This window comes from Arthrobacter sp. GQ119 (genome assembly GCF_059759125.1).
Genome location: NZ_JCAXEA010000001.1, coordinates 1 through 55,558 on the forward strand (window position 1 = coordinate 1; position 55,558 = coordinate 55,558).

Here is a 55,558-nt window from a genome sequence, read left to right on the forward strand (position 1 = left end):
TGGACGGCGCCGAAGCGCTCTGCGGCCAGTGCTACCGCGCCCTCGCGGGCCGCCGAGGCCTCGTCGGCAGTCAGCGTCCGGTCGTTGGCGCGGAACCGAAGCCCGAAGGCCAGTGACTTCTTGCCGTCCTCGATGCCCTTGCCGGCGTAGACGTCGAACAGTGCGACATCTTCCAGGAGTTCGCCGGCACCTTCCCGCAGGGCAGCCAGCACGTCGTCTGCTGGAATCTCCTGCGGCACCACGAGGGCCACGTCCTGGGTTGCGACCGGGAAGGTCGAGATGTGGCGCGCCACAATAACATCCGCGGCGGCCATGAAAAGGGCGTCGGCGTTGATTTCGAGTGCGACGGAACGGGCGGGCATGTCCGAGGCTGCCAGGAGCTTCGGGTGCAGCTCGCCGGCGTAGCCCACAACTTCGCCGCTGCGCAATGACAGCTTGGCTGCACGGCCGGGATGGAAGGCCTGGTGCTGGCCCTGCCCCACCACGATGTCAACGCCCAGGACATCGCCCGCAAGCCGCGCGATGTCCAGCGCGTCCGCCCAGTCCCAGACCCGCGGGGTGTGGCCGGCGGCAGCCGGTGAGTCGTGGCCGGTCAGGACCGCGGCGACGTGCAGCGGCTGGTCCGGAACGCCGTCGTACAGTGCGTCCAGCACCTCATCGGACGGCTTGACGCCCAGCGGCGGAATGGAGGCCGTGCCCACAGTCCCGCCGGGCAGGAAGACAAGCCCTGCCTCGAACAGGGCCAGGTCGCGGAAGCCGCGCGAGTGGTTGCGCTTAGCCACCTCGATCAGGCCGGGCAGCACGGACGTCCGCAGGTAGCCGTGCTCCTCGCTGATCGGGTTGGCCAGCTTGACGGCGCTACGGGGAGCCCCGGCCTCCGGCACGCCGAAGGTGTCGTTGGCAGCCTTCGAGACAAACGGGTAGGCCAGGACTTCGGTGAGCCCGGCGTCAGCGAGGGCCTGGATGAGGCGCCGCCGCTGCTGCTGGACGCGCGTCAGCCCCCTGCCCGGAGGAGCGACGGGAAGCGTCGCCGGGATCTTGTCGTAACCAACCAGGCGGGCGATCTCTTCGGACAGGTCTTCCTTGGTCTCAAGGTCGCTCCGCCAGCTGGGCGCCGAAACTGTCCAGCCGCCGTCGGCCTTTTCCACGACGGCGCCGAGATCCTCGAGGGAGGTGACGATCTGCTCTTCGGTGAAGTCGATGCCGATCCGCTCGGCGGCGAAAGCGGTGGGCAGGGCGATGGACACGGCGTCCGGAGCTGTCCCGACGTCGGTCCCCGCCTCGTCGGCGGTGCCGCCGGCGAGTTCGACCAGGAGGTCGGCAGCGCGCTGGGCAGCAATGTTCGCCACCTGCCAGTCGACGCCGCGTTCAAAGCGCTTGGAGGCCTCCGACGGCAGCTTGTGGCGGCGCCGTGAGCGGGCGATCGAGACTTCCTCGAAGTGGGCCGCCTCAATCAGCACGGTGGACGTGGTGTCCGAGACCTCGGTGGAGGCGCCGCCCATGACGCCGGCGATGCCGACCGGTCCGGAATCGTCGGTGATCAGCAGATCCTCGACGTCGAGCGGGCGCTCCTTGCCGTCCAGGGTGGTGAGCTTCTCCCCCGCCACGGCCCGCCGGACCACGATGTCGCCCGACAGCCTGTCCTGGTCATAGAAGTGCAGGGGCTGTCCCAGCTCGAGCATCACATAGTTGGAGATGTCCACGGGCAGGGAGATGGACCGGATCCCGGCCAACCGAAGTCTGGAAGTCATCCACGGCGGCGTGGGACGGGTGGCATCCACGCCCCGGACGGTGCGGGCCACGAAGCGGTCGCAGCCCGGCTTGCCGTAGATGGGGGCGTCGTCGTTGATCTTGACGCCGTAGCCGCCGGCCAGCGACACCGGGGCCGTGACCTTCGAGGCGGGGTCGGTGAAGGACGTGCCGGTGGCGTGGGCGTATTCCCGGGCGACGCCGCGGATCGAGAACGCGTAGCCGCGGTCGGGGGTGACGTTGATCTCGGCGGCTTCGTCGTAGAGGCCCAGGAGGTCCATGGCGTCGGTGCCGATTTCCGGGTCCAGCCCGATCCTCGAGAGCACCAGGATGCCGTCGTGGTCTTCGCCGATACCGAGTTCGCGCACCGAGGCGATCATGCCCGCGGACAGGTGCCCGTAGGTTTTGCGCGCGGAGATGTGGAAATCGCCGGGCAGCACGGCACCGGGAAGGGTGACAACAACCTTGTCCCCCTCCACGAAGTTGTGGGCGCCGCAGATGATGCCCTGGACGCCGGAAGGGTCAATGCCCTTGCCGGTGAGGGTCTGTTCCTGCCCCTCGGGGACGACGCGGACCTGGCACCAGTTGATGGTCTTGCCGTTGGTCTGCGGTTCCTTGACCAGGCTCAGCACCTGGCCCACCACGATGGGCCCTCGCAGGGCGTCGGTGGGACGGTGGACCGCCTCTTCTTCAAAGCCGACCTTGACGAGCTCGGCCATGACGTCTTCAGCCATTGCTCCGGCCGGTACCTGCGCGAATTCACGCAGCCAGGAAAGTGGGATACGCACTGTTTAGATCTCCATCCCGAAGTGCTCGCTGAAACGTACATCGCCTTCGATCATGTCGCGCATGTCGCTGACCTCGTTGCGGAACATGAGCGTGCGCTCGATGCCCATGCCGAAGGCAAACCCTGAATAGACATCCGGATCGATGCCTGCGGCGCGCAGGACGTTGGGGTTGACCATGCCGCAGCCGCCCCACTCGATCCACCGCGGCCCGCCCTTGGCGCCGGGGTGGAAGATGTCCAGCTCCGCGGAGGGCTCGGTGAAGGGGAAGTAGTTGGGACGCAGCCGGATCTGGGCTTCGTCTCCGAACATCTGGCGGGCGAAGTGCTCCAGCGTGCCGCGAAGGTCGGCCATGCTGAGGTTCTTGTCGATCGCGAGGCCCTCGAACTGGTGGAACACGGGAGTGTGCGTGGCATCGAGCTCATCGGTGCGGAACACCTTGCCGGGGCACAGCACGTAGATAGGCACCTCGCGTTCCAGCATGGAGCGGACCTGCACCGGGGAGGTGTGGGTGCGCATGAGGAGGTGTGCCTCCGGCGGTTCCACGAAGAAGGTGTCCTGCATCTCGCGGGCCGGGTGGTCCGGCTTGAAGTTCAGTGCGTCGAAGTTGAACCATTCAGACTCGACTTCCGGGCCCTCGGCGATTTCCCAGCCCATGCCGACAAAGATGTCTGCCACGCGGTCCTGCAGGGTGGAAAGCGGATGGCGCGCTCCTGCCCGGCGGCGGCGCGGGGCGGCTGTCACATCGACGGTTTCCTCGACCAGGATGCGGGCGTCGTTCTCGGCCTCAAGCTCGGCGGTGCGCTCCGCGAGTGCCTTGTTGACGCGCCCGCGGGAGGAACCCATGAGCTTCCCGGCGGCAGCCTTCTGGTCTTTTGGCAGGCCACCGATTTCGCGGTTCGCGAGGCTCAGCGGCGATTTCTCCCCGGTGTGGGTCAAACGGACAGCCTTGAGTTCATCGAGCGTGGAGGCACCGGCGATGGCGGAGATTGCCTGCTCGACGGCGGCGGTGATGGCGGCTACATCCAGAGGGTTCGGGACGGCAGCGCCCGGCAAAGTTTCAGTCATCTACTGTTCTTAGCTACGAGTCGGGTGATACCAGTGGCCGGTGCTGCTGTGCCGGTTTCCCCGGCAGCGCGTCCGTCACTGGCACGTCATTGCATGACGCCATCCGGTGACGCCCTGCAAGGACAAGGGCAGGCTCGCCGGAGGTTGGCCGGCGGGCACTGTTCCCAGTCTAATTGACCGGGCCCGGCTGCCCGAACGGGACGGCCAATGTGCTGTTCGCGTCCCGCGGCTAGCATTGCCTCATGACCCCGGGACAGCGGTTGCGCCGGTTGGCGAACCTGCTCAATGGCTCCACTCTGCTGGGACGCCTGCTCGCCAGGCTGGCCGGAACCACGGTCGTGAGCGGGCCGCGCGGCCTGGCGATCGCCACCGGCTACACCTGGAAACTCCCCTTCGCCGGGGCGTTCACGGTAGGCAATGTGATCATCTTCCGCGCCGGGCCCGAGGCGGCCCTGGGAAACCCCGTCCTCCTGGGTCACGAGGAACGGCACAGCACGCAGTACGCCTGCCTCGGGCTGCCCTTCCTGGTTCTCTACTTCGCCGCCGCCGGGTGGTCGCTGCTGCGGCACGGCGACCCGGCATCGGGAAATCCCTTTGAACGCCATGCCGGGCTCGAAGCCGGCGGCTACGCCGGCCGAACGGCATCAGCGCACAACCGCACCCTCGCCGGCAGGCGGCGGATCAGGCGGCGGATCAGGCGAAACACCCACGGCGGGCCTTGACTTTGATTCGAACATACCTTCGAATTGAGCCATGAGATGGGACGCGCAGGCACTCAATCCCGCACCCCGGGCGCCAGACACTGACAGCGCGGCGAACAGTGGCACAGACAGCGGCGCGGACAACCGCACAGCCGCCGCGGCCGCGGTGCCGCTGCTGCCGCTGGCCGGGCTTGTGCGCTCTGTCTCCACCCCAGAATTTGCCGGGGTCACCTTCCATGAGGTCACCGCAAAATCGGTGCTCAACAAGGTGGCCTCCGGTTCCCGCATGCCATTCGAATGGACAGTCAATCCCTACCGGGGCTGCAGCCACGCGTGTGTCTACTGCTTTGCCCGCAAGAGCCACACCTATCTGGACTTCGATGCGGGGCTGGATTTCGACAGCCAGGTGGTCGTCAAGATCAATGCCGCGGAGGTGCTGCGCAGGGAACTGGCCAAGCCGTCCTGGGGGCGGCAGCACGTCGCGCTGGGCACCAACACCGATCCCTACCAGCGCGCCGAGGGCCGGTACCGGCTGATGCCGGGAATCATCGCCGCGTTGGCCGACTCCGGGACTCCCCTGTCCATCCTGACCAAGGGAACGCTGCTGGCCCGCGACATCCCGCTGCTGAAACACGCCGCCGCCCAGGTGCCGGTGGGAATCGGCATTTCACTCGCCATGACAGATGACCGGCTGTCCGAAGACATTGAGCCGGGGACGCCCGGACCGAGGGCCAGGCTCAAGCTCATATCGAGGCTGCGCGATGCCGGGCTGCCGTGCGGAGTGATGGCCATGCCGATCCTGCCTTGGCTGTCGGACAGCGACGAAGCCCTGGATTGCCTGTTCAGTTCGCTGGCCGCCGCCGGGGCAACCGGCGTGACGGCCGGGGCCCTGTACCTGAAGCCCGGTACGCGTGAATGGTTCATGCAGTGGATAGCGGCAAGGCACCCGGAACTCGCTGGACGGTACAGGCGGCTGTACGGCACGGGATCCTACGCTTCGAAGGAGTACCGCGCCTGGCTCGCAGGACGGGTCCGCTACTTCAAGGCCCGGTACGGGTTTTCCGGCTCACACGGGTTCAGCCACCGGGATGCCGACGACCCCCGCGGTGAAGAAGCCGCCTACCCAGAGGGCAGCTTGCCCACGGCAGGTGCCAGGACGCCCGGGACGGCCCAGGCGTCCCAGCCAACGCTCTTCTGATCAGACAGCGTAGTTTTTCAGCGAGGCAGTGGCCCCGAGTTCCGTCAACAGTGCCTGGACAATCGGAAGATCGGCAGGAATCCACGGAAGGCTGAGAGCTTCCTCACGTTCCCGAAGGCCGATCCAGGCGAGTTCGTCATGGTCCTCGAGGGGCCGGGGCTCGCCGTCGGTGAGTTCGGCAAACCATACCCGCATCGTCGCGCGTTCATTGAGCGGCCAGCCTGCGTGGTGCGGGGATGTCAGCTCGGAACCCAGGCGGACGCCGATGCCCAGCTCCTCGCGCAATTCCCGGTGCAAGGCGGTTTCGGGCGTCTCGCCGGCTTCCACCTTGCCGCCCGGAAACTCCCACATGCCTGCGAACTGTGGAGGCGCCGTCCGCCTGGCCACCAGCAAACGGGTTGGCCGGGCAAGTGAATCGAGTACGGCACCGCCCACAACGCTTATCAGTTCGCTCACCTCCCCAGTGTATGGGGGAGAATGGTTGGGGGCGCGCACCTCTGCCGCCAGCCCTCCCCCAACGACGTGCGGAATACCTTCTACAGACCCGTCGTTATAAAAATCAGATTTGTCCGGGCAATCTACGTGTGCGGGCAGCTTCACGCACGATGCCGAGACTCTCCACCCCCAAGCTCCGAAAAGCAGGCACATGACCACCACCACTCACGCTCCCGGCAAAGCCACAACCCACAGGTCCCATCTCGGACTCGCCATTTTGGCGCTGGGGATGGGAGGCTTCGGAATCGGTGTCACCGAATTCGCCATGATGGGCCTGCTCAAGGAAGTGGAGGTTGGGCTCAACATCGGGACGCCGGAGGCCGGGCACCTGATCTCTGCCTATGCACTGGGCGTGGTCGTCGGCGCACCGGTACTGGCCGCTGTCGGAGCGAAACTGCCGCGAAAGTACCTTGCCCTGGGCCTCATGCTGTTCTTCAGCATCGCCAACCTGACGTCGTTCATCGCCCCTGACTACGGGAGCATGCTGGTGTCCCGGTTCGCGGCCGGGCTGCCGCACGGAGCTTTCTTTGGCGTGGCGGCCGTGATCGCCGCGTCGCTGGTGGCACCGACGAAGCGTGGCTGGGCCATTTCCATGGTCATGGCCGGACTCACCGTGGCCAACGTCATCGGCGTGCCGTTCGCCACCTGGCTTGGCCAGGCCTTCGGCTGGCGGCTGCTCTTCGTCCTGGTCGGCGCCCTGGGGCTGGTCACACTGGGCCTGATCTGGAAGTTTGTGCCCTTCCAAAAAGCCCATGCAGACGCAAGTATCCGCCGGGAACTCGGAGCGCTGAAGCGGGCGCAGGTGTGGCTTGCCATCCTGATCGGGATCGTCGGATTCGGCGGTTTCTTCGCAACGTACACCTACATTGCCCACACCATGACCTCGGTTGCAGGCATCCCGTCCGCGTTCCTGCCGTTCGTGGTGGCCCTCTACGGCCTCGGAATGGTCGCAGGCAACATCGTGGGCGGAAGGATCGCGGACAAGTCCGTCATGGGAACCATTTACCGGGTGCTGCCGGGGATCGCCGTGGCGCTGGTGGTGTACGCGATCGCCGTGCACTCGCCGTGGTCCGCGTTGGTGATGGTCTTCGTTGTGGGCGCGGCCGGGGCCATGCTGGTGCCGGCGCTGCAAACCAGGCTGCTCGATGCTTCACCGGACGCGCCCTCCCTGGCATCCTCCCTCAACCACGCCGCCCTCAACGTGGCCAACGCGCTGGGAGCTTTCCTGGGCGGACTCGTCATCGCCTGGGGCTGGGGTTATGTTGCACCGGCCCTTGTGGGCGCCGTGCTGGCAGTCCTGGGCCTGGGTGTGGCTGTGCTCAGCGGAATGCTGGAGCGTAAAAGGCCGCTGGCCCCGTAACCCTTCGGGCCACAGGGCCAGCGGCCGTTTCTGCTATTTGGGCGCCGGTCCTTTAGCCGCCGGTCCTTTGGGTGCCGACATTATCTGCCGACAAGCCCGCCGGTCATGCCCGGCGGTCATGCCCGGCGGACCGTCGCGACGGCTAGGATCCGGTGCCCCCGACGACGGCCTGGCCGGTGGGCAGATCCGACCGGCCCACGTCCGGCTCCAGGTATCAGCCGGGCGATTTCAAGGCCAGCAGGCCGATTATGGCTGTTCCGCACGAACAGGCCGCCGACACTGAACAGCACGATGGAGACGATGAACGCGTAGATGTAGCGTTCCCGGCCGTAGCCGAAGGGATGCTCCTCGCTGGCGGCCGTTTTTGCCCGTTTCCCGCCGACGAGCAGCAGGACCTGGTTGCCGGAGTCGGCCACGGAATGGATGGCCTCAGCCAGCACGGAGGATGACAGCGTCAGGATGAACGCGCTGCGACGATCGCCTTGGTACCGCCAGTTGCAGCCAAGGGGGCTTCACCTCTTCAAGCGGGAATTACAACGAACTGGACAAGGCCCCGCAGCGGGACCACTAGTAATGACGTACCCGCCCGGCCTTGGGCGGAGCAGCACTCGTGACGTCGCGGCGCCACAAAAAACCTTGAAACTAAGCGTGCTGACAAATAAACATGCGTTGTGTTAGCTTGAAGCCATGTCGGGACTGACCTGTATCGATCCCGACGAATATGAAGGAGGAGACAATGGGTTTTCTTGCTTGGATTATTCTCGGCCTGATCGTAGGCGCAATTGTTAAAGCCGTTATGCCCGGCAGGGTCGGCGGCGGCTGGGTCACCAGCCTTCTTCTGGGCGTTGTAGGCGCCATCGTTGGTGGCTGGATTGGCAGCCTTCTGTTCGGCAGGGGTGACCTGGCGTTCTTCGACCTCGGCACCTGGATCCTCGCCATTATCGGCGGCCTGGTAGTCGCCGGTGTCTACGGGGCCATTACCGGACGTAACCGGACCACCTAAGACCACCAAGGCCCGCCCGAGGCGGACCTGCCCAAAGAAAAATGCGGGAGCCCACCATGTGGGCCCCCGTTTTTTGTGTGCCCCGTTCTTAGTCCTGTTGGGATCTTTTTAGTCCTGTTGGCATCTCGCGCTGGCGTACAGGCAGACAGTGGCCGCCGTCCCCAGGTTCAGGCTTTCGGCGGAACCATACACGGGAACAGCCACCCGGTGGTCAGCCAGGGCAAGCTCCTCTTCGGACAGTCCCTGCGCCTCGTTTCCGAACAGCCAGGCAGTCGGGCTTTCCAGCGCATAATCTGAACCGGCCGTGGAGCTGCCGAGCCGCCGGGCCGCGCTCTCATCCTGGAGGCGGTCCAGGTTCAGCTTCCCGTAGCCGTCGGCGGCCAGCACGCCAATGCCGCGGGATCTGCACTGCCCCACGAGCTCTTCGACGTCGGCGCCGAGCACCACCGGCAGATGAAACAGCGAGCCCGCGGTGGAACGCACGGCCTTCGGGTTGTAGATATCCACGCTGGAGCCGGTCAGCACCACAGCATCCGCGCCGGCGGCGTCGGCAGCCCGCAGGACGGTCCCGGCGTTGCCCGGATCCCGGACCTGGCACAGCACGGCGAGCAGCCGCGGCCCGCCATCGAGAACCTCGTGCAGCGGAACATCGACGAAATCACACACAGCGATGATGCCCTGTGGAGTCACGGTGTCCGCCATGGCGGCAAGGACATCATCGGTTGCCAGCCTGGCGCTGGTGCCGGCGGCCAGCTCTTCGAACTCCGGATACCGGTCCAGGCACGCCTCACTGGCAAACACCTCACGGACAACACCGGGCTCCCCCGCGTCGATTTTCTTGCGGTGCAGCGTCAGGGCTTCACGGACAGCCTGGGGTCCCTCCGCCAAGAACTGGCGGCGCCTTAAACGGGCCGGGCGCCCGGCAAGCTTTGCCACGTCCCGGACCCGATCAGCTCGGGGGTTGGACAGTGGAAAGTCTTGCGGGCGCCCGGTTTCGTTCATATAAGAACCTTAGTTGCTGTAACAGCAGGTTCTCGAACTACCCAGAACGGGGAGCTGCTACTCGGCGGCCTCGTCGGCGGCCGGCTTCTTGGCAGCAGCCTTCTTGGCGGCCGGCTTCTTGGCCTTCGGAGCCGATGCAGCGTCAGCCGCAACAGCCGGAGCGGAGGTGTCGGCCGGCAGGGAGTCCTTGGCGACCTTGACCAGCGCAGCAAAGGCGTTGGCGTCAGACACAGCCAGCTCGGCCAGCATGCGGCGGTCAACCTCGACCTCAGCGGCCTTGAGGCCCTGGATCAGGCGGTTGTAGGTGAGGCCATTGGCGCGGGACGCAGCGTTGATGCGCTGGATCCACAGGCGGCGGAAGTCGCCCTTCTTCTTCTTGCGGTCGCCGTAGCTGTACACAAACGAGTGCAGCAGCTGCTCTTTGGCCTTGCGGTACAGGCGAGAGCGCTGTCCGCGGTAACCTTTGGCGCGTTCGAGGATAACCCGGCGCTTCTTGTGGGCGTTTACCGCCCGCTTCACACGTGCCACGTGCGTACTCCTTCAGAATTCTTATCCCAAGCATCTACTGCCGGTATTCCGGCCGGCCTGAGAAGGCTTATTGGTAGTTTGACTGGCGCCAGGTGGCGCTCAGCCAGAGTGCTTGGAAATTAGATGCCGAGCATCTTCCGGATGACCTTGGCGTCGCCCTTGAAGACGATCTTGTCGCCGGCAAGGCGACGGGTCAGCCTGGAGGACTTGTGCTCGAGGTAGTGGCGGCGGTTGGCCTGCTGGCGGCGCAGCTTGCCGCTGCCGGTCAGCTTGAAGCGCTTCTTAGCACCACTGTGGGTCTTCATCTTCGGCATGGGAACCGATCTCCTAACGTATCCGCAGACTATGTCTGCAGTCTTTCGTGCAGCCGCCCCTGCGGGCGGCGTGCTGGTTGCTGACTGCCTGAAGGCGGTGCCTTCCGCAGCTTTGAACTAGGTGGTCTTCTTGCCTGCCGGCTTGGGCGTGGCCCGGGGCGCGGTGGGGCGTGCCGCGGGCTTCGGCGCAGCGGGCCTGGCCACCGGCTTCGGTGGAGCAGGCACTGCCGCAGGCTTGGGTGCTGCCGCAGCAGGAGCCTCAGCCTCGGCGGGCTTCGGCGCGGCAGGAGCCGCGGCCGCAGGAGCCGGGGCCTTCGCCGCTGGAGCCTTGGGCGCTTCCGGAGCCGCTGCGGCCTTGGGCGCTTCGCGCTTCGGCTCGGCGGCCTTTGGAGCCTCCTGCTTGGGCGCTTCCGGAGCCGCTGCAGCCTTGGGCGCTTCGCGCTTCGGCTCGGCGGCTTCCGGAGCAGCAGCTGCTGCCGGTTCCTCCGGCGCGGCTGCTTCGGTGTTGACCTGGTAGCCCTCGGGCAGCAGGTCCGCGAGTGACTGGGTCAGGGGTGCCTGGTCGGCACCCGAGGTGTCGACGCGGCCGGCGGCCTTGGCTTCGTTCTGGGCCTTGGCTTCGGCACGCTGCGTGGCCCGGCGGGCCTCTGCCTTGGCCTCGGCCTTGTTCTTAAGCGGACCAATCACCATGACCATGTTTCGGCCGTCGATGCGCGGGCTCGACTCCACAACACCGACTTCAGCAACGTCTTCAGCGAAGCGCTGGAGCAGGCGCAGGCCCATTTCGGGGCGCTGCTGCTCGCGGCCACGGAACTGGATCATGGCCTTGACCTTGTCGCCGGCTCCGAGGAACCGCAGGGCGTGCCCGCGCTTCGTCTCGTAGTCGTGCGTGTCGATCTTCAGGCGGAACCGGATTTCCTTCAGAACCGTGTTGGTCTGGTTCTTACGGGCCTCACGGGCCTTGACTGCGGCCTCGTACTTGTATTTGCCGAAGTCCATCAGCTTGCACACCGGAGGCTTGGCCTGAGGTGCAACTTCAACGAGATCAAGATCGGACTCGGCAGCCAGGCGCAGGGCATCCTCGATACGGACGATTCCTACCTGTTCGCCGGCAGGGCCGACCAGCCGCACCTCAGGGACGCGGATACGCTCATTGATTCTTGGCTCGCTAATGTTAAAGCTCCTGTGTTTGTGATGAGTATTCCACCGGCAAAAAGAGAAGGCCCCCAATTGCCGGAGCAATCGAAGGCCTCGAGGATCGGATGCGCTGGCCCGGAGGGCTGCACGCGCTTCCGCAGGACTGTGCCTGCCGGAAACGCCCGACCTTTACCCGGCAACCTTGCTTTCCTCTGGAACTGCGCGGAAAATCGGCTGGCGCGGGTGGGAGAGAACTCCGCTTGCAAACTGAAGTCGATTCTACAGAAAGATACCCGTCTCCGCACAAGGCGGCGATGGGTCTCTTACACGGCGAAATAACGACATCCAGTCGGTCTGTGTCAAGCTTACCAGTATGAGCACTCCAGACAGTAATTCACACGTTTACCAGGCCCCCGGCGAGCAGGCTGACGTCTCGCAGCAGGTCCGGGACATCTCGGAAGTTCCCGCCATCGAGGTCATCACCACAGCCGCTGTCCACCTCATGAGCGCCGCAGCGGTGAAGCTGGGCCTGGCCGCCGAAGAGAACGCCGAGGAGCTCAAGGACCTGGACGAGGCCCGCAAACTCATCACCGCCCTCGCCGGACTTGTGACGGCCGCTGCTCCCGAGATCGGCTCCCAGCATGCCGGGCCATTGCGCGACGGTCTGCGTTCCCTCCAGCTCGCCTTCCGGGAAGAGTCGATTATTCCCGATCCCCCGGGCAAGGGTCCGGGGGAAAAATACACCGGCGCGGTGAACTGACGCCGGAGAGCAACTACGACGACGGCGGGTTGTCCTTGAGGGGACGGCGCGCCGTCGTTCCTGCTTAAGTTCCTGCTCGGGCTTCTGCCGGGGCTCCTGCTCAGGCTTCTGCTTTAGTGGGGATGCCTTGGAAACAATTGACTATTGTCACGGCGCGGCAGACTGAGTAAGCTCGGCGGCCAGCCGGCTTTCCGGTCTGAACCTGGCCGCGTCTGAGCGGCGCTGCCGTCAGGGGCACGCCCCGTATCCCCAGGCATCCGGCTTGCACGCCGCCACAGCCTGGTCGGCCAAAGATGCCGCCCTTCCATAAAGGCAGAACCCCATGTTAGGCACCAAAACCCGTGTCGCCGTCGTCCTGGCCGCCACCCTCGCGCTGACGGCAACCGCCACGCCAGCTTATGCCGCCCCCGCAACGCTCGTGAGCGTGGGACCGGGAACACTCGTCGCCGACGGCGCCGCCGTTGACGTCCCGGTCACGTTCGTCTGTGACAGCGACCCCACCCGCATCATTGCGGTACCCGTGGTGGAAATGAACCAGAGAGTGACCGACGGCCGGATTGCCAACGGCTTCGGAAACGCACAGCTGGGCTGCACCAGAGAAAGCCAAACCGTCACCATCCGGGTCATTCCCCGCGTGATGGCATTCAACCCCGGGGCTGCCGTGGCGTTCGTCATCCTGCAAACATGCAGTGCGGAATTTCAGTGCGCCTTTGTGACCGTCAGCGAAGTCATACAGCTCACACAGTCGGGACAGTCCCAGATTCCTCCTGTCCTTCCCGAATAACTCCTGTCGTTCCCGAATAACGGAGTTCACAAAGGAGTCCCGACTCCAGTGCCCACGGCTGACTGCGCGCAGGGCGGGCGGCCCGATACATCTACGCGCCGGCTGCCCGGCGGCGGCGCTGCTGCAGCGCTATACCGACGGCGCAGAGCAGGACGCCGGCTGCGCCCACCGACACGAACCCGGCCCATGGTCCTACGCCGTCGATGAACAGGCCCGCGAGCGGCGCACCAAGGGCCACGCCAGCGGTGAGCGCCGACCCGTACCACCCCATCGCTTCACCGCGCCGCGCCTCGTCTACGAGCTCGGCCACCTTCTCCGACGCGGCCGAAAGGACCGGTGCACACAAAAGGCCGGGGGCCAGCGAGAGCAGGCTCAGGGTCAAAGTGTCGGTGGCGAACCCCATCGGGATGGTCAGTGCCGCCATGCCCATCAGGAGCAGGATCGGCGACAGGGGACGGTGCAAGGCGCCATAAACGAGGCCGCCAACGACGGAAGCGGCGCACCAAAAGAGGAAGACCATCCCGATCTCCGCCTGGTGGCCGCCAGTTTCCAGGGCAGCGACGATTCCCACATCGGTCCCGCTCAGCACCATTCCTGTCCCGGCGGCGACAGCGAACACAGCTGCCACGGCTGCGGTCAACCACCTGAAGTTGAAAGCGACTTTGCCCCGCAGCCCACCGTTCGGCAGTTGGGCGTTGGGCAGCTGGGCGTTCGGCAGTTGGGCATTCCGCAGCCCTGTTCCCGGCTGTCCGGCCCGGCGCTGCGCGCCTTCTGATGGGCGTCCCAGCCCGGCGGCAGCCTCCTGGACATCGCCCGGTGCGGCAGCGGTCACCGCCACTTCGGCCGCGTCCTCCCGGTCTGCTTCAGAAGCCTCATTGCCAACAGCACTGCCAGCGCTGCCGGCGGCGCTGCCCGCGGTGCTGCGAGTGGGCGGGTTGAACCACATGAGGAACAGCCCCGCGATGGAGGTGGCAACGCCGACGACCGTCAGGCCAAGGACCGAGTGGCCGCTGGTGGCCACCACCGCTCCGGCCGCCGGCCCGATCATGAAGACCATCTCCGTACTGATGGCATCAAGGGCGAAGGCCGTCCGCCGCCGGTCGCCGGCGGCAAGCACGCCCAGCGACTGGCGGACAACGCTGAAGATGGGAAGCGTCAGCAGACCGCCCACGAACACCAGCGGCAGCAGCCACTGATAGGACACGTGGGGAACGATGGACCAGATGACGGTCTCGGACAGGACCGACGGGATCAGTGCCCTCCGCAGCCCCACAATATCCACTCGGCGCCCGCGCCACGGGGCGCCCAGGGCAATGCCGATGGTCATGACAGCGGCTGCTGTGCCGGCCGCCGCATACCCCTGGCCCAGGGTCAGCACGATGTGCAGTGTGAGCAGCACACCTGCGGCCGAATGGGGTATGCGGGCAATCATGCCCACCGCCAGGAGCCGGCGTATGGGCCTGACGGCCAGCAGCTCCAGGTACAGGGTGAAATTCACGGTGGATCCTTCGGTCTGCCGCCGGGCAGCAAAAGGACGGACCGACCCTTGGACCGGCGGTTACTCTGCGGCGCGCCTTAGTTTGATTTCGATCGAGTCAACGCGCTCACCGAACAATTCATTCCGGCTCCACTCCTGCTGCAGGCCGGCAACCACTGACTGGACGCCGGCAGCATCCAGCCCTTCCTCCAGGTAGAGGACTACACGCAGCTCCGGTCCGGGACCTCCGCCGGCGATCCGGCGGCCGGACGCGGTCGTGGCTGGCACGCCTGCACCCGGCAGGACTTCCAGGCGCCGGACCGCGGGCGAACCCGCTGCCGCAGTGCCGAGGGCGTCAGCCAGTTCGGTGTCGCGGTAGGAGGGAACCCAAGGCTGCTGCTGTGCCAATGACCAGACCGCCGGCCTCCGCACGACGAACGTCACTTCGGAACCGGGGTCAACAACAAGCAATTCCGCACCTTCCGCCACGGCAGAGAGCGCCGCCCGTGCTGCGTAGACCGCAACGGGCCGGGCCTCGGCGTGCCAGGCCGTCAACGCACCGGACGAGGTGAAGACCGGCATGGCCAGCCTGCCGTCCGGCGCTTTCAGCGTCACGAGCGCCATGTCCGCCTGCTTGTCGGCGTGCAGCCCGCCGGCGCCTTCGGCTTCCTCCGCCAGCTGTGCGACAACAGGAACGAAAACGCGTGCAGTGGCCAGCGCCGCGACAACGGCGGCTTCATCGCCATCGGCGCTAAGGAGCGCCTCGACAGCGGCGAGATAACCGGTGTCCGCCTTGCCGTCGTCGTCCTCGAAATTGTGGATCTTTCCGTCATCGCCGGCGAGGCTCCGCCCGGCCCAGGGCTGGCCGGCAGAATCCGCGGGGCCGCCCGCGCCCGCGAGGGCCGCCTCGATGTGGGCAGGAAGCCTGCGGGCAGCCGGCTGGTGCGCTGCCCGGTCCTGTTCCCCGGGCGTCAGCCCATGTCCTGCCACGGCCGCAGCCTAGCGGCGACCGGCGACGTCGAGGGCCTCCGGCAGTGTGAAGGCGCCTGCGTAGAGAGCCTTGCCGACAATCGCGCCCTCGACGCCGAGCGGCACGAGGGAGCGCAGGACCTTAAGGTCATCGAGGCTGGAAATACCGCCCGAAGCCACCACGGGCTTGCCGGTTTTTTCAACCATCTGCCGCAGCAGTTCAACGTTGGGCCCCTGAAGGGTGCCGTCCTTCGTCACATCGGTGACGACGTAGCGGGCGCAGCCGGCTTCCTCGAGTCGGCCCAGCACGTCCCAGAGGTCCCCGCCCTCCTTGGTCCAGCCACGGCCGGCGAGCGTCGTTCCGCGGACATCCAGCCCGACGGCGATCTTGTCACCGAACCGGTGGATGACCCGGGCCGTCCACTCGGGATTCTCCAGGGCGGCGGTTCCGAGGTTGACCCGGGCCACGCCCAGGTCAAGGGCCTTCTCGAGGGACTCGTCGTCACGCAGGCCGCCGGAGAGCTCAACCTTGATGTCGAGCCGGCCCACGACTTCCCGAAGGAGTTCGGCATTGGTGCCACGGCCGAACGCTGCGTCCAGATCGACGAGATGGACCCACTCGGCGCCCTGCTGCTGCCAATTCAGGGCCGCCTCCAGCGGCGTGCCGTAGCTCGTCTCGCTGCCGGCTTCGCCCTGGACCAGGCGTACCGCCTGGCCGTTCACGACGTCGACTGCGGGAAGCAGTTCCAGTGCCGGCAGATCGGTTTGGCTGGTCATCTCGGGTCCTCAGTTCTCATGTAGCGCGGTTTCCGGAGCGGCGCTGCCTTGTGCGTCCGGGTGTCGGGGGTTGGCGTTCAGTGTGGGCAGGGTGGCTGAAAGGCGTTTGCCGGTCAGCAGATCAGGCCGCAGGCAGGGTCAGCAGATAGGCGGCCAGCAGCGACATGGCGGCCAGCACCGAGAACACGATCTGCGTCCAGAGCGGCTTCTTTTGCTGCCTGAAGGACAACGCGCCGCCGGCCAGCAGGCCCGCAAGCCCCATCAGGACAATGGACCACATCTAGGCGTCCGCACCGGGCGTTGCAGCCGCAGGCGTCGTCTCGGCCACAGGCACTGCTGCCGCTCCGGTCCGGCCGTGCGGGTGGCGGAGGCCATTCACCCAGTTCCGGAGGAGCCGCGCGCCGGCATCGCCCGACTTTTCCGGGTGAAACTGCGTGGCGCAGAGCGGCCCGTTTTCCACAGCGGCAATGAAGGGCGCGCCGTGTTCCGACCAGGTCACGAGAGGAGCCGCCATGCACGGCTGCACGACCTCGAAGTCCCAGGCCTGCACGCCGTAGGAGTGCACAAAATAGAAACGATCGTTTTCCACGCCCTGGAACAGCTTGGAACCCTCCGGGACCTTGACCGTGTTCCATCCCATGTGCGGAACGACGTCGGCAGGGAGGAGTTCGACCTTGCCTGGCCACTCCCCCATGCCCTCGGCTTCGGTCCCGTGTTCCACGCCGGCTTCGAAGAGCACCTGAAGGCCCACACAGATGCCGAGGACGGGTCTGCCCCCTGCGACACGGCGGCCTATCATGCGGATGGCGTCGACGGCTTTCAGTTCTCGCATTACGGTTTCGAAGGCGCCGACTCCGGGAACCACCAGGCCGTCGGCATTGAGGACGTCCTCCGGCTTCGAGCTCAGGATCACCTCAGCGCCGGCCCGTTCGAGGGCACGCACAGCAGACCGGACGTTGCCCGAACCGTAGTCCAGGACAGTGACGGTGGGCTTCCCCTCGGGCGACGCCGGCTTGACGGTGGCCGAGGGGTCGATGATGGCGCCGTCCTTCAGGATCTTGCCGGTCACAATGCCCCCTTGGTGGACGGAATACCCTCAACGCGCGGGTCCGGCTCGACGGCGGCGCGCAATGCCCTTGCAAAGGCCTTGAACTGGGCTTCGACGATGTGGTGCGGGTCGCGGCCGGCGATGACGTTCATGTGGAGGCAGATCCCGGCGTGCAGCGTGATGGCCTCGAAGACATGGCGCGTGAGCGAACCGGTGAAGTGGCCGCCGATGAGGTGGTATTCCTGGCCCGCCGGTTCCCCGCCGTGGACCAGATAGGGCCTGCCGGACACGTCGACAACGGCGTGGGCCAACGCCTCGTCCAGCGGCACGGTGGCTTCGCCGAAGCGGCGGATGCCGGCCTTGTTGCCAAGGGCAGTCCGCAGTACCTCGCCGAACGTGATGGCCACGTCCTCCACGGTGTGGTGCACGTCGATGTGAATGTCCCCGGTGGCCTTGACCGTCATGTCGATTAGTGAGTGCTTGCACAGTGCGGTCAGCATGTGGTCGTAGAACGGGACCGAGGTGCTGATGTCTGAAACGCCGGTGCCGTCGAGGTTGATCTCCACCAGAACGGAAGATTCGCTGGTGGCACGCTCGAGGCGTGCTGTGCGGGCCTCGGCAGCCTTGATTCCGGTGTCGCTCATAGTGATAGGTGTCCTTTTCACGCAGGAAGAGTGCAGACGTTGCGGGGGTTCTACCCTCAAGTTTATGCCGGAAGAGCAGCCTGCCTCGCCAGGATGCGTTCCAGCGCTTCCAGGAAGGCTGTGGTTTCCGTCTCAGTGCCGGCCGTGACGCGCAGGTGGCCCGGGATGCCGACATCCCTGATCAGGACACCGGAATCCAGCAGGGCCTGCCAGACCTCGTGCGGGTTCTCCAGGCCGCCGAAGAAGACGTAGTTCGAGTCCGAGGCGGCCGGTCGAAGCCCCATCCTGGTGAGTTCGGTGACGATCCTGTCGCGCTGCTGCTTGATGTCCTCGACGTCGGCCATAAGCGCCTCGCGGTGCCGGAGCGCGGCCAGTGCGGTGGCCTGGGTGACGGCGGACAGGTGGTACGGGAGACGGACCAGGCGCAGGGCGTCTGCCACCTCGGGGGCGGCGGCCATGTATCCAAGGCGGGCGCCGGCCAGGGCAAACGCCTTGCTCATGGTCCGGGACACAATGAGCCGCTCCCGCCCCGGCAGCAGGGTAAGCGCGCTGGGAGTGCCGTCGTGGGCGAACTCGTGGTACGCCTCGTCGACGATGACGATGGTCCGGCTGGATTCGCCGGCCTCATAGACGGCTTCCACCACGTCCAGCCCCAGACCGGTGCCGGTGGGGTTGTTTGGTGAGCATAGGAACACGACGTTTGGCCGCAGCTCCCGGACCTGGCCGGCCGCGGACTCGGCGCTCAGGCCATAGTCCTCCGCGCGCTGTCCGACGATGTATTCGGTATCTGTTCCGCTGGCCAGCAACGGGTACATGGAGTACGTGGGCGGAAAGCCCAGCGCCGTTCGGCCCGGGCCGCCGAATGCCTGGAGTATCTGCTGGAGGACTTCGTTGGAGCCGTTGGCCGCCCAGATGTTGTCGGCGGAGAGGCCGTGGCCCAGGTATTCCGCCAGGGCCTCCCGGAGTTCGGTGAACTCCCGGTCGGGATAGCGGTTGAGTCCGGCCGCGGCCTCTGTTACGGCCTCGGAAATGGCGGCCCTGACGTCAGCCGGCACTCCATGGGTGTTCTCATTGACGTTGAGCAGGATCGGCACCTCCAGCTGCGGCGCCCCGTAAGGCGTCAGCCCCCGCAAATTGGTGCGAAGAGGAAGTCGGTTCAGTCGCTCAAGCTGGTCAGTCACTTGGCCAGTTTAAGTGCCCCGGGCGGCGAGCGGGAAACTGTGACGGGTCAGCCGGGACCGGCCGTGACGGGTGGTGACCTATTTGGCCGGGACGAACAGCTGCTGTCCCGGCATGACCTTGCCGTTGTCCAGGTTGTTCAGCTGGACGATATCCGCGATGACGTCGCGCGGGTCCCTGTCCGGGTCCACGCTGCCGGCAATCGCCCACAGCGATTCCCCTGGCTGCACCGTCACGGAGACGGTCTCCGTCACCGACAGACCGCCGGCGGTGTCGGCAGCCTTGGCCGGTGAGTTGAACAGGCCGGCGAGTGACAGGAGCAGTGCCGCCAGCAGTACCAGCGGCAGCCCAATCAGGACGATCCGCCCGCGGCGGGTGAGCCGCAGGCGCGGCGGCTTGGCTGCCGGCCCGCCTGGCCGTCCGCCGGCATGCGGGCCGTGCAGGCCTTGGGTGGACTGCTGGCCCTGGGGGCTGCGCCGCTTCCCGGGACGGTAATGGTGACCTGCTGTTGTAGCTGACATGAACTGAGCCCTCCTGGACCATTCTGTGCTGCCCGTATGCCCGGTCCGCCGGACATACGCCGGGATCTTCGAATAACCGGACTGCTTCGCAGCTGAACTAGAACACATGTTCGAACTTTGCTTCTCCATTTTTAGCACCTATCAACGAACAAAGTCGAGACTCGCTAGAACAAATGTTTGAAAAAGCTTTATGGCTGGCCTACGTTTGAAATCAGAGAACAACCACTTCTGCAGTTGATCAGCAGGGTCTGACATTTCAGGCCGGAAGTTCCCGGCAACTGCAGCCACACAAGCCGGGAGGAACGAAAGGCGTTGGCGAACATGGCAGCACAAGCCTCCGACGGCAAAGCTACCCAGCGCAGCCAGCGGTCCCGGACAGCACCCAAGGGACTCACTGTCCGCCAGAAGAAAATCCTGGAAACCATCCAGCGCTCGGTCAACGACAACGGATACCCTCCCTCCATGCGCGAGATCGGGGACACGGTTGGCCTCGCCAGCCTGTCCAGCGTCACCCACCAGCTCTCACAGCTCGAGAAGCTCGGATACCTGCGGCGCGATCCCAAACGTCCCCGGGCCATGGAGGTCCTCATGCCCCTGACGCTCGATGCCGGAGTCCCTAAATCTGCAGGCGCCGAGAAGGAAGCCAGACTGCACAGCGTGGGCGGTGCCCCTGTTACGGAGTTGCCCAGCGCCACAGATACGGCCCTCGTTCCGTTGGTTGGCCGGATCGCAGCCGGCGGCCCCATCCTCGCCGACCAGATGGTGGAGGACCTCATGCCGCTGCCCCGCCAGCTCGTTGGACACGGGGAACTGTTCATGCTGAGAGTGGCTGGGGACTCCATGGTGGACGCCGCGATCTGCGACGGTGACTGGGTAGTGGTGCGGCGGCAAAGCGACGCCGCCAACGGCGATATCGTGGCCGCGCTGCTGGACGACGAAGCAACCGTCAAGACCTTCCGGCAGCGGGACGGCCACACCTGGCTGCTTCCCCAGAACACCCAGTACGAGCCCATTCTGGGCGACCACGCCGTGGTCATGGGCAAGGTCGTGTCCGTCCTGCGTTCGCTGTAGGTCAAGACCCGCTATAGGCCACCGCCCGCTTTGGCTTCCGGCACGCCGAAAGTCAGTGAGTCCCCAGGGCTACTGCGCGCCGGCGAGCCTTTCCAGCGCCGCCACGGCGATCTTGCGGTCAGTTGTGGGCCAGAACGGCGGGAGCGCCGCGCGGAGAAACCCGCCGTAGCGCTCGGTCGAAAGGCGCGAATCCAGGACCGCCACCACGCCCTTGTCATCCGTGGACCGGATGAGTCGTCCGGCGCCCTGCGCCAGACGGATCGCGGCATGGGTGGCCGATACAGACATGAAGCCGTTGCCGCCTGCCTGGGCCACGGCCCGGGAGCGTGCCGTCATCAGGGGGTCGTCCGGCCGCGGGAACGGAATCCTGTCGATGACCACCAGCCGGCACGAACCGCCCGGAACATCAACACCCTGCCACAGGGACATGGTGCCGAACAGGCAGGTGTCGGGTTCGTCGGCGAACTGCTTTACCAGCGCGGTCATGGTTGAGTCACCCTGGCAGAGCACGCTGACGTCCAGTCGGGGGCGCAGCGCCTCGGCAGCGTCCTCGGCGGCCCGCCGGGACGAGAAGAGGCACAGCGCTCCCCCGCCGGAGGCACGGATCAGCGTTTCCAGTTCGTCGAGCGCTTCCGGCGAGGTCCCCCTGCCCGGCTTGGGCAGGTGCCCGGCCACGTACAGGATGCCCTGCTTCGGGTAGTCGAAGGGGGACCCGACGTCCACGCCCGTCCAGCTTGGGGCGCCTTCGCCCAGGAGACCGAGTCCGCCTGCGGCGGGTTCGAACGCCGAGCCGATTGCCAGCGTGGCGGAGGTCAGGACCACGGTGTGGCCTTCGAACAGGCCCTCCCGAAGGCGCCCGGCAACACTCAGGGGTGCGATGTTGATCAGCGCGGGCTGGGTGTCGTCGGGTGCCGAATAGCCCTGCTGCGGGTCAAAGGTGCTGTTCCGCGAAAACCACACCACCTCACGGTTTTCCCGCGCGGCGAGCAGCCGTTCACAGAGCTCCAGGATGACGAGGAGGCGGGACCGTGCGAGCTGCCGCCCGCCGTCGACCGCGTTGTTGCTGTCCCCCTTGGAATCTGACAGCGCCGCCCGGCACGCTTCGCGAAGCTGGTCCACGCAGTCGAGCTGCTCCGTGTTGAGTCCGTTCGGGAGCAGCCCGCTGGGAACGCCGGTGAGGACAAGTTCAAGGTTGGACGCGGCGTTGTTGAGGGCATCCACGGTAATGCCTGTGTGCTTGCGGGCGCCCGAGGCTGCGGCATGCACCATCGCGACAGACAACTGCCCGGAAACGGCGCCGGTGACACGGTCCTGGAGCTCGTGGGCCTCGTCCACCACCACAACGTCGTACTCCGGCAGCACGGCCAGGCCCTCGAAGGCGCTGACGGCGAGCATGGCATGGTTGGTCACCACGACATCGGCCTCGGCGGCTTCGTGCCGGGCCAGTTCACTGAAGCACTCCTCGGCGAGGGGACACTTCTGCGCGCCGAGGCACTCCATGGACGTGACAGAGACCTGCCTCCAGGCACGGTCGGTCACCCCCGGGAGGAGTTCGTCGCGGTCCCCCGTGGCGGTCTTTTCCGCCCATTCGCGGAGCCGGACCACCTCTTTGCCGAGCTGCGACGACGGCCCGCCCATCGCGGCGGCGAAATGCGGGACGCTGGTGTCCTCGCCCAGCGAAAAGAGCTGCCCTTCGGAGGGCTCCTCAGACGGGAACCCGCCTTCGAGCTTGTGCCGGCACACATAATTGGCGCGGCCTTTGACGAGGGCTACCTTCACCGGCCGGTCCAGCGCCGGGGTGATGTTCTTCAGCAACCGCGGAAGGTCCCGGCCCACGATCTGCGTTTGCAGCGCCAGGGTGGCGGTGGAGACGAGGGTGGGCTTGTCGCTCTCGAGCGAATGGGCGATCAGCGGGATCAGGTAGGCCAGCGACTTGCCGGTGCCCGTACCCGCCTGGACCAGCAGGTGGTCGCCGGTTTCAATCGCCCGCGCCACCTGCCGCGCCATCTCGTGCTGGCCAGTGCGGCTTTGTCCGCCCATGGCGGCCACGGCGCGGTCGAGGAGCCCAAGGACGAACTCCTCGCCGGCCGTGGAACCGGCTGGCTTTGCGGCCTGCTCAGTCATTGCTGATGAAGGATTCCAGTTCAGCCGCGAGGCCTTCCCGGACCATGACCACGGCGCGGGTGCCGCCCTCTTCGTGATCCATGCTCAGGATCTCCGCGTCGGAGTCGTGGAGTTTGCTGATCAGGTCGCCGCGGTGGTACGGCACCAGCAGTTCCAGCTTGACGTTCGGCCGCGGGATGCCGTCACTGATCGCCTTCAGCAGTTCAGGGATTCCCTGGCCGGTTCGGGCGGACACCACCACATGGCGCGGTTCGCGCTGCTTGAGGCGCTCCACGACGAACGGATCAGCGGCGTCGGCCTTGTTGAGCACGATGATCTCGGGGACCTTGCGGGCATCCACTTCGGAGAACACCGAGCGCACGGCGGCGATCTGCCCCTCCGGATCAGGGTGGGAGACGTCCACCACGTGCAGGATGAGGTCGGCGTCCGCCACCTCCTCGAGCGTGGACCGGAATGCCTCCACCAGCTGAGTCGGAAGGGACCGGACAAAGCCGACAGTGTCGGCCAAGGTGTAGCCCAGCCCGTCCGCCGTCTCCGCCTTGCGGACCGTGGGATCCAGCGTGGCGAACAGGGCGTTCTCCACCAGGACTCCGGCGTCGGTGAGCCGGTTCAGCAGGGAGGACTTGCCCGCGTTCGTGTACCCCGCGATGGCCACAGAGGGAACTGCATTACGACGGCGGTTGGCCCGCTTGGTCTGGCGTGCCGGCTTCATCGCGGCGATCTCGCGGCGCAGCTTCGCCATCCGCGTGCGGATCCGTCGCCGGTCCAGTTCGATCTTCGTTTCACCAGGTCCACGTGAGCCCATGCCGGCGCCTGCGCCGCCCACCTGGCCGCCGGCCTGGCGGGACATCGATTCGCCCCAGCCGCGGAGGCGCGGGAGCAGGTATTCGAGCTGTGCCAGCTCCACCTGCGCCTTGCCCTCGCGGCTCTTGGCGTGCTGCGCAAAGATATCGAGAATGAGGGCGGTGCGGTCGATGACCTTGACCTTGACGATGTCTTCCAGTCCGCGGCGCTGCGACGGCGCCAGCTCGGCATCCACCACCACGGTGTCCGCACCGGTGGACATCACCACGTCCTTGAGCTCCAGGGCCTTGCCCGAACCGAGGAACGTGCCGGGATCCGGCTTCGCCCGGCGCTGGACCAGCCCGTCGAGCACTTCCGATCCCGCGGTTTCCGCAAGCGCAGCGAGTTCCCGCAGGGAGTTCTCGGCATCGGCGAGGGTGCCTTCGGTCCACAGCCCGGCCAGGACCACGCGCTCCAGGCGCAGCTGCCGATACTCGACTTCGGTGACGTCTTCGAGTTCGGTGGACAGCCCGGCGGTGCGGCGCAGGGCCCGGCGTTCCTCAAGATCCTGCTGGTCGCCGTCGAACGTGCTGTGTTCCTCGTCAAGCCGCGAGATGGCCTGCGCCTGGCCAAAGACGGCCTTGCTGCCGGCACCAGCGCCGTTGGCAGGTGCGGCATTTCGTGCCGGGACGTCTTTGGAAAGAATCCGGTCGATGACAGCTTGGATTTCCTCGGGACTCATGTCCTGGGCTGCTGGCTCGGATCCGGAATTGTGCTGACTGGTCATGGTCTCCTTAAAAGGTTCTGCATCTTCAGAATAGTGCTGATTGTTGCCCTTGGCTGCGGTATTCGCGCTGGGCTGACGGCGGGGGGTCATGAGGGCTCCTGAAATGCCGACGGCGTGCAGGCCGGAGCGGCAGGAAGTGGACTGATTGAGTGTGGTTGTGCGCGCTCCGGGCGGAAGGTGTTACACCTGCATCGCAACGGGAAGCACGCGGCCGGCGCCACGGCTGGAAGCCTGCGGCGGAAAATACCGGCTACTCAAAGATCAGGAACATGCCTTCCAGAGTAGCAGATGCGGACCACCCGGTTTCCCATCCCGTTTCCCATCCGGGTGGTAAGCCCACTAATCTGGCCAGTTATGGATTCTGCCCACTATTTCAGCGCCTCGCCCGCCGGGCCGTTCACCCGCAAGCCGCTCACCGTGGACCTGGCCGGCGAAACGCGCACGCTGCAGACCTCCTCCGGCATCTTCAGCCCGGACGGCATCGACAAGGGCACCGCTGTTCTGCTCGCGGAGGTCCCCGCCCCAGCTCCGCAGGGAAACCTGCTGGATATCGGCTGCGGCTGGGGTCCCATCGCCCTGACGATGGCGCTGCGGGCACCGCACGCCCACGTGTATGCGGTGGACGTCAATGAGCGCTGTATCACGCTCACCAACGAGAACGCAGCGCTGCTGGGGCTTGGCAATGTCACGGCCAGCACGCCCGAGGCCGTGGACCCGGAGTTGCGCTTCGACACCATCTGGTCCAATCCGCCGATCCGGATTGGCAAGGATGAGCTGCACTCACTGCTGCTGCTGTGGCTGCCCCGTCTCGCGCCGGGAGGTTCAGCCTGGCTGGTGGTGCAGAAGAACCTGGGATCCGATTCGCTTCAGCGCTGGCTCGCGGACGCGCTTGACGACTCGTTTGCGGTGACCCGCGAGAGCACGTCCAAGTCCTTCCGCATCCTGCGGGTCAGGAAAGCGTCCCGCTAGCAACGATCGTTGCGGGCCCGCTCAGTTCCACATGCTCGTGGCCGTCTGCCACGGTAAAGAATTTAACGCCGACGACGCCGCCCGGCACCTTGACGCGCCAGGCGTCCGGTGCACCCTGGCCCGCCCAGTGACGGATCGCCACCGCGGCGGCACACGCGCCGGTGCCGCACGACTGCGTTTCACCGACGCCGCGCTCGTGCACTCGCATGGTCACTGTGCCGACTCCGTCGTGGACCAGCGGCTCTGACGGGACAACGAATTCGACGTTGGTGCCGTGGGCCGGCTTGGGATCGACGTGGGGTGCAGTGAAGAGCCTCGTGGCTTCCAGCTCGGACAGTTCGGCCAGCGCGACGACGGTGTGCGGGTTTCCCATGCTGACTGACAGTGCCGGCCGCGGCACTTCCAGGCCGTCGGCAGTGACCAGGGAGTCCATGGCGCGGGCTGCTGCCTCGGCGGGGAAGATGAACTCCCATGGGCCCATGTCCACGGCGTAGCCGTCAGCTGTGCGGACGATGGTCTTCACGCCGCCGCGCGTGCCGATGGTCAGTGAGCCGCCCTCCGGGAGTTCTGCAAGCCCCTCGGCGAGGAGGAAGTGGACGAAGACCCGGACGCCGTTGCCGCACATCTCAGACAGCGAGCCATCGCCGTTGCGGTAGTCCATGAACCACTCTGCGTTGGGATGGTCGGTCAGGAGCCGGCGGCCCTCGTCGAGGAGACGCGACGGGACGGCCCGGATGAGCCCGTCCCCGCCGATGCCGCGGTGGCGGTCGCACAGCTCGGCAACCTGTTCCGGGAAAATGGACTGCGTTCCCTCGGGGTCGGCGATCAGGACAAAGTCGTTGCCGGTTCCGTGGCCCTTGGAGAAGCGGAGGCCGCTCAGGTTTGAGATGGCACGCTCAGCGGTTTCTGCAAGGGCTTCGTTCATGTTTCAAGCGTACCTGCACGCCGCAGCGTCCCGGAAAACAGCCGGGGAGCGTCCGGGCGTGTGACCGTTTTGGCGTCAGGAGCAGAGAGCCGTGGCCTTCTCCGCAAGGGCGGTATCCTGCCAGTCCAGCCAGGCGATGCGCGGGTCGGCCCGGAACCAGGTGAGCTGGCGGCGGGCGAACTGTCGGGTGGCCACGATGGTTTCCTCTGCTGCCTGCGCAACATTTGCTTCGCCGTCGAGCACTTTGAGGAACTGGGCATACCCCAGTGCCCGTGGCGCCGTCCGGCCGCGCCTGAGTCCGGCAGCATCCAGCCGTTCAACCTCGGCCAGCAGTCCGCGGTCCACCATGCGGTGGACCCGGACGGCCAGGCGTTCGCGCAGTTCGTCCCGGTCCACTGCCAGGCCGATCTGCACGGCGGGCTGAACGTACTCCCGGCTGGGCATAAACGAGCTGAACGGGCGGCCTGTCAGTTCGAAGACCTCCAGGGCCCGGATAATCCGCCGGGCATCCCCGAGCCGGCCCGCGGACACCGGGTCCACCTCCCGGAGGCGTTGCAGGAGCGGGGCAGTTCCGGAGTCCGCCTGTTCCTGCTCGAGGCGGGCGCGGATGCCGGGGTCGGTGCCCGGAAATTCCAGGACGTCGAGGGCGGCACGCACATACAGCCCGGACCCGCCCGCAAGGATGGCCCGCTTGCCCCGGCGGTGGATGTCCGCGACCGCTGCTCTTGCCTGCTGCTGGAACTCGGACACCGACGCTTCCTCCGTGACGTCCAGGATGTCCAGCAGATGGTGCGGAACTCCCCTGCGCTCGGGTTCGGTGATCTTGGCTGTGCCGATATCCATGCCGCGGTAGAACTGCATGGCGTCGGCGTTGATCACCTCACCGTCGAGCTCCAGCGCCAGCCCGACGGCAAGGTCGGACTTTCCGGAACCCGTCGGCCCGACCACCGCAATGACGGGCGGCTGCCTGACGGCCACGGGCTAGCGGCTGCGCACGGGAAGTGACGGCATGCCGAGCGAAACGCCGGTTTTGCCGCCGGCGGCCGCCGGTGCGGGTGCGCCGCACGAGTCCGCCTGCGACCTGTTCCAGGCGTCGCCGGCACGGGAACGCCGCAGGGAGTAGTCGGCGGCCGTTGCCGGGTCGGCGACCAGATGGAAGGCCGCGGCCTCGGTGATGGTGACCGTGACGAGGTCGCCGGGCCGGGGTGCCGCGGCGCCGTCGGGCACGGAGAAGTGGACGAGCCGCTGGTCCTGGGACCGGCCGGACAACCGGTGGGTTTCCTCTGCCTTGCGCCCTGACTGGGCGGTGACCATGACCTCGACCTGGCGTCCGAGCTGCTTGGCGTTCTCCTCGGCGGCGATGCGGTCCTGCAGGGCTGTAAGCCGTTCGAACCTTTCCTGCACGACGGCTTTGGGCAGCTGGCCGGGAAGATCAGCGGCCGGGGTGCCGGGCCGCTTGGAGTACTGGAAGGTGAATGCCGTGGCGAAGCGCGACTTTTCGACGACGTCCAGGGTTGCCTGGAAATCCTCCTCCGTCTCGCCCGGGAAGCCGACAATGATGTCCGTCGAAATCGCCGCGTGCGGGATCTTCTCCCGGACCTTGTCCAGGATCCCGAGGAACTTCGCCGAGCGGTAGGAGCGCCTCATGTCCTTGAGGACCTTGTCCGAGCCGGACTGCAGCGGCATGTGCAGCTGGGGCATGACGTTGGGCGTCTCGGCCATGGCGTCAATCACGTCGTCCGTGAACGCGGCCGGGTGGGGGCTGGTGAACCGGACCCGTTCCAGGCCGGGAATGTCCCCGCAGGCGCGGAGCAGCTTGGAGAACGCCAGGCGGTCGCCGAACTCCACACCATAGGAGTTGACGTTCTGCCCCAGCAGGGTCACCTCGATGGCTCCGTCGTCGACCAGCGCCTGGACCTCTGCCAGGATGTCCCCCGGCCGGCGGTCCTTCTCTTTGCCGCGGAGGGCGGGGACGATGCAGAACGTGCACGTGTTGTTGCAGCCCACCGAAATAGACACCCAGCCGGAGTACACGGAGTCCCGTTTGGTGGGCAGCGTGGACGGGAAAACGTCGAGGGACTCAAGGATCTCGAATTGGGCTTCGCTGTTGTGGCGGGCCCGGTCCAGGAGCGCCGGAAGGGCGCCGACGTTGTGCGTCCCGAAGACCGCGTCCACCCACGGAGCCTTCTTCAGGATGGTTTCACGGTCTTTCTGCGCCAGGCACCCGCCGACAGCGATCTGCATTCCCGGGTTGGCTTCCTTGACGGGCGCCAGCATGCCGAGGTTGCCGTACAGCTTGTTGTCCGCGTTCTCCCTTACGGCACACGTGTTGAAGACCACGACGTCGGCCTGGGCACCCTCCGCTGGAACGTAACCCGCCGCCTCAAGCATCCCGGCCATCCGTTCGGAATCGTGGACGTTCATCTGGCAGCCGAACGTCCGCACCTGGTAGGTGCGGGGTGCGCTGGCGGTGTCGGCTGTTGAGGGGACGGCGCCGGAGGAGGGGGAAGGGTAGGTCAGACTCACCCGTTAAGCGTACCGGCTATGGCCAACTGTCGGATGTGCTTCAGTGCCGCCGCTATGCCTGGTCCACGGAGGCGGCGTCAAGCACTTCCCCGACGATCCGGAATGCCTGCGAGGGCTGGTACCCCTTGCGGGCGAGCATCGAGGCCAGGCGTCGGGTGGTTTTGTCCCGCTCTGCACGGTCAGACAGGTCTGTCCCCGGCCGGAGCTTGCGTTCCACCAGGTGCCTGGCCGCGGCTTCCTCGTCTTCGTCGCTGAGCTGCTGCAGTGCCGAAGCGGCCGTCTCCGGATCAATCCCCTTGTCAGCGAGCTCCCGACGGAGGGCTCCCTTGGCCAGCTTGCGGGTCTGGGAACGGCTCCGCACCCACATGTCCGCGAATTCTGCGTCGTCGACGAGCCTGACCTCTTCAAACCGGTCCAGGACCGCGGCGGCGACGTCCTCAGGCACATTGCGTTCAGCCAGCTTGCGCTCAAGCTGGAGCCTGCTCTTGGGCGCGCTGGTCAGCTGGCGCAGCACAATGGCCCGAGCCACGGACGCGGGATCTGCATCCCGGTCTGCCATGGCTTCGGGCGGCGGCGAGGCAGGCCGCCGGCCTGCCTCAGCGCCGCGGGCCCGGCCGCGCGCCCTGCTGCTAGAAACCGTCAACGGCCTTCAGCTTCGGTGAAGCCTCGGCGTCGGCGGCGGGCTTGACTCCGACACCGAGCTTTTCCTTGATGAGCCGCTCGAGTTCCGCCGCCAGCTCGGGGTTGTCGCGGAGGAAACGCCGGGAATTCTCCATGCCCTGGCCGAGTTGGTCGCCGTCGTAGGTGAACCAGGAACCCGACTTCTTGATAATGCCGTGCTCCACGCCCATGTCGATGATGCCGCCCTCGCGGGAGATGCCCTGGCCATAGATGATGTCGAATTCAGCGATCTTGAAGGGCGGGGCCATCTTGTTCTTGACGATTTTCGCCTTGGTGCGGTTGCCGACGGAGTCGGCGCCTTCCTTCAGGGTCTGGATGCGGCGGACGTCGATGCGGATGGAAGCGTAGAACTTCAGGGCCTTGCCGCCGGTGGTGGTTTCGGGTGAGCCGAAGAACACACCGATCTTTTCGCGAAGCTGGTTAATGAAGATGGCAGTGGTCTTGGTCTGGCTCAGCCGACCGGTGATCTTCCGCAGCGCCTGGCTCATCAGGCGGGCCTGCAGACCGACGTGGCTGTCTCCCATGTCACCTTCGATTTCGGCGCGCGGCACGAGCGCTGCCACGGAGTCGATGACGACGATGTCCAGCGAGCCCGAGCCCACCAGCATGTCCATAATTTCCAGGGCCTGCTCGCCGGTGTCCGGCTGCGACACGAGCAGTGCGTCGGTGTCCACGCCCAGCTTTGCGGCGTACTCGGGGTCGAGAGCGTGCTCGGCGTCGATGAAGGCCGCGATGCCGCCGTTGCGTTGGGCGTTCGCCACAGCGTGGAGGGCCACCGTGGTTTTACCGGACGATTCCGGGCCGTAGATCTCAACGACCCTGCCCCGCGGGAGCCCGCCTATACCCAGAGCGACGTCCAGCGCGATGGAGCCGGTGGGAATGACTTCGATGGGGGCCCGGGTTTCATCGCCCAGGCGCATGATCGATCCCTTGCCGAACTGCTTGTCAATCTGGGCAAGCGCTGCTTCCAACGCCTTTGCACGATCCGGGGCTGCCGCCATGGTTCACACCTCTATTGCTTTCTCGCTGTGGAGTGGCCTGTGCGGCCCTGTCTCTGTCATCACTGACGCTAGCGCCGCCCTGTGACAATATTGCCGGGCGGGACTGCGTATGTGGATAACCCGCTGGAAAAAAGCATAGTCCCGTCCGAACAGATATTCGAACAATCGGTCGGCGTGTCAGGACTCTGCCGGCGGGCGGAATCAGTTGGGGCTGGGCTTGATGTCCCGGCCGAGCCGGCGTTCCGCGGGAACGTCCTGGACGTCGCACACGGCGAGCCAGACATCGCGGGGATTGACGCCGGCGGCCAAAGCCTCGTCGGCCGTTTTGCCTCCCACGCCCACGAGGCTCAGTGAGCTGCTGAGCACGCGGGAATAGCCTGCGCCGAACTCGTCGTCCATGAGCCGCCAAAAATCACTAATCCGCACGCCATAGAGTCTCTCATGGCTGCGGACTCTAGAATGGTTGCCATGAGCAACCCCGTTGACGCCCCGGGTGGGTCCGCACCCTCCGAGGACACACTTGATGCCGCGCTGAAGTCAGTGGAGCATCAAATCAGTATTTTCTGGCGGCGCGCCCGCTCCGTCTCCCAGCAGCTCTCACGCGAGGTGCATCCGGACATGGAGCCTGCTGCATACGGGCTGCTCACCATGATCCGCAAGACGGGACCCATCCGGCTGACCGAGCTCGCGTCCTGCATCGGCGTGGGAAAGCCCTCTGTGAGCCGGCAGATCGCGTTCCTCGAGGGCATCGGCCTCGTGCTCAAGGAAGCCGATCCACTGGACGGACGCGCCCAGACCATCCGCCTCACGCCCAAGGGTGAAGAGAAGATGCACCAGGTGCAGGACGCAAGGCGGCAGGTCTTCCGGGAGCGGCTGGGTGAATGGCCGGTGGAGGACCTGGAGGCCCTGGCCACGTATATGGCCAAGCTCAATGCCACGTACGAACGTGACGGGTTTCCCAAGGACGGCGAGCTCTAGGCGTAGTTGCATCCAGGGCACGGCGCACGCGCAAGGGCATCCAATTCAAACAATTCAACGACGATGGCCCCCGGCTTATGCCGGGGGCCATCGCTCTAAATCTTTCCTGTGCGCTGCGGGCTACCGGGCGCTGGACAGCAGGCCCTTGGCCAGCTCGTTGTTCAGTTCGGTGCTGAGGTCGCGCTCCAGGTCGCGGCCGTAGCGCTGGGCGAACTCCTGCGGCACTGTGTCCGGTACGGCAACACCTTCGGCCATGGCCACGCGGTCGCTGACCTCGCGGAGCATGCTGGACAACGGAACATCCAAGGCCGAACAGATCGAGGACAGCAGCTCCGAAGAGGCTTCCTTCTGGCCGCGCTCCACTTCACTCAGGTAGCCTAGGGAAACTCGGGCGCTGTGCGACACTTCGCGGAGGGTACGCCCTTGACGCTGGCGGACATCGCGCAGGACATCACCGATTTCGTGACGAAGTACTACCATCTTGCGCTCCTTCTGTTCGCTCTTGGCCTGATCGGCGAGGCCCACATCCTTCCAGCGGACAACGCCGTTTACGGATACGGGCTGCTTTACCATCTGTATCGCCTTGCTCCCTCATGTGTCCGGTCCGCTGGGAAGCGAACCGATGTTGGTCTTTTCATCCTAGGCGCCTCCCTCTTGGAGAAGCGACACAATGTAACAACTATTCGGTAATGCTTTTTGTTCCCGGCAACCTTACTCCCGGTAGCTTAGCGACGCCAGAGCCTCCTGGAGCCGCGCGAGTGCGGCCTCGCAGGCCAGTGCGCGGATCTCCGCCCGGGTTCCCTCGAAACTGTAGGGATAGGACGTGGCGCCCTGAGCGGTGGCGATGCCGATGAAAACAGTCCCCACCGGTTTGCCATCGTGCCCGTTCGGCCCGGCCACACCGGTGGTGGAAACACCCAGGTCAGCCCCGCAGGCATTCCGTGCACCCTCTGCCATGGCCGCCGCGACGTCGCCGTCGACGGAGCCGACGGCGTCGAGCAGTTCCTGCGGAACGCGGAGCAGATCCCGCTTGACGGAGTTGCTGTAGGAGACGACGCCGCCTCGCAGCATCGCCGACGCCCCTGCCGTATCCGCCAGCATGGCCGTGACCATGCCGGCGGTCAGCGATTCGGCGGTGGCAACGGTGACGCCCCGCGCGACGGCTGCCGCGACTGTCTCGCCGGCGATTCGGTGAAGGTTGCTCATGCCTTTCCTTCCTGCGTGTCCGGGTTCTGGTCCTGCCGTTCCTCGGCCCTGCGCCGCAGCCCCTGGGCGCGGACTTTCAGAGCTTCAAGAATGTACTCAACGCCGGTCCAGACCGTGATGATGACGGCCACCAGCATCACGGCGAAGGCCACCCAAACCAGCCAGGGCGCAATCGCGGACAGCGGAAGCAGGTAGAGGAAGATCGCGGCCGTCTGCACGACGGTCTTGAGCTTTCCGCCGCGGGAGGCGGGAATCACGCCATAGCGGATGACAAAGAATCGCAGCGCCGTGATGCCCCACTCGCGGACGAGGATGACCGCCGTAATCCACCAGGACAGTTCGTCCAGCACGGAAAGCATGACCAGGGCCGACCCGATCAGCAGCTTGTCGGCAATGGGGTCCGCGATCTTTCCGAAATCGGTGACCAGTCCGCGGCTCCGGGCTATGTCGCCGTCGAGCTTGTCCGTGTAGATCGCGACGGCGAAGGCAGCGACGGCGGCCCAGCGCCACGGCCCGGATTCGCTCTGCAGGCCCGGAGCATCTGCGATGAGGAACCACACGAAGAACGGCACCAGCACAATGCGGAGCATCGTGAGGATATTGGGAAGGTTCCAGATCCCGGAGCTGTTGGAGCCGGCCGCGGTCGCTTCGGTGCTAGTCACTCTCCTAGGCTACCGTCTTCCGGGCTGCGGCTCCCGGGCTACAACACTTCGGAGCTGTCTCTTCCGGGCTAGCGCCCGGTGAGGGACCAGGCGTCCTCGGAACCCTCGTCGTCGTCCCCGGAACCGTCCGCGCCGTCATAGTACTCAGCGCTCTGCGCCCGGTTGTCCAGGTCGGCTGCGACGAGGTCTTCCGCGTAGCCGCCCTGCGCAATGTTGGCGTTTGCGTTGTCGCTCAGGGCGGCTGTCTGCGAATCGGGCGCCGCCGGGGCTTCCTGGCCCTTCATGGCGGCCAGCACCGCCGCGAGATCATCAGGTTTGACCAGCACGTCGCGGGCCTTGGACCCTTCCGAGGGTCCCACCACTCCCCTGGACTCGAGCAGGTCCATGAGGCGCCCGGCCTTGGCGAACCCGACGCGGAGCTTGCGCTGCAGCATCGACGTGGAGCCGAACTGCGTGGTGACCACCAGCTCCGTTGCCTGCAGCAGCACTTCGAGGTCATCGCCGATGTCGTCGTCGATCTGCTTCTTGGGCGCATCGGCGGCGACGTCGTCCCGGTAGTCGGCCTTGAGCTGGCCCTTGACGTGCTCCACCACCTTGTGGATCTCGGACTCCGTCACCCACGCGCCCTGCACACGCATGGCCTTGGAGGCACCCATGGGCAGGAAGAGGGCGTCACCCTGGCCGATGAGTTTCTCGGCGCCTGGCTGGTCGAGGACCACGCGGGAGTCGGTGACGGAGGACGTCGCGAAGGCCATGCGCGAGGGAACGTTGGCCTTGATCAGGCCTGTGACCACATCCACCGACGGCCGCTGGGTGGCCAGCACCAGGTGGATGCCGGCGGCACGGGCGAGCTGCGTGATTCGGACAATGGAGTCCTCGACGTCGCGCGGGGCCACCATCATGAGGTCGGCGAGCTCGTCCACGATCACCAGCAGGTAAGGGTAGGGCCGGATGACACGCTTGGAATCCACCGGCGGATGGACCTTGCCTGCGCGGACGGCCTTGTTGAAGTCATCGATGTGCTTGAAGCCGTAGTTCGCCAGGTCGTCGTAGCGGGCGTCCATCTCGCGGACCACCCACTGCAGCGCCTCCGCCGCCTTCTTCGGGTTCGTGATGATGGGCGTGATGAGGTGCGGCACGCCCTCATAGGCCGTCAGTTCCACGCGCTTGGGGTCCACCATGACCATGCGGACCTCATCCGGTGTGGCGCGCATGAGGATTGAGGTGATCATTGAGTTCACGAACGATGACTTACCTGCTCCGGTGGCGCCGGCCACGAGGAGGTGGGGCATCTTGGCCAGGTTCGCGACGACATAGCCGCCCTCGACGTCCTTGCCGACGCCCATGACCATGGGGTGGTCCGTGCGGCGGGCGTTCTGGCTGCGCAGCACGTCGCCCAGCGAGACAGTCTCACGGTCGGTGTTCGGGATCTCGATGCCGATGGCCGACTTGCCCGGAATGGGGCTCAGGATGCGCACGTCTGAGCTGGCGACGGCGTAGGAGATGTTCTTGGACAGCGCCGTGACGCGCTCCACCTTGGTGCCGGACGCCAGCTCAATTTCGTAGCGGGTAACCGTGGGGCCCCGGCTGAAGCCGGTGACGCTGGCGTCCACGTTGAACTGCGTCAGGGTGTCCGTCAGCGCCGCGACGACGGCGTCGTTGGCTTCCGTCCGTTCCTTCGGGATGGATCCGGGGGTCAGCATGTCCGACGACGGCAGGGTGTACGTGACGTCCCCGGCCAGGGAGAGCTGCTCGGTGCGCTGCGGGATCGGGGTTGGCGGCGGCGCGGGCGCCACCGGTTTGGAGGGCACCTGCGCGGCGGCACCGGCACCGGCCGGGTTGAGTGAACCGGCGGCCACCATGCCCGGGGTGACGAGCGGGATGGCCTCCGTGGCGTTGTCCCCGTCTGCATCCCCGCCCTTGGAGCCGAGCCCCTGGGCGGCCTTGATCTTTTCGACGGCGATCTCGGCCTGCGTGGGGCGGCGGACACCCGGCGCCACGGCCGGGGCGCCCGTGCCGGACGGTGTCCCCTTGCCGGACGGGGCCGCAGGATCGTCGTCATCGATGACCGCATGTTCAAAGGCCTCATCACCGACGTAGCCCTCCAGGCGCCCGTCGCCTTCCGGGTCCTTGCCGAAGAGCCGCTTGCGCTTCTTTTTCGGTGCCGCCGCGGCGGTGTTTTCGTAAAGGTAACTGCGGTCGTGGACATCGCCGTCGTGGTCCTGGAGGTCCACTCCCATCAGGTGCTCATAGGCTGCCCGCAGGCGCCGCGGGATGGCGGTGAAGGGTGTTGCCGTCACGATGAGCAGCGAGACGAAGGCCAGCAGTCCGTACAGGGCCACCGGCACCGCCGCGTGGATGGCGGCCAGCGGGGATGCCGCCAGGAAGCCCAGCATGCCGCCTGCCTGGCGCAGGCCGTCGAATCCCTGGGCGACGGTCGGCTGGCCTCCAATGATGTGGGCCAGCCCGCAACCCGCGAAGGTCATGATCAGGAAGCCGATCCCCACGCGGTTGTTGCCGCGGCCGTCGGCCGGCTGGCGGAACAGCCGCACGGCGCAGACGAACAGCATCAGCGGCAGCACCAGCGACATCCAGCCGAAAGTGCCGTTGACCACCGCGTAGACGGCATCCGGGAACCAGCCCCGGAAGCCCCACCAGGCAAAAGTGGCGATGAAGACCGCCAGTGCGAGATTGAACAGCGCGGCCCCGTCACGGCGTTCTTCCGGTGCGAGGTCGCTGCTGACGTCGTGGCCGATCCGCCGCACTCCCCCGCCGACCAGGTGGCCAATTCCGAGCCACGCGCCACCCAGCACCCGCAGCAGCCACGGCTGCCGGGGTTCGACGGCGGCCAGCTGGCGCGTGCGCGCCGTTCCACCGGATGCTCCGCCCCGGCCGGATTTGGACGCCGGGGAGCCGGAGCGGCCCGCTGACGTGCCTGATTTGGCGCTGGGAGTGCGTTTTGGCGCGGGGGAAGTACGTGTGGCCATATGAGCCACGGTACTCCAACCCCGGCCGGATTCCGCGGATTTCCGGGCATCTGCGGACTGTGTTCGCCCGCCCCGGAGCCCTTGGAGCCCCGAACGGCGGCTTAGGCCTCGAGGACTACCGGAATAATCATCGGGCGGCGCCGCAGCTTGCGGTTGACCCACGTTCCGACGATCCGGCGGACCACCTGCTGCAACTGGTGGGTGGTGTGGTCCGCATTGCTCAGCACGGCCTCCTCCAGCGCGTTGTTGATCTTGGGAATGATGTCGTCGAACACCGAGTCATCCTCCGCGACGCCCCTGGCATGGATCTCAGGTCCGGAGACCACCTTGCCGGTGGCCCGGTTGATGACCGTAATGATGGAGATGAAGCCTTCGTCGCCGAGGACCCGCCGGTCCTTGAGGTCGGCGTCGGTAATTTCGCCGACGCTGGAGCCGTCCACGTAGACGAAGCCGACCTCGATCTGACCCACGACGTCGGCACGGTGGTCCTTGAGGTCGATCACGGTGCCATTGTCCGCGAGCAGGATGCTGGCCTCGGGCACGCCCGATTCCTCGGCAATCTTGCCGTTCGCGATTAGGTGCCGGGTCTCGCCGTGCACAGGCATGGCGTTCAGCGGCTCAAGGATGTTGTAGCAGTACAGCAGCTCACCGGCCGCGGCATGGCCGGACACGTGGACCTTGGCGTTGCCCTTGTGAATGACGTCGGCGCCCAGCTTCAGCAGGCCGTTGATGATACGGAACACAGCGTTCTCGTTGCCGGGGATCAGGCTGGAGGCCAGGATAACGGTGTCACCGTGGCCAACCACCACCCGGTGGTCGCCGTTGGCCATACGGGACAGGGCGGCCATGGGCTCGCCCTGCGAGCCGGTGGACATCAGCACCACCTTGTTGTCCGGCAGGCTGTCGATGTTCTTCAGGTCCACCACGATGCCGTCAGGCACGTCCAGGTATCCCAGCTTTTCGGCGATCGCCATGTTCCGGACCATGGAACGCCCGACGAACGCCACGTTGCGGCCATGTTTGGCCGCGGCATCCAGGACCTGCTGCACACGGTGGACGTGCGAGGAGAAGGACGCCACGATGATGCGCTTGGTGGCCTGCCCGAAGACCCTGTCCAGGGTGGGGCCGATTTCCTTTTCCGCAGTGGTGAAGCCCGGGACATCGGCGTTCGTGGAGTCGCACATGAACAGGTCCACGCCTTCTTCGCCGAGCTTGGCGAAGTGCCGGAGGTCCGTGATCCGGCCGTCCAGCGGGAGCTGGTCCATCTTGAAGTCACCTGTGTGCAGCACAGTTCCGCCGGAGGTGCGGAGGAAGACTGCCAGCGCATCCGGGATCGAGTGGTTGACGGCAACGAACTCGCATTGGAAGGGGCCGAACTGCTCCACTTGCCCTTCGGTCACCGTCAGCGTGTAGGGCCGGATGCGGTGTTCCTGCAGCTTGGCTTCGACAAGGGCGAGCGTCAGCTGCGAACCCACGAGCGGGATGTCGCTGCGGAGCCGCAAAAGGTACGGTACAGCGCCGATGTGGTCTTCGTGGCCATGGGTCAGCACCACAGCCACGATGTCATCCAGCCGGTCCTCTATGTAGGAGAAGTCGGGCAGGATCAGGTCAACGCCCGGCTGGGTCTCCTCCGGGAAGAGGACACCGCAGTCAACGATCAGCAGCTTGCCGTCGATTTCGAAGACTGCCATGTTCCGGCCGATCTCGCCGAGGCCGCCCAGGGGAACGATCCGAAGGGTGCCTTCGGCAAGGCGGGGAGGCGTGACAAGGCCGGGTAGGGCAACTTGGGTCATAATGCACTTCTTTCCAGGCGGAAGAGTGCCGGTCGTAGTCCGTCAGGAATAGACCAGCCCTCCTTCCGCCAAATCCTCGCGGATGGTTTCGATCTCGGCTTCGTCCGGCTCCACGAGGGGCAAACGGACAATCGAGTTGGGCAGGACTCCCTGCCATTTAAGAATTTGCTTGGCTGCAACGGCACCCTGGACGCGGGTCATCGTTGCGCGCACAACTGGTTCAAGCTCGAAATTGATTTTGCGGGCCGTGCCCAGGTCGTTCGCGCTGACGGCGTCGATAAGTTCCCGGAAGCGGCGGGTGACGACATGTGTTGTGACACCCACCAGGCCCACGGCGCCCATCGCCATCCACTGGAGGGTCAAGCCGTCGTCACCGGAGTAGAAGAGGAGGTCCGTCTCGGCCATGACGCGTGTCGCGGCGGCGAAATCCGCCTTGGCGTCCTTGACGGCGACGATATTCGGGTGCTGCGAAAGACGGATCATGGTCTCGGGCGCAATCGGAATGGAGGAGCGGCCGGGGATGTCGTACAGCATCACGGGAAGATCGGTTGCAGACGCGATGGTCTCGAAGTGTGCGCGGACGCCGGCCTGGCTGGGCTTGTTGTAGTACGGCGTGACAATCAGGAGTCCGTCGACCCCGAGCGCGGCCGCCCGCTGCGAAAGCTGCACGGAGTGCGCGGTGTCGTTGGTTCCGGTGCCGGCGATGATCGCTGCGCGTCCTCCGACGGCATCCTTGACGGCACGGAACATGCCAAGGTTTTCCTCGTCGGTGAGGGTGGAGGTTTCCCCGGTGGTTCCGGTCACCACCAGGCCGTCACAGCCGTCGTCCACGAGCTTGACGGCCAGTTCCGCCGCCTGCTGGTAGTCCACTTTGCCGTCCCCTGTGAAGGGCGTGACCATGGCGGTCAGGAGGGTGCCAAGAGCAGGAATGTTCGCGGAAGTGTCAGCCATGGGAAAAACGTTACCCTGTCACCGGCAGGTTAGGACAATGGCGGGCGCGTGATGATGGTCAAACTCGTGGGCGCCGTCAAACCCGGAGGGCGGACCCGTCACGTTGGCGGGCGGCGGTATCGCTCCAGGGCGCCCCTCCCAAGCACCGCCGTGAGCACTTCCGTTCCCGTGCCCTTGGCACGCTGCATGGCGAGTCCGTCCGGCCCCCAAAAACCGCTCAGCCCGCAGGAGGGCCCAAGAGACGTCCGGCCGCCAAGGTTGGCCAAAAGCGTGTACATGCGGTTGTCCATGGCGCGCGCCCCAAGATGCAAGCCCAGCCGCGTCCCCTCACCCTGGGTGTAAAGGCCCGAAACGGCATAGACGTCCGCGCCTGCTTCCGCAGCGGTGCCGGAGTGCACGGGATGGGCAGCATCGAAGCAGATGGCCAGGGCGACCTTCCAGCCATCCACGTCGAGGACAGCCGGGCCCGGACCGGCCCGAAACAACGCGGCCTCCCCGCCGTGCAGATGGGCTTTGAAACCCGCTTCCTCCGACCCGTCGGGGTGGACGGCCAGGGATGCCAGCCGGGGCGTGCCGTCATGCTCCCGCAGGGCGGCCCCCACCACGGCAGTAACCCCCGTGCGCCGGCAGATCTCCCGCACCGCGGCAAGCCGGGGATCGCCCGGCACCAGCCACTGCTCCGCACTCCGAAGCAATGGCAGGTTGTAGCCGGTCAGGGAAAGTTCCGGAAAGATCACGAGCCGGGCACCGTGGGAATCCGCGTCCTCGATGAGACGGACATGCTCCGGCACGTTGGCCACTATGCCGCCTTCGAGGGCCTCATATTGGATGGCAGATACGGTCAGCGCTCCGGTCACGCCTTCATCCTAGGCAGGATCCTTTCCTACGCAGTAACGGCCCACGGCAGCTTCCCGCAAGGACTCCGCCCAGGTGGCCAGGCGCTGGGCGGCGCGTACGTAATGGAAGAGCTCCGCGGGCGTCAGGGCTTCAAGATCGGTCTCCGACAGCCGCCGCGCCAACTCTGCCCCGGGCGGTTGGGCGGAGAGCGGAACTCCTTCGCGGCCCCATTGCACGTCCTCGGCCGGATTGCCCGCCACGAGCTGCCTGAAAAGGTAGTCAACCACTCCCGGACTCAGCGCCCGCAGCGGCCCGTCGGTGCTGGTTGCAGGCGCGCTGCGCGGTTCCCTGAACGGTTCCTTGCGCGCTTGCCTGTCCGCTTCCCTGCGCGGTTGGCTGTCCGCGCCGCTTCGGAACCCTGAGCCGTATCTGAACTCTGAGCCATATCTGAACTCTGAGTCATGCCCGAATGAGTTGATCATGCCGAAATCTTATTCGAACATATATTCGAATACAAGCCTCCGGCAGGATTGCGTTGCGAACGTCGGAGGCGGCATCCCCATCGCCCGCACCCGGCTGAGAACTTGCCCGGCAGATTACCGGCTCCCAGGTGTGAGACGATCAAATCATGACCTCGGGGAGTACCGCTGCATCGTCCAGAACGTCAAAAGGTCCTGCAGCCAGCACCCGTCTTGCGGGCATCGACGCCGCCCGCGGCCTGGCCCTCCTCGGCATGATGGCCACACACCTGCTGCCCACATTCGAGCCGGATGCCAATTTGACCCCCACCTGGATCGGGCTGACATTCTCAGGCCGCGCAGCCGCGCTGTTCGCTGTCCTTGCCGGAATCGGCCTGGCGCTGTCCACCGGCAAGCAGCGTCCCCTGGAGGGCAGCGCCCTTACAGCAGCCCGGCGGGGCATAGCCATGCGTGCTCTGGTGATCGCCGTCGTCGGACTGGCCCTTGGTGGCCTTGAGGTCAACGTCGCGGTCATCCTCGTGCACTATGCCGCGCTCTTCCTGTGCATACTCCCGTTTATCGGGCTGCGGCTGAAAGCCCTCTGTGCCTGGGCCGCCGGCTGGATCGTGGGCTCCCCCCTGCTGGCCTTTCTGCTTCGGCCCTGGCTCATGGCGGCGGATCCGCCCCTGCAGTTGAACCACAACCCTGGCTGGGAGGACCTGTCCACGCCCGCACAGCTGCTTGGCGACCTGTTCCTGACGGGCTATTACCCTGTCTTTCAGTGGATCTCGTATCTGCTGGTGGGACTCGTCATCGGCAGGCTGTCCCTGTCAGCGGCCGGCCTGCCCCTGCTGCTGCTGACCGCCGGCAGCGCCGTGGCCGCGTTCGCCAAGGTTCTGGGCACGGCCGCGATGGAGTCCTGGGGCGGCCGGGCCGCGCTGCAGGAAGTGCTCTCGGATCCCAACTATCCGCTGGCGAGCATTCTGCAGGTCAACCTGGCAGGTGTCCGGCAGGAGGGGTCGTGGTGGTGGCTGGCCACCAGTGCACCGCATTCGGGGACCACCCTGGACCTGCTGCACACCAGCGGCGTGGCCGCGGCCGTCGTCGGGCTCTGCCTGTTGGTTGGCAGGCTCGGAGAATGGCTGGACCTGGACCTGTTGCTGCCGTTGCGCGGCGCGGGCGCCATGACCCTGACCCTTTACACGGTGCACGTGTGGGTCGTGGCGTTGTCCCGTCTCCAGCCTCTTCCGTCGGGCTGGACCGAGGATGGCGTGTATTTTGCCCATGCCGCACTGGCCGTGCTGATCGGAATGGCCTTCGTGATCCTGAAGAAACGGGGGCCACTCGAATGGCTCGGCCACGCCGCGAACCAGGTGGGACGGCACGAGCCGGACAGAGTCCGCTAGGACGCCGGACACCGCCTGGCCAGGCCATATTCAGGCAGGCCAGTTACCAGGCAGGGCATTTACCGGGCGAGGGCGCCCTTAGAGGCCTGGAAGAGCCGCACCGCGTCCCGCATCGCAGCGCGGGCACGCTTGCGGTCTCCTGCAGCGTCGTAGGCGCAGCTGAGGCGGAACCAGGAACGCCAGTCATCGGGGGCGGCTTCGGCCTCACTGCGGTATTTCTCGAACTCCTGGTCCGCTGCTGCGCGCACGATCCTTCCCGCCGGGGTGCGCGGCAGGTTGTCAACGGGCAGGCCGCCTTCGGCTTCCAGCACTTTTGCCATTTGTTCGGTCCGGGCGCCGAACAGCAGTTCACGAATCAGTGCCCAGGCGCCGATGACCGGGAGAATCAGGTACGCCGCGCCGATGGCTTTGGCCACCGGCTCGGGGTCCGTCAGCAGAAGCACGGACCGCTGAAAGGACACGACGAGGTAGAACACCAGAAGAAGCGTCACCGCGCCCACCCAGATTTTGGTGCGGTTCTTCTTCAGCTGGCCAAAAAGACGTTCCACGTTCCCTACAGCCCCAGATCAAGGTAGCCGTCAAGGCCCACGGTCAGGCCGGGGTGCTGCGCCACGTTCCGCACGCCCAGGAGGACCCCGGGCATGAACGAGGCGCGGTCGAACGAATCGTGCCTGATGGTCAGCTGCTCCCCGGGGCCTCCGAGCAGCACTTCCTGGTGCGCCACCAGTCCGCGGAGCCTGACGCTGTGCACACGGACTCCCTCCACGTCGCAGCCACGGGCGCCTACGAGTTCAGTGGTGGTGGCGTCCGGGCTTGGCCCGACGCCCGCCCCTGCACGCTCCGCTGCGATCAGCTGGGCCGTGCGGACTGCCGTACCGGAGGGCGCGTCGACCTTGTCGGGGTGGTGGAGTTCGATGACCTCCACAGACTCGAAATATCTTGATGCCGTGGCCGCGAAGGCGGATGCCAGTACGGAACCAAGGGCAAAGTTCGGTGCAATCAGGACGCCGATGCCCTGATGGTCCTCGAGCAGCGATTCAAGGCTTTCCAGCCTGCCGATGTCCCAGCCGGTGGTCCCGACAACGGCATGCATTCCGTTCTCGACGGCGAAACGGACGTTGGCCTCAGTGCTCTCCGGCACGGTGAGGTCCACAACGAACCTGGCGCCGGCGCCCTTCAGCGCGTCCAGGGAGTCGCCGCGCCCGAGGGCCGCAACGAGCTTCATGTCGGGGGCGGATTCCACGGCCTTGACGGCTTCGGCGCCCATGCGCCCGTTCGCGCCCAGAACGGCGACAGGGAGTTGTTCGATCATGGTTTCAACCCTACCTTTCGTCCGGCCACGGGGCGGAACCCCGGACACTGCATTACCACCCTGCATTATCGCCGTCCCGGAGTGCAGCCGGAGACGAGTGACGCCACGGCTTATGAGAAGACTCTCAGACGAGTCTCATTCATGCTTCACGTTCGGGGCCCATGATGGAAGCACCACGGGGGCATGGATCGAGACTTTAACAAGCCGAAGGAGGCCTCAAATGCGCATGGGGATTCGCGAGCTGCACCAGCCCACGGCGTCACAGGAAGCAGTTTCACAGGAATGGGAAACAGCCGGGCCAGAGCAGCTTTCATACGTCCGGCTGGGCAATCCGGAACTCCGCCGGCAGATCGTGGACATCATCCTCGATGTCCTCTCCGACGAGGAGCCCGCGCGCCCAGAGGTCCGTGCCCGCATGCTGCAGCACCTGGCCGAAAACCCGGGCCACCCCGAACGGGCGCTGCTGGACCACCTTCGTGATCCGCACATCCGGGCGGCCGCAACAGATTCAGGGCCCTTCGAAGTCCAGGATATGTAAGAGCAGGGCCTGCTCCGGGTTCCCAGGGTTGTCCACCAACTGCCTTAGCAGCCGCCGCCGAACATCGGGGGATGTCGCCGTTCCGGAAATGATGTCAGCGATGACGTCCAGGACCTGTCCGCGCAGGGACGGGTCCCCCCGCCTTGGAATCCCTGGCATGTACTCCCCCGCCGATTCCCCGGGAATTCCAGATCTCCGGGGGCTTGCCCCGGGCATCGGACTTCCGGCCTGCAGCCCCTGGAACAGGGACTCCGTGTGAGGGTCGCCCGGCTCCATCGGCCCACTCCTTCCTGCAACCGGTCGGTGAGCCCCTTCACCCACTGACCTAAGACCGGCCCGGCAAACGTCCGGGCCCGCAGGGAACACTCGGCCCGCCGGCTTCAACGGCTGGCCTCCTGTTACCGGCGAACGTCATCGTGTCGCGGCCCTGCTACAAAAAGCCGGACCCGGGACCCCCTGTCCGGAGCCCCCTGCCCCCCAGACGCGGGACCCGTCAAGGCAGAAGGCGGTGGGAAGACCACGTTGCAGCGCCGCGTATCGGGGGTTTTCCCAAGTCCCTGCGGCGAAGGTTGGAGGGTCCTGAAGTTGGAGGTAGCCGCGAACCGTCTTCTGCAGGACTGCCGGGCCCGGACGCACTCCGCGTGAAAGCGCCGGGTCCGGCTTCTGCACGCCGGCTTCTGCACGCCGGCTTCTGCATCCCGGCTTCTGCACGCCGGCTTCTGCATCCCGGCTTCTGCACTTGGGCTGGAGTTCCCTACAGGTGCTTCTCTGCGTAGATGCGCAGCGCGTCGCGGACGAAGCCGGCTCCATGCCCGCCGCCGTAGTTAACGGCGAATCGCGGGTCGGCAACGTACATCTCGCCAAGGCCCGTGACGTAGCCCTTCGTGTCCCCACCCGGGGCGGATGCCGGCGTGCCGGGAATGGCCGTGAGCCACTCAACATGGCGGCGCGCGAGTTCCTGGGCCTCGTCGCTGTCCGCTGAGGCACCTGATTCCGCGGCGCGCATCCAGTCACGGCCGAGTTTTTCGGCGCCCTGCTTCCACGCCTTTTTCTCCTCCGCCCCCATCCCACGCCACCAGGAATCCCCGGCCGCGTAGGCCTCCTTTCCCCACCGTTCCTCGACCTCGTCCTTGTACTGGGTGTGGTCGAATCCATCGAACATATTTTCAGCCACGAGTTCTCCATCTCCTCTCAGTGATTCGAGGGTTCGCCGGACAGAGGCCGCCTGACGGGCCAGTCGCGCCTGCTCCTGCCGAAGCCAGGCAAGGTGCCCGCTGAGCGCCCGGACGGCATCGGTCTCGTGCCGGAGCACGTCGGATATGGCCGGGAGGCCGAGTCCCAACTGGCGCAGAAGCAGGATGCGTTGCAGCTGCACCAGGGCAGCGGCGTCGTAGTACCGGTACCCGTTGTGGCCGGTCCTCGTCGGCTTCAGCAGCCCGATGTCGTCGTAGTGGCGCAGCGTACGGCTGGTTGTGCCGGCGATCTTCGCTATCTCCAGGATCGACCAGTCCATCCGTCCCTCCCCTGCTCCCACGAGGCTTGTCCCCTGCGACAGCTCCCCTGCGGCCCGTTCCCATGCCGTTTGTCCCCTCGCGGGCCGGCCGGTCCGGCCCGATACCGAGACTCTAGAGGTTGACGTTACGTCAAGGTCAAGGGCGTTAGGCTCCGGCTCCGACCCATTCCACGGTGCCGTCGGTGAAGAACTGTTCCTTCCAGATGGGGACCTGGTCCTTGATGCGGTCCACCAGTTCGGAGCAGACGGCGAACGCCTGTCCGCGGTGTGCCGCTGCCACGGCGCAGACCAGGGCCGGATCCCCGATTTCCAGGGAACCCACGCGGTGCGCGGCCCAGATCCGGACCGGAGTGCCGGCATCGCCCGAGTGTTCGGCCACCAGTTCCGCCACGACATCGGCGAGGACCTGGTGCGCGGTGGGATGGGCGCTGTAATTCAGCCGTTCCACCGCCTTGCCGCCGTCGTGGTTCCGCACAACGCCGCTGAAACTGACCACCGCTCCGGCCGTATCCGACTCCACGGCGGCAATGGCCTCGTCAACGGAGATGGGCTCCGCGCTCAGCACGGCATGCACCACCTCGAATGTCTGACCGGTGGCCGTGCGTCCCGTAGTTGACTGTTCAGTGCCCATGTCCGCCCTCCAGCTGGTCACAGAGATGCCCGATCACCGGATCCAGCACGGACAGCCCGTCCATGACGCCCTTGGGTGATCCGGGCAGATTAACGATGAAAGTTGTGCCGGCGGCCCCTGCGTGCCCCCGGCTGAGCATCGCCAGCGGGGTCTTGGCGATGCCGGCCTGCCGGATCCCCTCCATGATGCCAGGAATCTCCCGGTCAAGCAGGGGCAGGGTCATCTCCGGCGTCCGGTCGTCGGGGCTGAGCCCCGTGCCGCCGCTGGTGATCACGACGGCGGGACGCTGGGTGAGCAGCGCCCTGATCGCGGCGCCCACGGACTCACCGTCGGGAACCACCATGGCGGGGAACGCCTCAAATCCATGCTCCGTGAGCCAGTCGATGATGACCGGCCCGGTCTCGTCCCGGTACACGCCGGCAGCGGCGCGTGTCGAGGCAATGACGACTCCGGCCTTCCTGCCTTGCACCTCGCCGTGGACGTGCGGTTCCTGAGTCCTTCCGGCCGTGCTCACAGCGTCCAGTCCCCGCTCTTGCCGCCGCTCTTGGCCAGCACCTTGATGTCGGTCAGCACGGCGTGCTTGTCCACGGCCTTGATCATGTCGTAGACACTCAAAGCCGCGACGGAAGCCGCCGTCAGCGCCTCCATTTCCACGCCCGTGACTCCCCTGGTCTTCACGGTGGCGAAGATGTCCACAGTGTCCGGGCCGAGCTCGAAGTCCACCGTCACCTTCGATATCGGCAGCGGATGGCACAGCGGAATCAGTTCCGGGGTCTTCTTTGCCGCCATGATGCCGGCCACCCGTGCCACGGCGAGGGCGTCACCCTTCGGCAGGCCTCCGGTGCCCAGCAGGGCCAGGACTTCCCGCGTGCTCCGGACCGTTGCGCTGGCCGTAGCCTCCCGTGTGGTTTCCGTTTTTGCTGATACATCCACCATCTGGGCGGTGCCGTCGCTCCGCAGGTGCGTCAGCGCGGCGTTGTCATTTTCTGCAGTCACAGCATCCATACTTCCACTTCGGCGCCCTGTGCGAGCGCGGATACTCCTTCAGGCACCTGGACCAGGGCGTTGGACCGGGCGAGGGCCCCGACCAGATGCGAGCTTTCGCCACCCTCCAGCCGTACCGTGCCGTCCGGCAACAGCGTTCCGCGCCGCACCTGGTGCTTGCCGGCCGGCGATGTGAGCGGCTCGAGGAGCCGGCCGCGGACCACGGTCCGTGGTGGGGGCGAGCCGAACAGTCCGCTGAGGACCGGCCGCAGGAACATCTCAAACGACACGAGACAACTGACCGGGTTCCCCGGGAACCCCAGGAGGGGCACGCCGTCGAACGTTCCGATCCCCTGGGGACCGCCGGGCTGCATGGCCACGTGGCCGAAGTGCACGTCCTGGCCGTCCATGGCCTGCCGCACCACTTCGTACGCGCCCTTGCTGACTCCCCCGGTGGTCACGATGAAGTCCACGTCCGGGACGTGGCGGCGCAGCAGGCCACAGAGGGCGGCGGGATCGTCCGTTGAGATGCCGGCCCTGATGACTGCCAGTCCGGCCTGCCGCAGCGAGGTTTCCAGCAGGGTCCCGTTGGCATCGAAGATCTTGCCGGGCTCAAGCTGCCCGCCCGGTTCCACCACTTCATCGCCTGTGGTGACGAGAAGTACCGTCAGCCGGCGGTGGACCAGGACGTCCGGCATGCCCAGTGCGGCGATCAGTCCCAGCTGGCCGGGGCCGAGGCAGGTGCCGGCCGCCAGGGCAGCTTCACCCGCACGGATATCGCTGCCCGCCTCCCGGATGAACGTCCCGGCAGCCGCTGGTGGGAGCCGCACAGTCGAATCCGCGCCGGGAGCCGGAAAGGCTGCGGGAACTGCCCGCTCAATGGGGACGACGGCGTCGGCCCCCGGCGGGACCATGGCGCCGGTCATGATGGGGGCCGCTGTCCCGGGCTGCAGCGGTGCGGGGCGGGCCCCGGCCGGAACGGGAGCGGCGACGCGCAGCTCCGCACCGCCGTTGGGCACGTCCTCCGCGCGGATGGCAAAGCCATCCATCTGCGAGTTGGCGAAGGGTGGAAGATCCAGCGGCGCCGTGATGTCTTCGGCCAGTCCCCGTCCCAGGGCCTCGGCGAGGGCGAGCCGTTCGGTGCCGCCGGCGCTGTGTAGCGGCTCCAGCAGGGCCCGGACGGCGTCGCGGTGTTCGGCCACGCTGCGGTGCGTGTGCGCCCTGCTCCCTGCATCGTGGGCAACTGTGTCGTGGGCCACTGCATCATGGGCAACTGGGGACGATGTGGCGGCAGTGGCGTGCGGCTGCGTGTGGCGGTGCATGGTCCTGCCTTCGGGAGTGACGGCTATGGGTTCACGTCAACTCTAATGGTGTGGAAGCCCGTGGCGCCGTCCGGGGCAACCGGCCTGCGCTCCTCCGTCTGGACAGTACCGCTGAGATCTGTCGCACGCACCTGGACTTCGTGCCGGCCCGGCTGCAGGTCAATGCCCAGTTGCCACTGGTACCACGTGTCCACGGAGATGCCGGGTGCCAGCTCCGCCTGCTGCCAGCCTCCGCGGTCAACGCGCAGCTCCACTTTTCCGATGCCGGTGTGCTGCGCCCAGGCCACTCCGCCGAACATTACCTGGCCCGGGCGGGCCGACCGGCCGTCGCGGGGTACATCGATGCGGGAGGAGATCTTGATCGGTCCTCGTGCCGACCAGCCACGCGGTGTCCAGTAGGCGACGTCGTCGGCGAACCTGGTGACTTTGAGTTCAACGAGCCACTTCGTGGCGGACACGTAGCCGTAGAGCCCGGGGACCACCAGCCGCACGGGAAAGCCGTGTTCAAGCGGCAGCGGCTCGCCGTTCATGCCTACCGCGAGCAGCGCGTCCCGGTTGTCCGTGAGGACTTCCAGCGGCGTGCCGGCGGTCCAGCCGTCCGAGCTTCGGGACAGCACCATGTCCGCGCCGGGAAGGGGGCCGGCCATCGCCAGCAGTTCACGGATGGGCCAGCCGAGCCAGAGGGCATTGCCGATGAGGTCGCCGCCGACCTCATTGGACACGCAGGCGATGGTCACGTGGCGTTCCAGCATTGGTTTGGCCTGCAGGGCATCGAAGTCGAGTTCTATCTCCCGCTCCACCAGGCCGGTGACCTTCAGCTTCCATTCCCGCGGGTCCAGGACGGGAACGGAGAGTGCGGTGTCGATGCGGTAGAAATCCGGATTTGGGGTGACGAGCGGATCCATGCCGTCCAGGCCGATCTCGGCACCGGCCGGAATGGCTGCTGCAGCCGACCGGGGCTCCGGAAGGCGCAGCGTCCTGCGGACCTCGTTGACCCCCGCTGCCCCGCCGCGCCAGGCTGTGGCAACCGCGCCTCCTACCAGAACCGCCGCAGCTGATCCGCCCAGCAACTGCAGGAAGCTGCGCCGTCCGTCCCGGCCCTGCTGCCCGGCTGCCTGCCAGGCGGCCAGCCGCAAAATCAGGCTTTGCAGCAGCATTCCGCCAATCCCTGCCGCCAGCACCGGGAGCGCGACGGCGATGACGGTCACCTGCGCGCGGGTCAGGACAGCAGCAACGCCGACGATTCCGAAGACGGCAAAGACTGCGGCACCTGTATAGCGCCGGCGCAGCTCCAGCACTCCGGAGAGGGCCGCCAGGGCTGCGATCACCAGCGCCATGCCCGCCAGCAGGGCAAGCTTGTCCGCGGTGCCGAACAGTGCAACCGCCCAGTCCTTCACTCCCGGCGGAACAGCATCGATCACCGCACCGCCCAGCGCCGTCATCGTGGAAAGGGAAGGACTGAGGAAGCCTGCGATGAGCTCGCTGGCCACCAGCCCGGTGCCCGCGGCCACAACGCCGGCGCCTGCCGCCCACCGGCGGGACGTGGCAGGTACGGCTCCGGACGCCTCAGGTCCAGAGTCGGGGAAGCTATGCATTCCGGCTGAAGCCCCGGGCGCTGCCGGCTGGGACTCGTTCACCCTTCCAGCATAAGTCCGGGCACCCGGGCCGGCAGCGGGAGCCCCGGGCGTGATGCTTGGCCCAACGTGGCGTAGCCTGAATTCATGAGTGTTCAGCTTGGCATGCCGCAGCCGCGCGAAGGAGCCGCCCCGCTTCCTGGCGCGCCGGGGGTTCCCGCTGCCCGGCCCGCCGATGCTCCCGCCGGACTCGTTGACCGCTATGGCCGCCGCGCCACGGACATGCGCCTTTCCCTCACTGACAAGTGCAACCTGCGGTGCACCTATTGCATGCCCGCCGAGGGGCTGGAGTGGCTGTCCAAACAGGCGGTCATGTCGGCTGCGGAAATCGTGCGGATCGTGCGTGTGGGCGTGGATCTGCTGGGTGTGCGCGAGCTGCGCCTGACCGGCGGCGAGCCGCTGGTCCGCGCGGACCTGGTGGACATCATCACCGCGCTCCGGCAGGAACATCCCGTCCTGCCGATCTCCATGACCACCAACGGAGTGGGCCTGGACAAGAAGGCTGCCGCGCTCGCCGCCGCCGGACTCACCCGCATCAACGTCTCGCTGGACTCACTGCACGAGGAGACCTTCACCAAGCTGACGCGGCGCCCCTTCCTTGACCGCGTCCTTGCCGGCGTGGATGCAGCGTGGGCGGCAGGCCTGGGGCCGGTCAAGCTCAACGCCGTGCTCATGCGCGGCATCAACGACGCGGAATCGCCGGCGCTGCTGGCGTGGGCGCTGGACCGGGGTTACGAGCTGAGGTTCATCGAGCAGATGCCGCTCGACGCCGATCACGGCTGGACCCGGCGCAACATGATTACCGCCACGGAGATCCGTGAACTGCTGTCCGCGGACTACGTGCTCAGCCCGGATCCGCGCGCCCGGGACGGGGCGCCCGCCGAACGCTTCGAAGTACGACGCCGACCCGCAGGGTCTGTTGCAGTAGGGCCTGTTGCAGCAGGGTCTGTTGCAGCAGCGTCTGCTGCGGACGGCTCAGTTGCCGACGGATCTCCGCAGCCCGACGGCCCTGTGCTGGGAACGGTGGGGATCATCGCTTCCGTCACCGAGCCCTTCTGCTCGGACTGCCGCCGGACCCGCATCACCGCTGAAGGCAAGATCATGAGCTGCCTGTTCTCCCGGGAGGAATTCGACCTGCTCGGACTCCTCCGGGCGGGCGCCAGCGACCAGGAACTGGCGGAACGCTGGCAGGATGCCATGTGGCTCAAGCCCAAGGCCCACGGCATGGACCACGTGGGACTCGACGCGCCGGACTTCGTCCAACCGGACCGCAGCATGAGCGCCATCGGAGGCTGAACCCTTGAACGTACGTTACTTCGCTGCCGCACGCGCTGCGGCGGGCCTGGAAGAAGAGCGCTTCGACCTTCCGGCCGGATCGACGGTGGAAGCACTGCTGGCTGCCGTCCTCGACGTCGAGCGCGCCGAACCGCCGGCCGGAACGCCGCGGTTGGCCACCATCCTGGCCCGGAGCAGCTTCCTGCTCAATGAAGTCGCCGTCCGGGACCGCTCAGTGGTCCTCCGCGAGGGCGACGTGGTGGACGTCCTGCCGCCCTTTGCCGGGGGCTGACCTCCACAAGTCATCTGAGGCAGGACAGGTCATCCAGGTGGGTGTGGCCGGGCTTCAGGCCAGGCCCTACCATTGCACTACCGCGGCCATTGCAGGACCCCCGGCAGTGCAAAGCGGTAAGCCTAGAGGAGACCGGAAATGTTCACCCTGCAGATTGAGCACGCCATCAAGGATTTCGACATGTGGAAGGCGGCTTTTGACCGCGACCCCGCAGACCGTAAGGGTTCAGGGGTTGTCGCCCATCGAATCGGCCGTCCGGTGGACGACCCTCAGTACGTTGTGGTGGAACTCGACTTCGGGAGCCGTAACGAGGCTGAAGGATTCCTGGATAAGTTGCGCCAGAACGTGTGGAGCTCCCCCGACGTGGCGCCGGCCCTCACCGGCTCCCCCGAGACACGAATCATAGAGCTGGTGGCCTAGGCACCGCAGGCACAGCTCGGCAATCCGCCGCGTCCTGGTGGACGAGCGTCCTGGTGAACGAACTCAGGCGCGGCGGCAAACCGAGGTCATGAAGGGGCTGTAGTCCTGCGCGTCACTGAGCCGCAGCTCGGCGGTGTGGATGAGGACTCCTTCATCAACGCGGAAAGTGTGCCGGGCGGTGCCGCGGTCGCTGTGCCGTTCCACCGTGAGCGTGGCATCATGCCAGGCGCCGCGGGCCGGTGCCGCCGGGGGCTTCCCCATGCTGTCGACGTAGTACCAGAGTGTTTCATCGTGATCGGGATCCACGGTGAACACCCCGTGGCCTTCAAAGTGCGTGCCGTCGGCCTCGACGTGCCTGTATGTCTGGACGACCGCAAAGCCGCCGGCCGCCCTCGTGAACGTCACCTCTGCGGCGGCCGTCCGGGCCGGGCCCCAGGGCGAGGCGGCCAGCTCAGTTGTCCCCGACCAGCGCCCGACGAACAGCTCCAGTGCCTCGTGGGCTGTCCCCGGATGCGGCCGGTCCATTATTCCTCCGAGTGCGGTTCCTCTGTGTGGGATTCCTGCGGCGTGTGGGATTCCTGCGGCGCGGGATCTGGCTCCATCATGGTCCCGCCCTCAGGGCATGTCCAGAGCGCATGTCCAGAAGGCATGTCCAGGGCAAAGGTCAGAACCCGAAGGTTTCAGTCTCCTCGAAGGGTCCGACAACCGTGACCGTCCGGGGTGCCGCCGCGAGCTCGCCCGCCAGCTCCTGGACCTGCTCCGCGGTCACAGCCTTGATCAGCCGCAGGGTCTCGTCGATGTCCTGGTACTCCCCGGACACGAGCTCGGCGCGGCCCAGCCGGGACATGCGCGAGCCGGTGTCCTCGAGGGCCAGGACGATGCCGCCGCAGAGCTGCCCCACCGCCTTGCGGAGCTCCTCCTCGGAGATGCCGCCCTCGGCGAGCTTGTCCAGTTCCGCCCCCAGCAGCTCCAGGACCTGCCGGACCTTCGTCGGTGTGCAGCCGGCGTACATGCCGAAGTAGCCGGCGTCCGCGTACGAGGAGGCGAAGGAATAGGTGGAGTAGACGAGCCCGCGCTTTTCGCGGATCTCCTGGAACAGGCGCGAGGACATGCCTCCGCCGAGCACCGCGTTCAGCACGCTCATGACATACCGGCGCTGGTCGGTGGCCACGATCGTGGGGCAGCCCATGATGATGTTGGCCTGTTCCACGGGGCGCTGGACCACGTGCAGCCCTGCGGTTCCGGTGATCTCTGCGCGCTCCGTGGAGCGTCGTTCCACCGGGGCCGCATCGGGCTCCAGGGGCCAGCCGGCTGCGTGGAGGGCATCCACCACCAGGCGGCACACGACGTCGTGCTCCAGACCGCCGGCGGCGGTGATGACCAGCTCATCGGGGCGGTAGTAGCGCCGGTAGTGGTCCCACACCGAGTCGCGGGCCACGGCCCGGATGGCGTCGGGGGTACCGCCAATGGGGCGCCCCAGCGGGTGCGTGCCCAGGACGGCCGCGACGAAGTGCTCATGGGCGACGTCGGTGGGGTCATCGCTGTCCATGGCGATTTCCTCGAGGATGACGTCGCGTTCCTGTTCCATCTCGACGGGGTCCAGCACGGCGCCGGTAATCATGTCGGCGATCACGTCGATGGCCATCGGCAGGTCCGTGTCCAGCACCCGGGCGAAATAGCAGGTGCTCTCCTTGGCGGTGGCCGCATTGGATTCCCCGCCCACCTCGTCAAAGGCCGATGCGATTTCGAGGGCTGTGCGGCGCCGGGTGCCCTTGAACAGCAGGTGCTCGAGGAAGTGCGTTGAACCGTGCTGCCCGGGAGCCTCATCCCTGGATCCGACGCCGACCCAGAATCCGATGGTGGCGGAGCGCTGGCCCGGCATGGCCTCGGTCAGCACGCGCACCCCGCCCGGCAGAACCGAACGGCGCACTTCGGAGCCTCCGTCAGCTCCATGGATCAGGGTGTCACCTGGGTGGTTCTGCGCCAGCGGCAGGGGAACGACAGTCATCAAGGCCTTTCAGGAAGCGGAGCCAAATCTGCCTGCAATCCTACCTTTAAACGGCGGCAGGGCCGGTGGATGATCCACCGGCCCTGCCGCTGATGCCCGCGCTGAAAAACGCGGTGCGGACTACTCTGCTGTCGCCTCGGCGACCTCAGCCTTGTCGGCGCTTTCCTCTTCAGCCACGACCGGCGACAGGGACAGCTTGCCGCGGTCATCGATCTTGGTGATCTCCACCTGGATCTTCTGGCCGACGGAGACGACGTCCTCGACGTTGTCCACGCGCTTGCCGCTGGCGAGCTTGCGCAGCTCGGAGATGTGCAGCAGGCCGTCCTTGCCCGGGGTGAGGGAAATGAATGCACCGAAGGTGGTGGTCTTGACGACCGTGCCCAGGTAGCGCTCGCCGATTTCCGGAACCTGCGGGTTGGCGATGGCGTTGATCGCGGAGCGGGCTGCATCGGCAGACGGTCCGTCGGTGGCGCCAATGTAGACCGTGCCGTCGTCCTCGATCGAGATGTCGGCGCCCGTGTCCTCCTGGATCTGGTTGATCATCTTGCCCTTGGGGCCGATGACCTCGCCGATCTTGTCCACGGGGATCTTGACGGCGATGACGCGCGGCGCGAACTCGGAGAGCTCGTCCGGCGTGTCGATCGCGGCGTTGATGACCTCGAGGATGTGCAGGCGGGCTTCGCGGGCCTGCTTCAGCGCCGCTGCCAGCACGGACGCCGGGATGCCGTCAAGCTTGGTGTCCAGCTGGATGGCCGTGACGAACTCGGAGGTGCCGGCGACCTTGAAGTCCATGTCGCCGAAGGCATCTTCGGCGCCAAGGATGTCGGTCAGCGCTGCGTAGCGGGTCTGGCCGTCAACCTGGTCGGAGACCAGGCCCATGGCGATACCTGCAACAGCGGCCTTCAGCGGCACGCCTGCGTTGAGCATCGACAGCGTTGATGCACAAACTGAACCCATCGACGTCGAACCGTTGGAGCTGAGAGCCTCAGACACCTGACGGATGGCGTACGGGAACTCCTCGCGGGAAGGCAGCACCGGCACGAGCGCACGCTCGGCAAGGGCACCGTGGCCGATTTCGCGGCGCTTCGGGGAACCGACGCGGCCTGTCTCACCGGTGGAGTACGGCGGGAAGTTGTAGTTGTGCATGTAGCGCTTGCGCGTCACAGGCGACAGGGAGTCGATCTGCTGTTCCATCTTGAGCATGTTCAAGGTGGTGACGCCCATGATCTGGGTTTCGCCGCGTTCGAAGATCGCGGAGCCGTGCACGCGGGGCAGAACCTCAACTTCGGCAGTGAGCTGGCGGATGTCCGTCAGGCCACGGCCGTCAATGCGGATCTGGTCCTTGAGGATGCGCTGGCGCACAACCTGCTTGGTGACTGAACGGAATGCTGCGGAGAGCTCCTTCTCACGGCCTTCGAACTGGCCGGCGAGCGAGGAGGTGACCTCGTCCTTGAGCGCGTCCGAAGCGTCGTTGCGCTCCGTCTTGTCGGCGATCTGGAAGATAGCGGCCAGCTTGTCGGTGGCGGCAGACTCAACTGCTGCGTAGACGTCGTCTTCGTAGTCCAGGAAGACCGGGAACTCGACGGTGGGCTTGGCCGCGCGGGCGGCGAGGTCAGCCTGGGCGTCGCAAAGGGCCTTGATGAACGGCTTGGCGGCCTCGAGGCCTTCGGAGACGACCTCTTCGGTGGGGGCGGTGGCGCCCTGTTCCTTGATCAGGTTCCAGGAGTTGTCCGTGGCTTCGGCTTCAACCATCATGATGGCGATGTCGTCTCCGTCGGCTCCCGACACAGTCCTGCCGGCAACGACCATGTTGAACACGGAGTTCTCGAGCTCGGAGTGCTTCGGGAAGGCAACCCACTGCGAACCCTGCTCGTCCGCCACGAGGGCAACGCGGACGCCGCCGATCGGGCCGGAGAACGGCAGGCCGGAAAGCTGGGTGGACATCGAGGAGGCGTTGATGGCCACGACGTCGTAGAGCTCGTCCG

At 66.4% G+C, this 55,558-nt stretch carries 56 protein-coding genes and 1 pseudogene (1 of these 57 cut by a window edge); 14 read left to right on the top strand and 43 right to left on the bottom strand.

The annotated features are described in order from the left end of the window. Window positions 1-2,537 (bottom strand): phenylalanine--tRNA ligase subunit beta (gene pheT / locus AC6CH3_RS00005; protein WP_498130500.1); only part of this gene is annotated, 2,537 nt, incomplete at its 3' end. A 3-nt stretch (window positions 2,538-2,540) separates the two neighbouring features. Then, complete coding sequence (gene pheS, locus AC6CH3_RS00010) at window positions 2,541-3,602, bottom strand: phenylalanine--tRNA ligase subunit alpha (RefSeq protein WP_498130501.1); 1,062 nt, start codon at window positions 3,600-3,602, stop codon at window positions 2,541-2,543. Between the two features lie 242 nt (window positions 3,603-3,844). Between pheS and AC6CH3_RS00015 the strand changes: the two genes are divergently transcribed. Together AC6CH3_RS00015 and AC6CH3_RS00020 are read left to right on the top strand one after the other, a co-directional pair. After that, the gene (locus tag AC6CH3_RS00015; RefSeq protein WP_498130502.1) at window positions 3,845-4,324 is read left to right on the top strand and encodes a hypothetical protein; all 480 of its coding nucleotides are present in this window, start codon (window positions 3,845-3,847) and stop codon (window positions 4,322-4,324) included. 31 nt (window positions 4,325-4,355) lie between these two features. After that, window positions 4,356-5,501, top strand: a complete 1,146-nt coding sequence (locus tag AC6CH3_RS00020; protein ID WP_498130503.1) for an Rv2578c family radical SAM protein — start codon at window positions 4,356-4,358, stop codon at window positions 5,499-5,501. Here the strand turns inward: AC6CH3_RS00020 and AC6CH3_RS00025 are convergent, their stop codons facing one another. Then, the gene (locus AC6CH3_RS00025) at window positions 5,502-5,957 is read right to left on the bottom strand and encodes a (deoxy)nucleoside triphosphate pyrophosphohydrolase (RefSeq protein WP_498130504.1); all 456 of its coding nucleotides are present in this window, start codon (window positions 5,955-5,957) and stop codon (window positions 5,502-5,504) included. Between the two features lie 190 nt (window positions 5,958-6,147). Here AC6CH3_RS00025 and AC6CH3_RS00030 point away from each other — a divergent pair, with 190 nt between their 5' ends. Beyond that, window positions 6,148-7,356: an MFS transporter gene (locus AC6CH3_RS00030; protein WP_498130505.1), complete on the top strand. Its 1,209-nt coding sequence runs from the start codon at window positions 6,148-6,150 to the stop codon at window positions 7,354-7,356. A gap of 263 nt (window positions 7,357-7,619) precedes the next feature. On the opposite strand, the pseudogene AC6CH3_RS00035 reads toward AC6CH3_RS00030, so the two are convergent. After that, window positions 7,620-7,861 (bottom strand): annotated as a pseudogene (locus AC6CH3_RS00035) (cation efflux transmembrane domain-containing protein); the annotation flags it as partial. 231 nt (window positions 7,862-8,092) lie between these two features. On the opposite strand from AC6CH3_RS00035, the gene AC6CH3_RS00040 reads away from it, so the two are divergent. Then, window positions 8,093-8,359 carry a GlsB/YeaQ/YmgE family stress response membrane protein gene (locus tag AC6CH3_RS00040; protein ID WP_498130506.1) on the top strand — a complete coding sequence of 89 codons (267 nt, stop codon included), beginning with the start codon at window positions 8,093-8,095 and terminating at the stop codon, window positions 8,357-8,359. 108 nt (window positions 8,360-8,467) lie between these two features. On the opposite strand, the gene AC6CH3_RS00045 is transcribed toward AC6CH3_RS00040, so the two are convergent. The 4 genes from AC6CH3_RS00045 to infC all read right to left on the bottom strand — a co-directional run bounded on the left by AC6CH3_RS00045 (window position 8,468) and on the right by infC (window position 11,334). After that, entirely contained in the window at window positions 8,468-9,361 is an 894-nt protein-coding gene (locus tag AC6CH3_RS00045) for a TrmH family RNA methyltransferase (protein WP_498130507.1), read from the bottom strand. Window positions 9,362-9,418: 57 nt separating this feature from the next. Continuing rightward, a complete protein-coding gene (gene rplT / locus AC6CH3_RS00050) occupies window positions 9,419-9,889 on the bottom strand; it encodes a 50S ribosomal protein L20 (protein WP_498130508.1) in 471 nt (156 codons plus the stop codon). Between the two features lie 119 nt (window positions 9,890-10,008). Continuing rightward, window positions 10,009-10,203 carry a 50S ribosomal protein L35 gene (gene rpmI, locus AC6CH3_RS00055; RefSeq protein WP_009358635.1) on the bottom strand — a complete coding sequence of 65 codons (195 nt, stop codon included), beginning with the start codon at window positions 10,201-10,203 and terminating at the stop codon, window positions 10,009-10,011. 117 nt (window positions 10,204-10,320) lie between these two features. Next, entirely contained in the window at window positions 10,321-11,334 is a 1,014-nt protein-coding gene (gene infC, locus AC6CH3_RS00060) for a translation initiation factor IF-3 (protein ID WP_498130509.1), read from the bottom strand. Window positions 11,335-11,713: 379 nt separating this feature from the next. On the opposite strand from infC, the gene AC6CH3_RS00065 reads away from it, so the two are divergent. Continuing rightward, window positions 11,714-12,100 carry a DUF1844 domain-containing protein gene (locus AC6CH3_RS00065; RefSeq protein WP_400577757.1) on the top strand — a complete coding sequence of 129 codons (387 nt, stop codon included), beginning with the start codon at window positions 11,714-11,716 and terminating at the stop codon, window positions 12,098-12,100. 322 nt (window positions 12,101-12,422) lie between these two features. Further along, on the top strand, window positions 12,423-12,884 hold the full coding sequence (locus AC6CH3_RS00070) for a hypothetical protein (RefSeq protein ID WP_498130510.1): 462 nt from the start codon (window positions 12,423-12,425) through the stop codon (window positions 12,882-12,884). A 91-nt stretch (window positions 12,885-12,975) separates the two neighbouring features. Here AC6CH3_RS00070 and AC6CH3_RS00075 read toward each other — a convergent pair whose 3' ends face one another. From AC6CH3_RS00075 to AC6CH3_RS00110, 8 genes are all read right to left on the bottom strand, one after another. Then, window positions 12,976-14,382, bottom strand: a complete 1,407-nt coding sequence (locus AC6CH3_RS00075) for an MFS transporter (RefSeq protein ID WP_498130511.1) — start codon at window positions 14,380-14,382, stop codon at window positions 12,976-12,978. A gap of 60 nt (window positions 14,383-14,442) precedes the next feature. Continuing rightward, on the bottom strand, window positions 14,443-15,351 hold the full coding sequence (locus tag AC6CH3_RS00080) for an SseB family protein (protein WP_498130512.1): 909 nt from the start codon (window positions 15,349-15,351) through the stop codon (window positions 14,443-14,445). Window positions 15,352-15,360: 9 nt separating this feature from the next. Continuing rightward, on the bottom strand, window positions 15,361-16,107 hold the full coding sequence (priA, locus tag AC6CH3_RS00085) for a bifunctional 1-(5-phosphoribosyl)-5-((5-phosphoribosylamino)methylideneamino)imidazole-4-carboxamide isomerase/phosphoribosylanthranilate isomerase PriA (protein WP_498130513.1): 747 nt from the start codon (window positions 16,105-16,107) through the stop codon (window positions 15,361-15,363). A 121-nt stretch (window positions 16,108-16,228) separates the two neighbouring features. Continuing rightward, window positions 16,229-16,387: a CG2302 family histidine operon protein gene (locus tag AC6CH3_RS00090; protein WP_498130514.1), complete on the bottom strand. Its 159-nt coding sequence runs from the start codon at window positions 16,385-16,387 to the stop codon at window positions 16,229-16,231. Then, entirely contained in the window at window positions 16,388-17,176 is a 789-nt protein-coding gene (gene hisH, locus AC6CH3_RS00095) for an imidazole glycerol phosphate synthase subunit HisH (RefSeq protein WP_498130515.1), read from the bottom strand. After that, entirely contained in the window at window positions 17,173-17,799 is a 627-nt protein-coding gene (hisB, locus tag AC6CH3_RS00100) for an imidazoleglycerol-phosphate dehydratase HisB (protein ID WP_056627824.1), read from the bottom strand. The genes hisH and hisB overlap by 4 nt, the downstream gene beginning before the upstream one ends. Window positions 17,800-17,861: 62 nt before the next feature. Beyond that, complete coding sequence (locus tag AC6CH3_RS00105; RefSeq protein WP_498130516.1) at window positions 17,862-18,980, bottom strand: histidinol-phosphate transaminase; 1,119 nt, start codon at window positions 18,978-18,980, stop codon at window positions 17,862-17,864. Window positions 18,981-19,058: 78 nt separating this feature from the next. Then, a complete protein-coding gene (locus AC6CH3_RS00110; protein WP_498130517.1) occupies window positions 19,059-19,499 on the bottom strand; it encodes a LysM peptidoglycan-binding domain-containing protein in 441 nt (146 codons plus the stop codon). Window positions 19,500-19,820: 321 nt separating this feature from the next. Here AC6CH3_RS00110 and lexA point away from each other — a divergent pair, with 321 nt between their 5' ends. After that, window positions 19,821-20,570: a transcriptional repressor LexA gene (lexA, locus tag AC6CH3_RS00115; protein WP_498130518.1), complete on the top strand. Its 750-nt coding sequence runs from the start codon at window positions 19,821-19,823 to the stop codon at window positions 20,568-20,570. A gap of 69 nt (window positions 20,571-20,639) precedes the next feature. On the opposite strand, the gene AC6CH3_RS00120 is transcribed toward lexA, so the two are convergent. Together AC6CH3_RS00120 and hflX are read right to left on the bottom strand one after the other, a co-directional pair. Beyond that, on the bottom strand, window positions 20,640-22,694 hold the full coding sequence (locus tag AC6CH3_RS00120) for an ATP-dependent DNA helicase (RefSeq protein WP_498130519.1): 2,055 nt from the start codon (window positions 22,692-22,694) through the stop codon (window positions 20,640-20,642). Further along, window positions 22,687-24,264, bottom strand: a complete 1,578-nt coding sequence (hflX, locus tag AC6CH3_RS00125) for a GTPase HflX (protein WP_498130520.1) — start codon at window positions 24,262-24,264, stop codon at window positions 22,687-22,689. Before hflX ends, AC6CH3_RS00120 begins: the two co-directional genes overlap by 8 nt. Window positions 24,265-24,618: 354 nt before the next feature. Between hflX and AC6CH3_RS00130 the strand changes: the two genes are divergently transcribed. Further along, window positions 24,619-25,233: a class I SAM-dependent methyltransferase gene (locus AC6CH3_RS00130; protein WP_498130521.1), complete on the top strand. Its 615-nt coding sequence runs from the start codon at window positions 24,619-24,621 to the stop codon at window positions 25,231-25,233. Here the strand turns inward: AC6CH3_RS00130 and dapF are convergent. The 6 genes from dapF to AC6CH3_RS00160 form a co-directional block, all read right to left on the bottom strand. Beyond that, entirely contained in the window at window positions 25,214-26,158 is a 945-nt protein-coding gene (gene dapF, locus AC6CH3_RS00135) for a diaminopimelate epimerase (RefSeq protein ID WP_498130522.1), read from the bottom strand. The genes AC6CH3_RS00130 and dapF overlap by 20 nt on opposite strands. 75 nt (window positions 26,159-26,233) lie before the next feature. Next, window positions 26,234-27,136 (bottom strand): tRNA (adenosine(37)-N6)-dimethylallyltransferase MiaA, encoded by a 903-nt coding sequence (gene miaA, locus AC6CH3_RS00140; protein WP_498130523.1) that lies wholly within the window; start codon window positions 27,134-27,136, stop codon window positions 26,234-26,236. A 3-nt stretch (window positions 27,137-27,139) separates the two neighbouring features. Further along, entirely contained in the window at window positions 27,140-28,684 is a 1,545-nt protein-coding gene (gene miaB / locus AC6CH3_RS00145) for a tRNA (N6-isopentenyl adenosine(37)-C2)-methylthiotransferase MiaB (protein WP_498130524.1), read from the bottom strand. Between the two features lie 52 nt (window positions 28,685-28,736). Next, window positions 28,737-29,243, bottom strand: coding sequence for a regulatory protein RecX (locus tag AC6CH3_RS00150; protein WP_498130814.1), 507 nt, complete (start codon window positions 29,241-29,243; stop codon window positions 28,737-28,739). Window positions 29,244-29,313: 70 nt separating this feature from the next. After that, the gene (gene recA, locus AC6CH3_RS00155; RefSeq protein ID WP_487445153.1) at window positions 29,314-30,366 is read right to left on the bottom strand and encodes a recombinase RecA; all 1,053 of its coding nucleotides are present in this window, start codon (window positions 30,364-30,366) and stop codon (window positions 29,314-29,316) included. 201 nt (window positions 30,367-30,567) lie between these two features. Beyond that, the gene (locus AC6CH3_RS00160) at window positions 30,568-30,792 is read right to left on the bottom strand and encodes a DUF3046 domain-containing protein (RefSeq protein ID WP_498130525.1); all 225 of its coding nucleotides are present in this window, start codon (window positions 30,790-30,792) and stop codon (window positions 30,568-30,570) included. A gap of 42 nt (window positions 30,793-30,834) precedes the next feature. On the opposite strand from AC6CH3_RS00160, the gene AC6CH3_RS00165 reads away from it, so the two are divergent. After that, window positions 30,835-31,344, top strand: a complete 510-nt coding sequence (locus tag AC6CH3_RS00165) for a MarR family winged helix-turn-helix transcriptional regulator (RefSeq protein ID WP_498130526.1) — start codon at window positions 30,835-30,837, stop codon at window positions 31,342-31,344. A gap of 120 nt (window positions 31,345-31,464) precedes the next feature. On the opposite strand, the gene AC6CH3_RS00170 is transcribed toward AC6CH3_RS00165, so the two are convergent. The 8 genes from AC6CH3_RS00170 to AC6CH3_RS00205 all read right to left on the bottom strand — a co-directional run bounded on the left by AC6CH3_RS00170 (window position 31,465) and on the right by AC6CH3_RS00205 (window position 40,262). Then, window positions 31,465-31,917: a helix-turn-helix domain-containing protein gene (locus tag AC6CH3_RS00170; RefSeq protein WP_498130527.1), complete on the bottom strand. Its 453-nt coding sequence runs from the start codon at window positions 31,915-31,917 to the stop codon at window positions 31,465-31,467. 138 nt (window positions 31,918-32,055) lie between these two features. Further along, the gene (locus AC6CH3_RS00175; protein WP_498130528.1) at window positions 32,056-32,550 is read right to left on the bottom strand and encodes a CinA family protein; all 495 of its coding nucleotides are present in this window, start codon (window positions 32,548-32,550) and stop codon (window positions 32,056-32,058) included. Continuing rightward, on the bottom strand, window positions 32,547-33,212 hold the full coding sequence (gene pgsA, locus AC6CH3_RS00180) for a CDP-diacylglycerol--glycerol-3-phosphate 3-phosphatidyltransferase (RefSeq protein ID WP_498130529.1): 666 nt from the start codon (window positions 33,210-33,212) through the stop codon (window positions 32,547-32,549). Before pgsA ends, AC6CH3_RS00175 begins: the two co-directional genes overlap by 4 nt. A 68-nt stretch (window positions 33,213-33,280) precedes the next feature. Beyond that, window positions 33,281-36,199 (bottom strand): FtsK/SpoIIIE family DNA translocase, encoded by a 2,919-nt coding sequence (locus tag AC6CH3_RS00185; RefSeq protein ID WP_498130530.1) that lies wholly within the window; start codon window positions 36,197-36,199, stop codon window positions 33,281-33,283. Window positions 36,200-36,300: 101 nt separating this feature from the next. After that, window positions 36,301-37,992, bottom strand: a complete 1,692-nt coding sequence (locus AC6CH3_RS00190; protein WP_498130531.1) for a ribonuclease J — start codon at window positions 37,990-37,992, stop codon at window positions 36,301-36,303. A 42-nt stretch (window positions 37,993-38,034) separates the two neighbouring features. Continuing rightward, entirely contained in the window at window positions 38,035-38,943 is a 909-nt protein-coding gene (gene dapA, locus AC6CH3_RS00195) for a 4-hydroxy-tetrahydrodipicolinate synthase (RefSeq protein WP_498130532.1), read from the bottom strand. A 98-nt stretch (window positions 38,944-39,041) separates the two neighbouring features. Then, entirely contained in the window at window positions 39,042-39,800 is a 759-nt protein-coding gene (locus tag AC6CH3_RS00200; protein ID WP_498130533.1) for a carbon-nitrogen hydrolase family protein, read from the bottom strand. A 9-nt stretch (window positions 39,801-39,809) separates the two neighbouring features. Beyond that, complete coding sequence (locus AC6CH3_RS00205; protein ID WP_498130534.1) at window positions 39,810-40,262, bottom strand: hypothetical protein; 453 nt, start codon at window positions 40,260-40,262, stop codon at window positions 39,810-39,812. 146 nt (window positions 40,263-40,408) lie between these two features. Here AC6CH3_RS00205 and AC6CH3_RS00210 point away from each other — a divergent pair, with 146 nt between their 5' ends. Beyond that, window positions 40,409-41,644, top strand: a complete 1,236-nt coding sequence (locus tag AC6CH3_RS00210; RefSeq protein ID WP_498130535.1) for a heparan-alpha-glucosaminide N-acetyltransferase domain-containing protein — start codon at window positions 40,409-40,411, stop codon at window positions 41,642-41,644. Window positions 41,645-41,703: 59 nt separating this feature from the next. Here AC6CH3_RS00210 and AC6CH3_RS00215 read toward each other — a convergent pair whose 3' ends face one another. Next, window positions 41,704-42,192, bottom strand: coding sequence for a hypothetical protein (locus tag AC6CH3_RS00215; RefSeq protein ID WP_498130536.1), 489 nt, complete (start codon window positions 42,190-42,192; stop codon window positions 41,704-41,706). Between the two features lie 5 nt (window positions 42,193-42,197). Beyond that, on the bottom strand, window positions 42,198-42,956 hold the full coding sequence (gene dapB, locus AC6CH3_RS00220) for a 4-hydroxy-tetrahydrodipicolinate reductase (RefSeq protein ID WP_498130537.1): 759 nt from the start codon (window positions 42,954-42,956) through the stop codon (window positions 42,198-42,200). A gap of 220 nt (window positions 42,957-43,176) precedes the next feature. Here dapB and AC6CH3_RS00225 point away from each other — a divergent pair, with 220 nt between their 5' ends. Then, complete coding sequence (locus AC6CH3_RS00225; RefSeq protein WP_498130538.1) at window positions 43,177-43,494, top strand: hypothetical protein; 318 nt, start codon at window positions 43,177-43,179, stop codon at window positions 43,492-43,494. 754 nt (window positions 43,495-44,248) lie between these two features. Here the strand turns inward: AC6CH3_RS00225 and AC6CH3_RS00230 are convergent. From AC6CH3_RS00230 to AC6CH3_RS00255, 6 genes are all read right to left on the bottom strand, one after another. Continuing rightward, window positions 44,249-45,007 carry a MerR family transcriptional regulator gene (locus AC6CH3_RS00230; protein ID WP_498130539.1) on the bottom strand — a complete coding sequence of 253 codons (759 nt, stop codon included), beginning with the start codon at window positions 45,005-45,007 and terminating at the stop codon, window positions 44,249-44,251. Window positions 45,008-45,152: 145 nt separating this feature from the next. Continuing rightward, window positions 45,153-45,638 carry a molybdenum cofactor biosynthesis protein MoaE gene (locus tag AC6CH3_RS00235; RefSeq protein WP_498130540.1) on the bottom strand — a complete coding sequence of 162 codons (486 nt, stop codon included), beginning with the start codon at window positions 45,636-45,638 and terminating at the stop codon, window positions 45,153-45,155. Further along, window positions 45,628-46,152, bottom strand: coding sequence for a MogA/MoaB family molybdenum cofactor biosynthesis protein (locus AC6CH3_RS00240; protein WP_498130541.1), 525 nt, complete (start codon window positions 46,150-46,152; stop codon window positions 45,628-45,630). Before AC6CH3_RS00240 ends, AC6CH3_RS00235 begins: the two co-directional genes overlap by 11 nt. Continuing rightward, a complete protein-coding gene (gene moaC, locus AC6CH3_RS00245; protein WP_400577809.1) occupies window positions 46,149-46,643 on the bottom strand; it encodes a cyclic pyranopterin monophosphate synthase MoaC in 495 nt (164 codons plus the stop codon). Before moaC ends, AC6CH3_RS00240 begins: the two co-directional genes overlap by 4 nt. Next, complete coding sequence (locus AC6CH3_RS00250; protein ID WP_498130542.1) at window positions 46,631-47,944, bottom strand: molybdopterin molybdotransferase MoeA; 1,314 nt, start codon at window positions 47,942-47,944, stop codon at window positions 46,631-46,633. Before AC6CH3_RS00250 ends, moaC begins: the two co-directional genes overlap by 13 nt. A 23-nt stretch (window positions 47,945-47,967) precedes the next feature. Beyond that, window positions 47,968-49,539, bottom strand: a complete 1,572-nt coding sequence (locus AC6CH3_RS00255; protein WP_498130815.1) for a molybdopterin-dependent oxidoreductase — start codon at window positions 49,537-49,539, stop codon at window positions 47,968-47,970. Window positions 49,540-49,665: 126 nt separating this feature from the next. Here AC6CH3_RS00255 and AC6CH3_RS00260 point away from each other — a divergent pair, with 126 nt between their 5' ends. From AC6CH3_RS00260 to AC6CH3_RS00270, 3 genes are all read left to right on the top strand, one after another. Next, window positions 49,666-50,874 carry a GTP 3',8-cyclase MoaA gene (locus AC6CH3_RS00260; RefSeq protein WP_498130543.1) on the top strand — a complete coding sequence of 403 codons (1,209 nt, stop codon included), beginning with the start codon at window positions 49,666-49,668 and terminating at the stop codon, window positions 50,872-50,874. Between the two features lie 4 nt (window positions 50,875-50,878). Next, complete coding sequence (locus AC6CH3_RS00265) at window positions 50,879-51,145, top strand: MoaD/ThiS family protein (RefSeq protein WP_494034136.1); 267 nt, start codon at window positions 50,879-50,881, stop codon at window positions 51,143-51,145. Between the two features lie 138 nt (window positions 51,146-51,283). Beyond that, window positions 51,284-51,565: a hypothetical protein gene (locus tag AC6CH3_RS00270; protein ID WP_498130544.1), complete on the top strand. Its 282-nt coding sequence runs from the start codon at window positions 51,284-51,286 to the stop codon at window positions 51,563-51,565. A gap of 63 nt (window positions 51,566-51,628) precedes the next feature. On the opposite strand, the gene AC6CH3_RS00275 is transcribed toward AC6CH3_RS00270, so the two are convergent. The 3 genes from AC6CH3_RS00275 to AC6CH3_RS00285 form a co-directional block, all read right to left on the bottom strand. Next, window positions 51,629-52,090, bottom strand: coding sequence for a DUF1579 family protein (locus tag AC6CH3_RS00275; RefSeq protein WP_498130545.1), 462 nt, complete (start codon window positions 52,088-52,090; stop codon window positions 51,629-51,631). Between the two features lie 139 nt (window positions 52,091-52,229). Next, window positions 52,230-53,573 (bottom strand): M16 family metallopeptidase, encoded by a 1,344-nt coding sequence (locus AC6CH3_RS00280; RefSeq protein WP_498130546.1) that lies wholly within the window; start codon window positions 53,571-53,573, stop codon window positions 52,230-52,232. Between the two features lie 120 nt (window positions 53,574-53,693). After that, window positions 53,694-55,558, bottom strand: the 3' portion of a protein-coding gene (locus AC6CH3_RS00285) for a polyribonucleotide nucleotidyltransferase (protein WP_498130816.1). 388 nt of this gene lie beyond the right edge of the window; only the last 1,865 of its 2,253 coding nucleotides appear in the window; the start codon falls outside the window, past its right edge; it ends in the stop codon at window positions 53,694-53,696.

Bases quoted from the DNA above. Each gene is read 5' to 3' on its own strand.
- AC6CH3_RS00280 (WP_498130546.1), bottom strand. From the start codon at position 53,573: ATGACTGTCGTTCCCCTGCCGCTGGCGCAGAACCACCCAGGTGACACC.
- AC6CH3_RS00270 (WP_498130544.1), top strand. From the start codon at position 51,284: ATGTTCACCCTGCAGATTGAGCACGCCATCAAGGATTTCGACATGTGG.
- priA (WP_498130513.1), bottom strand. From the start codon at position 16,107: ATGACCAGCCAAACCGATCTGCCGGCACTGGAACTGCTTCCCGCAGTC.
- dapF (WP_498130522.1), bottom strand. From the start codon at position 26,158: ATGAACGAAGCCCTTGCAGAAACCGCTGAGCGTGCCATCTCAAACCTG.
- AC6CH3_RS00230 (WP_498130539.1), bottom strand. From the start codon at position 45,007: ATGGACTGGTCGATCCTGGAGATAGCGAAGATCGCCGGCACAACCAGC.
- rpmI (WP_009358635.1), bottom strand. From the start codon at position 10,203: ATGCCGAAGATGAAGACCCACAGTGGTGCTAAGAAGCGCTTCAAGCTG.
- AC6CH3_RS00090 (WP_498130514.1), bottom strand. From the start codon at position 16,387: ATGTGGTCCATTGTCCTGATGGGGCTTGCGGGCCTGCTGGCCGGCGGC.
- AC6CH3_RS00045 (WP_498130507.1), bottom strand. From the start codon at position 9,361: ATGAACGAAACCGGGCGCCCGCAAGACTTTCCACTGTCCAACCCCCGA.
- AC6CH3_RS00065 (WP_400577757.1), top strand. From the start codon at position 11,714: ATGAGCACTCCAGACAGTAATTCACACGTTTACCAGGCCCCCGGCGAG.
- AC6CH3_RS00130 (WP_498130521.1), top strand. From the start codon at position 24,619: ATGGATTCTGCCCACTATTTCAGCGCCTCGCCCGCCGGGCCGTTCACC.
- AC6CH3_RS00225 (WP_498130538.1), top strand. From the start codon at position 43,177: ATGCGCATGGGGATTCGCGAGCTGCACCAGCCCACGGCGTCACAGGAA.
- dapA (WP_498130532.1), bottom strand. From the start codon at position 38,943: ATGGCTGACACTTCCGCGAACATTCCTGCTCTTGGCACCCTCCTGACC.
- pheS (WP_498130501.1), bottom strand. From the start codon at position 3,602: ATGACTGAAACTTTGCCGGGCGCTGCCGTCCCGAACCCTCTGGATGTA.
- AC6CH3_RS00185 (WP_498130530.1), bottom strand. From the start codon at position 36,199: ATGGCCACACGTACTTCCCCCGCGCCAAAACGCACTCCCAGCGCCAAA.
- AC6CH3_RS00110 (WP_498130517.1), bottom strand. From the start codon at position 19,499: ATGTCAGCTACAACAGCAGGTCACCATTACCGTCCCGGGAAGCGGCGC.
- AC6CH3_RS00175 (WP_498130528.1), bottom strand. From the start codon at position 32,550: ATGAGCAACCTTCACCGAATCGCCGGCGAGACAGTCGCGGCAGCCGTC.
- AC6CH3_RS00165 (WP_498130526.1), top strand. From the start codon at position 30,835: ATGAGCAACCCCGTTGACGCCCCGGGTGGGTCCGCACCCTCCGAGGAC.
- AC6CH3_RS00020 (WP_498130503.1), top strand. From the start codon at position 4,356: ATGAGATGGGACGCGCAGGCACTCAATCCCGCACCCCGGGCGCCAGAC.
- hisB (WP_056627824.1), bottom strand. From the start codon at position 17,799: ATGAGCGACACCGGAATCAAGGCTGCCGAGGCCCGCACAGCACGCCTC.
- AC6CH3_RS00015 (WP_498130502.1), top strand. From the start codon at position 3,845: ATGACCCCGGGACAGCGGTTGCGCCGGTTGGCGAACCTGCTCAATGGC.
- AC6CH3_RS00260 (WP_498130543.1), top strand. From the start codon at position 49,666: ATGAGTGTTCAGCTTGGCATGCCGCAGCCGCGCGAAGGAGCCGCCCCG.
- AC6CH3_RS00170 (WP_498130527.1), bottom strand. From the start codon at position 31,917: ATGGTAAAGCAGCCCGTATCCGTAAACGGCGTTGTCCGCTGGAAGGAT.
- AC6CH3_RS00275 (WP_498130545.1), bottom strand. From the start codon at position 52,090: ATGGACCGGCCGCATCCGGGGACAGCCCACGAGGCACTGGAGCTGTTC.
- AC6CH3_RS00235 (WP_498130540.1), bottom strand. From the start codon at position 45,638: ATGGGCACTGAACAGTCAACTACGGGACGCACGGCCACCGGTCAGACA.
- moaC (WP_400577809.1), bottom strand. From the start codon at position 46,643: ATGGATGCTGTGACTGCAGAAAATGACAACGCCGCGCTGACGCACCTG.
- AC6CH3_RS00040 (WP_498130506.1), top strand. From the start codon at position 8,093: ATGGGTTTTCTTGCTTGGATTATTCTCGGCCTGATCGTAGGCGCAATT.
- AC6CH3_RS00190 (WP_498130531.1), bottom strand. From the start codon at position 37,992: ATGACCCAAGTTGCCCTACCCGGCCTTGTCACGCCTCCCCGCCTTGCC.
- AC6CH3_RS00255 (WP_498130815.1), bottom strand. From the start codon at position 49,539: ATGCATAGCTTCCCCGACTCTGGACCTGAGGCGTCCGGAGCCGTACCT.
- AC6CH3_RS00070 (WP_498130510.1), top strand. From the start codon at position 12,423: ATGTTAGGCACCAAAACCCGTGTCGCCGTCGTCCTGGCCGCCACCCTC.
- recA (WP_487445153.1), bottom strand. From the start codon at position 30,366: ATGGCGGCAGCCCCGGATCGTGCAAAGGCGTTGGAAGCAGCGCTTGCC.
- AC6CH3_RS00250 (WP_498130542.1), bottom strand. From the start codon at position 47,944: ATGCACCGCCACACGCAGCCGCACGCCACTGCCGCCACATCGTCCCCA.
- dapB (WP_498130537.1), bottom strand. From the start codon at position 42,956: ATGATCGAACAACTCCCTGTCGCCGTTCTGGGCGCGAACGGGCGCATG.
- AC6CH3_RS00210 (WP_498130535.1), top strand. From the start codon at position 40,409: ATGACCTCGGGGAGTACCGCTGCATCGTCCAGAACGTCAAAAGGTCCT.
- AC6CH3_RS00120 (WP_498130519.1), bottom strand. From the start codon at position 22,694: ATGACTGAGCAGGCCGCAAAGCCAGCCGGTTCCACGGCCGGCGAGGAG.
- AC6CH3_RS00030 (WP_498130505.1), top strand. From the start codon at position 6,148: ATGACCACCACCACTCACGCTCCCGGCAAAGCCACAACCCACAGGTCC.
- AC6CH3_RS00150 (WP_498130814.1), bottom strand. From the start codon at position 29,243: ATGGCAGACCGGGATGCAGATCCCGCGTCCGTGGCTCGGGCCATTGTG.
- AC6CH3_RS00205 (WP_498130534.1), bottom strand. From the start codon at position 40,262: ATGATCAACTCATTCGGGCATGACTCAGAGTTCAGATATGGCTCAGAG.
- hflX (WP_498130520.1), bottom strand. From the start codon at position 24,264: ATGACCAGTCAGCACAATTCCGGATCCGAGCCAGCAGCCCAGGACATG.
- lexA (WP_498130518.1), top strand. From the start codon at position 19,821: ATGGCAGCACAAGCCTCCGACGGCAAAGCTACCCAGCGCAGCCAGCGG.